This window comes from Nocardia niwae NBRC 108934 = DSM 45340 (genome assembly GCF_001613465.1).
In the GTDB taxonomy this organism is placed as follows: Bacteria; Actinomycetota; Actinomycetes; order Mycobacteriales; family Mycobacteriaceae; genus Nocardia; species Nocardia niwae.
In genome coordinates this window covers 57,672-108,288 of sequence record NZ_BDCK01000022.1, presented here as the reverse complement: position 1 = coordinate 108,288, position 50,617 = coordinate 57,672, and the positions used below count along the sequence as shown (strand labels likewise).

Below are 50,617 nucleotides of genomic sequence, written 5' to 3'. Positions count from 1 at the left end.
TAATCCACAGTCCCCTCGAACCCATCGAAGTGACGGTCGGTGTGCCGCTCACGCAGAAGTTCGGATGTTGTGTCCGCCGGGTCGGTGTCAGTGCGCAGAGCCGGCCATAGCGGCCGGTGTCGCCGCGATGGTCACGGTACGGATACCGGGCACTGTGCGGATCAGGGCGATGGCGATGCGCCGTTCGGATTCGTCGGTGAACCGGCCGGAGATGCTGGCGTCTCCTTCTTCGACGGTGACATGCCAGCGCCGCAGGCCGGTGTATTGATCGACAACATTCTGTGCATCGGCCGCGAGTGCGTCGTCAGGGGTGAGCATGTTCCGTAACGCGTCGCCGCGGCTGAACATCCCGACCACACAACCGTCTGCGTCGACGACCGGCAGGCTGCGCACTCCCCGCGTTACCAGCCACCTCATGACCTCGGCCAGAGCTGCGCTGTCGGAGACCGACACCGCGGGTGCGGTCATCACGGCATCGACGGTGTCATCGAGTTCGCCGGCCCGCAACAGGTCACCGCTCGTGACTACCCCGATGAGGCGGTCATCCTGGGTGAGAACGGGCAACGCCGCATAGCCCAGTTCGGTGAGCCTCAGCGCCGCCTCGCGTACCGAATCAGTATGCCGCACAGCGATGATCGGTCTTCGCATGACCTCGTTTACCCGCATATTCCTCATTCCGTTCAACTCCGCTTCAACCAGGACCGGATCGCTCGAAGGGCGGACCACTTCACCGGGCCGTCCTCGTGTTCTCCGAGTGCTGCCTCTGTCTCGCAGTAGGCTGGTGGGAAAGTCCCGTCAGGGGCGGGCCGAGGCGGCGTTGCCGCCCCTGACGACGCGCACGGCCCTGGTGTCGGGCCGGGTCTCAGTCGCTCGGATTGCGCTGCTCCTACCTGCGACTTCTGCTCAACTCCATGATGGCGTGGAGTCGAGGCGATCGGTTGTGTTGATCCGACAATCAAGGCATCGGGATCTGTGGCGATAGCACAGCGCGGGTGTGTCAGGCGTCCTAGGTGACGGCGAGTTCGATCATCGTGCGAGCCTCTGCCGGTCCAGAATCGTCTCAACCCTGCGGGGTCGAGGTTTCTGCTGTGGCCTGGAGCACGCGAGACAGGCGGTCCTCGATTGTCACCGCGACCTGTTCGGGTGTGCGACGAGATCGGCGAGTACGGCGGCTTCGCTGATGTCGGTGTTCTTGGTGCCGGTCAGCAGCGTGAGCGTGCTACGGTCGGCCAGTTGGCGCAGGTGGGTGAGGGCGGCGGCGCGATCGGGTGCGGTCAGTTCGTCGCGGTAGCGGCGAGCGAATTCATCGAACAGGTTCGGGTCGTGGCCGTACCAGGTGCGCAGTTCGGTGGACGGAGCGACCTGTTTGCACCACTCGTCGAGGCGGGCTCGGGCCTTGCTGACACCGCGGGGCCAGAGCCGGTCCACCAGTACGCGGGTACCGTCCCGCGGGGTGGGGTCGTCATAGATTCTGCGGATCTGCACAATGCGTCGAGTCGTCATCGCCGACTCCCGGTTCTATCGCTGCTCGCCTTGCGGAGTCTCAGCGGGCCGAGCCCCCGGCGGCCGGTCCGGTCCTTGCCACACATCGAACGGTACGCCTACCAGGAGATCCCCGCCGCTGAGATCACGCATTCCACTGCATCACCGGAATCGTTCGCGGTAGCGCGCTTCGGCGGTGGCGGCGGCGGTGCCGCTGATATCCAGGGACTCGTCGCGCAGGTATCCCGTGCCACCGAGGAGGGTGACGAGGCAGCCGGATATCCAGGCCGTCCATGCGGCGCTGCCACCCGTGAAGCCACCGACCCACGGCGCGAGGAACAAGGCAAACCCTACGACGGCCAAGGCCAGGTAATCGCGCGTCGGATCGCCCGCGAGCAGCGACCACAGCGCGGTCACTGCGGTGAGGCCACCCAGCCCGATCATGACGGCAGTCGCCACGGCAGATGAGTGCACCACCGCCCCGGCCAGCACCACTGTCACGACTCCGACGACGAGTGCTGCCCGGCTTATCCAATAACTGAGGGCGCTGCGCTCGGCCGCGCCGGTGCTGTAATCGCGGATGCCGGACGCTGTGGGTGGATTACCCAGGGTCCATGCCGCGGCCCCGAGGGCCATGGCGAGAAACCCCGCCACCCACGCTGTCCACGCGGCGCCGCGATCAGGGACGAAACCGGCACCCAGCCAGGGCAGCAGGAACATCGCCAAGCCCACCACAAACAAGCCCCAATGATCGGGGGTTCGATTCCGCACCGGCAACGACAACACCCCGAAGAACGCGATGAACGCACCGAAGCCGAATGTCAGACCCTCCCCGACCCGAGTGGAACTCACTGTGATCGACGCCGCCACCGCGCCGATCCCCACCACCAGTGCTGCCCACCCCACCCACGTAGACCTTGCCATCAACTTCACCTCACTCCCAGCCTGTGGCTTCCCCCTGATCATCGGCTTTCGACCCTTGCTTCGACTTCACAGCACCAGACAGCTCACCGATGCCCTGCAGGCGTCGACTGCCGATACCGAACGCGCCTTCGTCCGCGAACGCACCGCCGACGCGCGAGCAGTCGTACTCGTCCGCGACGAAATTCCCTGGTCTGGCCCACGCAAACTCGACGACAAGAATCGTCCAGACCCCCCGCGCCTGGCCTGCTCTGCTCGATGTCCACCACGATGCGCAACTGCCACAGACCGGGATCGCAGCACGCATCACGCAGCACAACAACCGGTAGCGTTGAGTGATAGGGCGACGCTTCGAAAGGAAGCAAATGGGTATCGTGCAGGCCGCGTCGTGTTTTATGGAAGTGTCGGATTTGGATCGTTCGATACGCTTCTACTGCGACGTATTGGAATGCCGCGTCGCGATTCACGAGCCGGACGTCGCGCTGCTCTTGACACCCGATGGCTTCCAGCTCTACCTGCGAGTCAGCGGCACGTTTCACAGGCGCCACATCGGTGACCTGGGCGTCGTGTACCTCATCTGGTCCACCGACAGCAAGACAGAGCTGGACGGCATCGAACACCGACTGCGCGCTCATTACCCCAGTACCCACACCGCCCAAGCGAACGGGATCAGTTTCGTCGACGGTATCGACCCGGACGGTTGCCGCGTGCTGATCACCTACCCGAGCCCCGCAAAGCTTCCACGCGAAGTCATCGATCGTCGCTTCCGGTGACCGCCGGGAAAGGTCACAAGGAAGCGTTGCCTCCGTCTCGCCCCGGATTCCATTGCCATGGGTAAACCTTTCTGAAAGCGACCACGCTGCGCATGCGCCGCATCCGTGGGCGGATCGCGCTCCTCTCACTAGGAAATCGATCTGGCGATCAAAGCGCAATACAGTGTTGCATCGGATCCTATTTCGGCACTTTGGCCTCGTGTGGCGTCTTGTCCGGACGTAAGCCGCGCCAGCTGGGGTGGCGCAGCCCCTCCGACGTCGCCTCGCGATATTCGATGTCGGCGACGAGGACGGGCTCCACCCAGTGCGCGGCGGCGGCGACCGCGCGCGGCGGAGGAACATCGAAGGGCGTGTCCGGCCGGGACAACTCGTTCAGGCGCGCTTGCAAAGAGCGCCGATCGTGCATGGTCCATCCGGTGCCGACATTGCCGATGTGCGCGAGCTGGTCGTGGTCGTTGTAAGCGCCGAGCGCGAGCGAACCGAACGTCGCGGAGAACCGCCCCGTGCCGGGTAGCCAGCCCGCGACAACGACCTCCGTCGTCTTACGTAGCGGCGTCTTGATCCACAACGGCGAGCGGCGGCCCGGGTAGTACGCGGAATCGAGACGCTTGGCGACGATCCCTTCCAGACCGTGCTCGCGGGCGACGTCCATCAAAACCATGGGGTCGACATCGGCGTAGTACGGCGGGGTGCGGGCGAGTGGCCGGTCGAGTGCCAGTTCCGCCAAGCGCTCCCGGCGCGCGGTGTAGGGCAGAGACATGAGGGAAGCGTCGTCGACGCTCAGCAAATCGAAGGCCAGGTATTGCGCCGGGAAGGCGCGCAGCAAATCCGCACTCGGTGCGACCACATGCATCCTCCGCTGCAGGCGAGCGAACGACGGCGCCCCCGTCTTCGGATCGGGTGCGATTATCTCTCCGTCGATGATCAGCTCACCACGCTCACCCAGATCCGCCAGCACCGCGGTGAGCTCGGGAAACGAGCCGCTGAGATCCCGACTGTTGCGACTGTAGAACCGGCATTCCCCGTCCCGGCACCGCGCGATGGCGCGGATGCCGTCCCATTTCATCTCGAATGCCCACCGGCCGCCGTCTCGCGGCGGCTGTCCGGAGACGGCCAGCATCGGCGCAGGCGCTGACAGCACACCATCAGCATATATTCAGCAAACAGCCTGGCCGGGCGTGCCCGACGCCGGGACCGGTGACGGAGCGGTATCGGAATCGTGCGGTATTCGGTCCTGGCTGGGTACACGAGGGCTCGGCCGGTGTCCTCCCCGAAGGGTCGTGTGCGGGCGGGGCGGCGGCTGGGGCGCCGCCGCCGACGCACTGGTCCGATCCGGTGCACGCTAAGGTGCCTGGAAGCCGCCGATCTTCTGCTCGAGCAGTTCGGCCAGCCGCAGTGGGGTGCGGTCCTCGAACATCGGACCGATGAGCTGGACTCCCACCGGCAGACCCTCGGGCGATCGACCCGCCGGGATGGCGGTGGCGGGCAGGCCGGGCATCGTCGCCACACCGGCCCAGACGAGCTGGTCGAAGTACGGGTACTCGACACCGTCGATGTCGATTCGGCGTCCCAGCAGATCAGGGTTGTGGTTGTGCGGGAACGCGGGAGTCGGCGTGATCGGGCACACCACGGCGTCGAACTCGGCGAACAGCTGCCGCCAGCCGTGGCGGTGCAGCTCGCGACGGTGGTTCGCGGCCAGCCAGTCGCGGTGACCGAACACCATCGCGCGCAACCGGGCCGCGTCCAAACTCTGGTCGTCCGCGCTCAGTTCGGCTGCGCGGCTTCGCAACTGCTCGTACTCGTCGACGGGGAAGTATGCGACGGAGCCCGAGAACAGCAACTGCATGTAGAGTGTCGCGGCTTCGGTCACATCGGGCAGCAGCGGGCTGTGCCGTTCGACGCGGGCGCCGCCGTCGGCAAGCGCGTCGGCCACCCGGTTCACCCCTGCCCGCACAGCGGACCCGGTCGGAATGAGCGGATGCTCGTCGAGGACCAGGACTCGGAAATCGCGGAGCTGTTCGTGGCGCGCGGGCGGCAGAGCCAGATCGAACGCGACGCCGCGTGTCAGGGGGTCCGGGCCGGCCATCACGTCGAGCAGCAGCGTGAGGTCGCGGGCAGTGCGCGCCATCGGACCGACGACGGCGAGGTCGAGATCGACCGGCAATGCCGGCGCGGACGGCGGAACCATCCCGCGGGGCGCCGCCAGCCCGACTGTCGGCTTGTGCGCGTAGACACCGCAGAAATGCGCGGGGGTGCGCAGCGAACCGGCCAGGTCGGAGCCGAGAGACAGCGCACCGAATCCGGATGCCAGGGCCGCCGCCGATCCGCCGGAGGAACCACCCGACGTGCGACCGTGATCCCACGGGTTGTTGGTGGTGCCGTAGATCTCGTTGAAGCTCTGTATATCTTGCAGCCCCAACGGCACATTGGTCTTACCGAGCACCACCGCGCCGGCGGCCTTCAGCCGCGCCACCGCTACCGCGTCCTCGGCGGGCACATAATTCGCGTATTGCGGCATGCCCCAGGTCGTGGGCAGCCCAGCCATGTTGTAGCACTCTTTGACCGTCACCGGTATGCCGAGCAGCGGCCGGTCCTCGCCGCGGGCGCGCGCCTGATCGGCCCGACGTGCGGCGGCCCGCGCACGGTCGAAGGTTCGCACACAGATCGCGTTGATCGCCTTGTCGTCGCGCTCGATACGAGCGATCGCTTCGTCCGTCAGTTCCACCGAGGTCACGTCGCCGGCACGCAATGCGGCCGCGAGCTCTTCGGCCGACCGATAATTCCATTCCATGAATTCGACGGTATCGGTCTGCCGCGGCGGACATAAAATACCGATTCGCGCAAACAGGAAAGTCGAATGGGTGATCTTCAGTGCGAATCAACGCACTCGTTCTGTCATATCCCCCCAGGTCACGGTGTTGGCGGAGCCCACTCGATCGGCGCAGGCCATGGAATGCCGTTTCACGCAACGGGATAGATGTCACAATAGCTACCGCATTTCCCTCGGGCCGCAGAATGTTCGACCGGCCGCCGGTCTGGAGAAGTACGGCGAGATCGGTTCCGGACCGGAGATTCCGGAGACGTGCCCACGAGGCAGGTGGACCCCGTGTACCGCCGGAAATTCATTCAATTCCGAAACGGATTTCACAATCCGAGCTTGGTGACCGCGTTGTCTTCCAGCGGATTGGCGGTGCGAATGTAGCCGTGCACGGTGCGCGGGTTGGACCAGCGACCTTGGCGCATGATCTCGCGGTCGCTGGCGCCGCCGAGCGCGGCCTGGGTGGCGAAACCGGCGCGCAACGAATGACCGGAGAACAAGGCGGGGTCGAGCCCGGCCCGTGCGGCGTAGCGCTTGACCAGTTCGGCGACCGCACGACCGGACATGGCGTGGTCGCCGATCGCGCCGTGCCGGTTGATGGTGGGGAACAAGGGCAGCTCCGCGTCGGCGAGGGTGGTGCCGGTGAAGCCATGGCATCGGTGGATGTCGCCCGATCTCGCCGGATGGTCGGCGAGCCAGGCGCGGACGCCGCCACTCCCGGCGGTGGCGTGTTTTTCGCGTAGCCGCAGCCAATCGGCGAAGGCGCAGACCGGGCAGGTCGCGGGGCGGCGGCCGCGGGGGAGGGCCACGCGGTGTTCGGCCGCGCCGGTGGGGTCGGTCTTCGTCGCGGGCAGCCGGATCAGCAGAATCGGTTCGCCGGTGCTGTGGTCGGTGCCCATCTCGACGTCACCGATACGCAGACCGGCCAATTCGCTGCGGCGCAACGCCCCGGCGAACCCCATGAGCAGGGCCAGCGCATCCCGACGGCGAGCGGGTTCGCTGGGCCAGCCCGGTTCGGGCAGCCCGTCCAGCAGTTGATCCAGGGTGTGCAGCAGAACCGGGCGTTTGCGTTTGGGTCGGGTGCGACGGGTCCGGCGAATACCGCGCAACGTCAGCCGCACCACATCCGACCGTGTCGGCGACGGGAGGCCGTTGGCCGCGTGCACCGCGGCGATGGCGGCCGACTTGCGTTCCAGTGTCGCCGGGCTGAACGCCCATTCGCCGGTGTCGCGGCGCGCGTCGGCGGCCGCGGCCAGATAGACGGCCACGTCCAGTGCATCGGCGGGCAAGGCCTGCCTGCCCTCGGTGCTGCACCACGCCGACCACGCCACCCAATCGGACCGGTAGGCGCGCAGCGTGTTCGCCGATTGCGACGCTTCGAGATAGCGACGCAGCGAACCGGCTTGCGCGTCGTCGAAGCGATCGCGCACCAGCCGCAGCGCCGCCGCATCGACCAGGACGCTGTGCACACCACGGCGCAATTCCGTGCGCACCGACTCCGGGACCGCGACCACGCCGGATCGATCGTCCATGGTTCGACTCCCGCGTTCTCGGCTGTCGCACCGCATCATCCGGCGCGATATGCCAGCCTACGGCACCACGGCAAAGCGTCGGCCGTCCACGCGTATGCCGGTACCCGGTGAAGCCGTTGGTTCCTTTCGCTCCATGCCGCCGACAAGCAGCGGGAACTGCAATCAGCAAGCGTCACAGTGACATTACCGAAGGCGGCCCCGAAACTTTCTTGTAGCGACGTATAGTTCGCGTTGCTGCGACTACCTCAGGGAAGCGGTCTGGCCTCGCTTTCTTCGTCGTCATGACGTTGTGTGGAGTCCCGGGCCGGTCGCGGCGTGGGCTCGGCATAGCAGACGGACTTACGCGGCCAACCGTTGCCGTAGCGACGGCGTGTTCGCGTGCTTGCTCAGTGCGAGGGCGGGGGATTGTCTCGGGCCTGGATCTCGTAGCGGGCGCGGTCTTCCCGCTCGAGCTGGTCGAGTGGAAGCTCGGCGCGGCGCTGCTGTTCGTCGATGGGGGCTTGAACCCAGGCGCGTCGCTGGGCGCGGCGGGCGTCGTCACGGGCGCGGTCTTGTCGGCCGGCGGCGAATTCGCGGGCCGCGGTGAGGGCGTTGTCGCGCGCGGCGGTGTCGGCGGCTTCGGTGAGCAGGCGAGGCCAGGGGATTCGTGCGCACCGATGCGGGCACGCAGTTCGCTGAGTTGGGCGCGGGTGGCGTCGTGGCGTGCGGCGGCCTGGCTGAGCGCTTCTTCGGCGGCGGCGGCCTGCTCGCGCTCGAGGCGCGTTTGACGGCTGTTGTGGCGCATTCAGGTCGTCGCGCGAGCTGAAGGTTCGCGAGTGCGAGGCGGGCGAGCGTTCGTGGGACAGAAACGAACGTTTTCGCCCCAACCCACTGTGCGATCAGCGGCATTGTTCTGCGGGTCGGCGACATGCCGAAAAAGCCTGCGGCATCAGGCCGACACCTCGGCTTTCACTACATGGAGCCGTCGCGTGGAGATAGTGACGTAGAGTGCGATTCCGGGGGTAACCCGGGACGGTCGTGGGGGCCCGGACCGACCTCCTGACCGCTCCGGAGGCCGCCCGGCACGACCGTGTGGCCATGGCTGAATCGAGGTCGGCGTCCGCATGAAGGCCGCGGCGAATTCCTCTGACGCAGTGATGTCCTCGTCATCTGACATGGTGACGACCCGTGATATGTCGCGCCCAGCGCGTCTGCGCGCTCACAGCGCCGTCTCCACAGCCCTGGCGCTGCGCAGCGATCACGCGTTGCGCGAGCTTGTGGACGGGGCCACGCCGATCGGCGCCGGTATCGGCGGAAAGTCGGCGCTGCTGGAGATCGCGGGTACCCCGGTCTTCGTGAAGCGGGTCCCCCTCACCGACCTGGAACGACAGCCCGAGCACGTCCGGTCCACGGCAAATATATTCGACCTGCCGCAGTTTCACCACTACGGCGTCGGTCTCATCGGCGGGTCAGGCTTCGGGGCTTGGCGCGAGCTCGCCGTGCACATCATGACGACGAACTGGGTGCTCGCCGCCGAATGCGAGGGCTTCCCGCTGATGTACCACTGGCGAGTGCTGCCTGACGCGGGGCCGCTGCCGACCGAACTCGCCGACATCGATCTCGCCGTCGCCTACTGGGACGACCGACCGCAGGTACGCCACCGGATCGAGGCCCTGCGGGACTCGTCGGCGAGCATCGCGCTGTTCCTGGAGTACATCCCGCAGACCCTGCACCAGTGGCTGAACGTCCAGGTCGAGGCGGGTGCCGAGGCCATCGACCGGGCCTGCGCCATGGTGGAGCGAGAACTGGCCGCCGGGACAGCGTTCATGAACAGTCGTGGGCTGCTGCACCTCGACGCGCACTTCGAGAACATCCTGACCGACGGTCAACGCCTCTACTTCGGTGACTACGGCCTCGCGCTCTCCTCTGGGTTCGACCTCTCGCCGGAGGAGGTCGCGTTCTTCCACCAGAACCAGAGCTACGACCGCGGCTTCACCGCCACCTACCTGGTGAACTGGTTGCTCACCGCCTTCTACGGGTTCCGGTGGGAGGACCGGGAGATACGGGCGGCGATGGCATGCGCGATTGCTGAGGGCAAGCTGCCGGAGGGCATCCCGGAGGAGGTCGCCGCGGTCCTGACCCGGCACGCGCCGTTGGCCGCGCCGATGTCCGCGTTCATGCGCGCGTTCCAGCAGGAGAGCCGGAGCACCCCGTATCCGGACCAGGAGATCCGCCGCCTGCTCGACGGCCGGGCCGCGCGGAGCCCCGACGCCCGGTGACCGGCCGGTACGGTTTCATCTTGTTGATCCGCTGGATCCGCGGCAGCAGATCGAACCCCGGTAATTCGGTGCCGCCGAACCCGATTTCGGACCGACCATGGGTATCGACACTGCTGGATTCCACGGCCATCGCGGTGCCACCTTGATCGCACCCTTGTTCCGTTCGGTGATCTCGAGCCAGCTGCACTTGGGCAGAGCCGCCTGCAACGCCGCCAGCTCGGTGCGCATCTCCTCGCGTCGATGAACTCGGCCGGATCCAGCGGTTTGCGCAGCTTGCCGTAGCGCTCGACCCCGGCGTTGGTCGAAATCGGCCCAGAACTCCTGAAGCTGTCACAAACCGCAAAGTAGACGCGCGGGTAACTGCTGATTCGTCTTTACGGTTTCGCTTCGTGCGTCAGGAGTGGTCACCCGAGGATCTGATCGGGTCGTGGACGCTGGTCGGCAACGATTGGCGGATTGTGGGCAATTAGTCGGGATCTACCAGGCTTGGGTTCGGCTTGTTGCTGAAGTTCTTCGAGATCGAGGCCAGGTTCCCTGGTGCGGCAGAGGAGGTGCCGCCTTCGGCGGTGAGCTATGTTGCCGAGCAGGTGAAAGTCGATCCTGCGCAGTTCGCGTCGTATCGGTGGTCGGGTCGGACGATCGAGTATCACCGCGCTCAGGTTCGTGATGCTTTCGGGTTCCGGGAGTTCGCCGTCAGCGACGAGGATCAGTCATCGGTTGGTTGGCCGAGAAGATGTGCCTGGTCGAGTTACGGGATGACCGGTTGCGGGAGGCTTTGTCGGTGCGGTGCCGGCGGTCGGTGTGCTCGTCGATCGTTTTGGTCAACTCGTAGCCGACGCCGCCGAGTCGGACCGGAGGCTGGGCGCGCCTGGTTCGCCGGCGATCGGCGGCACCTGCGGGCTGTTGCCGGTCGCGGTCGGACGGCGAAACCGCTCGCAGTGCCCGTGGTGCCCGTGACGACGCGGGCATCTGATGGGCGCTGGATCATCGGGCTCGGCTGCTGTGCGGTCAGCGGGATTCCACGGCCTGCTTGCGTGACAGGGTGATTCGGCGGCGTTTCAGGTCGACGTCGATGACCTTCACGTGGAGATCGTCGCCGACTTGGACGATGTCTTCGGGTTTGTCCACGTGTCCTGCGGCCAGTTCGGTGTTGGGTACCAGTCCTTCGAAGCCGTCTCGGCGGTCCTCGATACGGACGAACGCGCCGAACGACACAAGTTTGGTGACGCGGCCGCGGACGATCTGGCCGACCTGCTGCACGATCTGCGGCATCGGATCCTCTTGCAGTGCCCTGAGCGACAGAGCCACACGTTCGCGCACCATGTCGACGTCGAGGATCTGTGCGGTGATCTCCTGGCCGACGGTGAGGATCGCGGAGGGGTGGTCGACGGGTCGCCAGGACAATTCCGGAATGTTGATCATCGCGGTGAAGCCGCCGATGTCGACGAACGTCACCCCGAAGCTGGCGATCTCACTGACGGTGCCTTTGATGAGCTGGCCTCGGTGCAGGGTCTTCAACAACGCCCAGTTGTGGTCGCTCGGGGTCGGTTCGGTCCTCCACCGGGCTCGCAGGACGCCGTCGCTGTCGGGCAGGACGGCGGTGAACAGGGGGTGGCGTTCGTCGACGTACAGGGAGAGCACGGTTGCGGCACGTGCGCCGGTAACCTGCGCTGCCAGTTCGCTGAACTGGGTCTCGTCGGCAATGATGCTGGTGATCTGTCCGTGTTCGTCCTCCCAGACGAGTTCGATCGAGCCTTCGGCGGGGAGAGCCGCAAGGACCTCGTCGACGTCGGTGGACAAGTCCGGCCAGACGGTGAGTCGAGCACGAGGGGTGAGTCCGGCGCGCACGGCGTCCACAGTGTCGCTGGTGAGGCGGTGCCAGCGCGACGCATTGAGGATGTATCCCTCTTCCAAGATGACAGCTTGGTGTGTGGCGATGCACCACCGCAGCCGGGCCCAGAAGATGTCGTCGGCGGGTCGCTGTTCGCCGGGCTCGGTGTCGAAAGCCGCATCGTAGGGGGATGCCTCGAGCCGTTCGGGAAACAGTCCCAGTGCGCGGGTGCGGGACAGCGCCCTTTCGCAGGGCTGGTTGGTGCCGACGTAGAGGTACTGGTCCCACCCGACATGCACGGCGAACACGTCCTCTACCTCCAGGCGGCACCAGACGCCGTTGTCGCGAAGCATCGCTCGGACCAGCTCCGATCCGACGGCCACCGGTACCTGCGCCCCGTCGTGGAAACCGGTGAGGTCGGGCGGGAAGAGCCCGGCCAGACCTTTGCCTTCGATAGGCGGCTCCAGGCCGAAGTGGATGAAGCTGGTGATCTGCGGTTCTCGTATGGTCAGCTGGTCGACGCTGGTGTCTTCGGCGAAGGCGGCCACCGCCTGCAGGTAAGCGGCTTCGACCGGCCCGTGGTCACTGAGTTCGTCCTCGGTGCCGGTATAGCTCCCGTGCTCGTCGCGGTCGGCGGGGTCGTACTTGGTGACCCGGTAGGTGTAGGGCAGCACGTCACTGCCCTGCCCGGGTAGATGAGGACACCGTGGGCTTCTGTCGTTCCAGGACCCGGTAGACCGTCGCCCGGCTGACGGAGAACAGTTCGCCGCGATCGGCGATGGTGTGCTCGCCGGACTGGTGCCGTGGGATCAGGTGGGAATGCTGGCGGACGGACAGCTTGGGCCGCTTGCCTTTCAGCTCGCCCTTGGCCTTCGCGACGGCCATCCCCTCGCGTGTTCTCATCCGCAGCAGGTCGACCTCGAATTCAGCGAAGGTGGCCAGGATGTTGAAGAACATCTCGCCCATCGGGTCGGCCGGATCGTAGATAGCGCTGCCCAACGACAGCTTCACACCGCGTGCGACCAGGGAGTCACCGATCTCGCGGGCGTCGGGCACCGAACGGGCGAGCCGGTCGAGTTTGGGGACGACCAGGGTATCGCCCGCGCAGACGGCCGCGAGAGCTTGGTCGAGACCTGGCCGGACGCGGCGAGTGCCGGTCAGGCCGTGGTCGAGGTAGATCCGGTCTTCGGCGACTCCGAGACCACACGGGATATGTCGCTGGGCAGTGAGGTCCTGCTCGTCGGTGGAGCAGCGAGCGTAGCCGATGAGGGTTGCGGTCACACGGGAAGCGTACGTAGACCTCCCCTCATCGGACAGATCGGCGGACACCTGAACGAGACGGCATCTCGCCTGGTCGGCAAATCCAGACGGAAGGCCCTCCCGCGCGTCTGTTGAAGGTTCCCCTACAAGAGTTTTGGACCAAATCGGTCGGCAGGTCCTGGGCCCGGTTGCGCCACTTGTCCGCGCCGATGACCAGATCTCCCTGCACCGCAACTGATCCCGCACCGCTGCGCTCGGCCCGGGTCACCTCATCGACAAACCACCACGCCAACGCGTGGGCGTCGGCCACGCTGCACTCGTGGAACCCGAGCGCCTGACGGATCTGAGCGCGGTGATACTCGATCGTGCGACCGGACCAGTCAGGGAACGCGATATCCGTACGCTCCACACCGACCTGACGGGCCGCGTATTCGATCGCCCCATCCGGGATCTCGGCGCGCCCACGCGGCAACAGCCCTCGCTCGCTGTAGAAGCGGAGCGGGATCGCGAACCCTCGCCGAGTAGGAACCCGCTCGGCACGGATCAGCCTCGTCTCCCACGATCGTCCACGCATCGATCAGCTCGTCCTGATCCACACGATCCTTCCCGCACGCCGACCGGGCTGTCAACGATCAGCACCCCACACGCCAAACGATCTCGCCGTTGAGCCGGATGAGAACCGACAGCTGCTCCTCGGCCCAGGGCACCCAGTTTCCGGCATTTCGTTTGAGTTTCGTTTCGTTGGAACAAACGATACGAAATGAATCCAATGAACGAGATTCGCAGAGCGCCGACGATCTGACCGCCGATAAGGTTCACTTATCGGTGGTCAAGAGCTCTGCGCCAGCCGTGCCTGAGTTCGGCGTTGTCCTGTCTCCATGAATGTGGCCGACGTGGCATCGTCACCGGCGACCTGGCGTTGGAGAACGACATGGCGGAGTGGTGGATGGGGCCTGTGAGGGGTCTGGTCTGCGCGCAGAAGACCGGGCCACGGAGCACTCGTGTCGCGCCGAAGATCCGGGCTGGCCAAGCTCTTGAAACCCGAGGGGAGTCACGTAGTCGTCCGGAGTCTCAGTGAACTGGCCAAGTGCAAGGTAGCTGACTCCGTGGCCGAGTTTCATTGAGACAGGACAGTGTTGTCTGTCCGGTCCTGGCCCAGCGGCCGCGGCCGTTGGGTCGCGTCTGTCGATTTTTCGAGCCCTTCGACGACGCGGGCCAAGACGACTCCGGCTCGGTGGGTGGGGGCGAGTTCGTGGTAATGAAACGTATGCGCTTCACCACCCCGACCGTCATATTGATGATGGCGGCAGTCCTGCTGACAGGATGTTCTATTCCGACACAAGGACCCGACCAGGCCGAGCGTGACAGCTGGTCACGCGTGATCGAAACTGCCATCAAGGCCCTTCCCGGAGTGGTCGATGCGTCACATTGGTTCGCTTACGAGGGCAAGTCCCGCACGTACCATTCCCGGCTCGATGTGCAGCTCGAGGATGGCGCCACCCCGGACGAGGCCGCGTCCGTGGTGCGTGCCATGGGCACCCAGCAGCTTCCGCCGCGCTACCAAGGCGACCAGACCGAGGTCGATCTCGACCGGATGACGGACTCTTATTCCGCGTATTGGCGGTTCGGTCGGGACGTGAGCAGGGAAGCGAACTCGGCATACACCTGGGTGAGAGTCTCGGCCCCCGGCACACAGGTGCATTGGTCCTCACGCGGCATCGACGTAGATCAGATGAGCAACCTCATCAGCGTCTCGGCGGGCTCCGAGGCCGAACCCCACCGTGCCACCGCGGCGATGCGCCGAATCATCCAGGACTTTCCCGAACTGGCGCCCAACGATTGGACGGTGGCCACCATCGCTGTGGGTAGCGGGTCCAGGAATCACTCGAGACTGGAACCCGGGTGGCTCAACTCGGGCCGCCAACCCCTCTTCCCGCCCAACCGATTCCGCTTCCCGTCCGATAGCGAACTCGAGATGTGGGAGTGGTTCCTGACCGATCAACCCACCCCATTCTTCGTCGAGATATCCGCGTACGACCCGCCCGGCAAAGCAGGCCGCACCCTGGACATCGCGATATATCCTCCTGTCGGACAGCAACTCACCGCTGCGCAGGCAACACAACTCGCCGAACGGCATCTTCCCTACTTGGCCCAGCCGGGTGCCGTAATCGACTACACGATCGAAACACGCAACGGCCCCGGCTTCGCGGTCTTCATCGGTGGTTGCCAGCCATCCTGGCGCGATGTTTCACCGGAATCGCAGCCCTACGCGCGTCAGTATGAACGCTGCTAGGCCGTGTCTCAGTGGTGGTTTGTGTTGAGATGCTCCGTAATGGGCTCGACCTCCGTTCCGTTGCGCACGAGAGCTGTTCGGACCAACGTGGATCAGTGCAGTCAACCGGCGAATCCGCCATGATCACCTCATGAGCCAACTGTCCACGCTCTCCATCCCTGAGATCGCTTCGGATCGCCTCCGGTTGCGCAAGGCCCGCGACGGCGACCGCGAGGGGCTCATCGAGTTGCAGACCGACCCTCAGGTGCGGGCATATCTGGGCGGGCCACGTCCGCGCGCAGCTGTCGAGCAGTACCTCGACACGGTCGGCATCACCACTGTCACAGCCGGCCCGGGCGTCTACATCATCGCGGACAAGGAGACGAACCTGCTCATCGGAACCTTGATGCTCAACCGGCGCTCCGCCGCCCAACCCGGGCACCTCACCGAAGGCGGGGAAGAACTGGAGTTGACCTACCTGCTGCGACGCAACGCCTGGGGCGCGGGCCTGGCATTCGAAGCGGCCACCGCCGCGCTGCGCACCGCCGCCGACGAACTCCCCGACCAACCGGTTCTGGTCATCACCCAGACAGCCAATCAGCGTTCACTGAAACTGTCTGCCCGCCTCGGATTCCAGCCCGTGCGCACCTTCGAAGCCCACGGCGCGCAGCAGACCCTTGCCGCCGCGCGCCTGCACACATTCAGGGCCTGACAATCCACCGCACGAACTCCGGACTCGGCCGTAGCTGCTTCGGCGACGACCGCGTTCTCGTCTCGGGCAGCATGCTTCACCCCAGGCGGAACGGGTCGCTTCTGCGGCCGATCAAGTTCTACGTGAGACGACCACGGTGTATTCACACGGAGCGTTCGATCCACTTCCGCTGCGGCTCGGGCGCCGGGACAAACGCTACGATCTGGCCGTGTCGAAGGTGTGCAACTATCCGGGCTGCTCCCGTCCGATCACGAGTGCAGCGGGGCCGGGCCGTCCCTCCGAGTACTGTGACCGAGCAGATCACACGCGGTGGCGTGCGTGGCGGGAACGGCAACGGCAGCAACAGGAGTCCGCGGCCGCAGCCGCTCCTGTCACCGTGACGCCACCGGGACCGGTGACTGTCGCGCGGTTGCGCGCCGATGAACTGCTCACCCAGTTCCGGGGGCTTGCCGAACAGCTGAACACCACGTTGAGCGCCGCCGTCGCGGAGTTGTCCACGCTGGCCGACCCTGCGATCGCCGAAGCCCAGGTGCAAGCCGCGCAGGTCGATGCCGCGCGGCGGATCGCCGAAGCTGAGGGCGCGGCCGTGGCGGCCGAGCAAGCCCGCCGGGAGGCGCAGGAGGCCAGGGAACTCGCCGAGTCCGCCGCCGACGACGCGGCCAGCGCCGCCGAGCAGGCCGAAGCACTGATCGCCGAAGCCGATTCGGCACGCGACGACGCGCTGCGCGAGGTCGAACGCGTCAGCAAGCAGGCCGCGGACGAGGTGTTCGCCGCCCGCAGCGCCGCGGAGGCCGAGATCCGTACTGTGCGCCGCGAGGCCGCCGAGCAGGCCGAACGCCTCGAACAGCAAGCCGCCGAACAGGTTCAGCGAGCCGAAAGCCGCGCCGAGACCGACATCGCGCAGGCCCGGCGGGAAGCGGCCGCCCAGGTCGCGGCAGCTCACTCCGAACGCGATCTGGCCGCCCAGCGCGCGGCCGACGCCGAACGAGCCGCCGAACGAGCCGAACGAACCGCCGCCGAACGAGCCGAAGCCGCCGACGAGGCGCGCGCCGAATGGCGTCGAGTTCGCGCCGACCTCGACGCCACGCGCGCCGAGCTCGCCGACACCCGGCGCGCTGCGGTGACTGAACTCGCCTCTGTCCGAGCCGAGGCCGCAGCCGCCGTCGAGAAGGCACGTGCGGAAGCCGCGCAACGTCTCGAAGCGCTGGACGAAGCCCGCGCGCAGACTCTCGCTCGTGCTGAACGCGCCGAAGCGCAACTGGACCAACTCCTCGCCGAAACCCGCCGCAAGTCACCCGCCGCCGAGCCCGCTCGGGATGGCGACGCCTGATCGGCGAATGTTATGGCGGACTGTAGTTCCGATACCGCAGTGTGTGACCGAGCGGGCTGACCAACCGGGGCTCGCCGCTTCCGCAAGCCGCCGCCGCGCTCGTGGGCACGTCCGAACACGGTGTCCTCGGGTGCGTATACGACGCCGCCTGTGACCCGGTGGCGGTGGCTCAGGTCGTCGCCTTGCGTACCGGGAAGGACCGGCCGTAGGCGCAGGGCGAAAGTGACACGCGGGACCTTCGGTCACCGTACGCGGTGCGGACAGGCTCTCGCTCGCACAAGGATTCGGTATCGCCCGAGACGAATCATCGTGCACCGAGATTCCGGTGGGCGACCGGGATAGTGCGAATCCATCGCCACCTGCGGGATTCGGGCTCGGCTATGAAGCCGACCGCCGCCGGTCAGGTCGGCGCTCCCGGGAAGCTCGACGACGGCGCCACTGTCACCGGCGTATTCATCGAAACGGCCGGGTGCTTGCGTACGCCTGCCTTTTCCGTCGGGTACTCGCGCTTGGATGACGGTGCCGTGGAAAGGCAAACGAGCCGCTAACGGGAACTCCGGTCATATCATGTAGCTATGCCCGAAACCGAAGTCGAAGGGCGTACGGAACCACTGGCCGGCGCAGCCCGGCAGACGGTACTGGTGGCCGGTGCCTGCTCGATGATCATGGGTGTGGCCCTAGCGGTGTGGCCGCACAAGTCGCTGCCGACAGCCGAACTGCTGTCCGGCGGTTATCTGCTGCTCAACAGCGTCCTCCAATCGGCCGTGGCGGTCGGTGCCCGCTTCGGCACATCGCTACGAGTGCTGGTGCTGGTCAGCGGCATAGTGTCGTCACTTCTGGCGGCGCTTTGCTTCGCGGGCGGCAATTCCACTCCGCTGCTGTCGTTCTGGATCGGATTGGCATGGGCGATCCGCGGCATCTGTCACGCCACCGTCGCCGTCTGGGTCGACGACCTGCCCCGGCGCGGGTGGCACGAGCTGTTCGGACTGGTCACGCTGGCATTCGGCGTGCTGGTGAGCGCGGTGCTGTTCGAGTCACCGGACGCACTCGGCTGGGTGGCCGGGCCGTGCCTGATCGCGATCGGGACCATGGAAGCGTTGTTCGCCACGGGCCCTCGGCGCGACGTGGTCGCGATACCGGGCATGGTGGCAAGCCTGCGCGTAGATGGCTGACCACGGGAACACATCCGGTGGCGAGCCGTGTGCTGTCGCGGTTGACTGGGCAGCATGGCATCCCAGCACTCCCCGCTCCGGTCGCCCGCGGAGCTGATCGTGATCGCCCATGGCGCCGGCACCGCGATCACGCCGATCGCTCTGAACGACAGTCGCAGCACGCAATCACGCCTGGAGGAACTGCTCCCGCCCGGCGGCGAACTCGTGCGCATCTTCGGACCGGCCAACCGCTTGGAGCGCAGGCTCACCGGCACCCCGCAGCTGGAGACCGGCGCGGAGTACCTCAACTACTTCTCCGTGCGCGGTGTCACCGGCGGACTCGACGAGCTGGCCGCGCGGCTGCGGAGCGCCGAGGACGTGGCGGCGGCCTATGTGAAGCCGCCCGCCGAACCGCCTCTCGCGCCGGAAGGCGAGCGAACGATCACCCGTCGCGCCGCTGCCGAGGCGCCCCCGGTGACGCCGGATTTCGCTGTGCGCCAGGGTTATCTGGACGCCGCCCCGCAGGGGATCGACGCCCGGTGGGCCTGGACCGTACCGGGGGGCCGCGGGACCGGCGTGCGAGTGGTGGATATCGAGGGCGCGTGGCGGTTCACCCACGAAGATTTGCAGGTCAATCAGGGTGGGGTGATCGGTGGCAGCCCCTCACCGCAGCAGGGCTGGCGCGACCACGGCACGGCCGTCGCCGGAGTGATCAGCGGCGACGTGAATGCCTACGGGATCACCGGGATCGTCCCCGAGGCCCACATCCGCGCGGTGTCGATCTTCGGATCCGGTTCGGCCGCCGCGATCCGCTCCGCCGCGGACGCACTGAACACCGGCGATGTGATGCTGCTCGAACTACACCGCCCCGGACCCCGATTCGCCTACGCCGGCCGGCCCGATCAGCGCGGTTACATCGCGGTCGAATGGTGGCCCGACGACGCCGCGGCGATCCGCTACGCGGTCGGCAAGGGCCTCATCGTGGTGGAGGCGGGCGGGAACGGCGGCGAGGATCTCGATGACACGCTCTACGACACCCGGCCGACGGAGTTCCCGGACACCTGGCGTAATCCGTTCCGCGGTGGCGAAGCCGATTCCGGCGCGATCATCGTCGGCGCCGGTGCACCCCCACCCGGCTTCCACGGCCGCGACCACGGCCCCGCCCGATCCCGCCTGTCGTTCTCCAATTACGGCGAGCGGGTCGATGTGCAGGGTTGGGGGCTGGAAGTCACCACCACCGGGTACGGCGACCTGCAAGGCGGTCCCGACGAGGACCTCTGGTACACCGACGTATTCAGCGGCACGTCGAGCGCGTCCCCGATCGTGGCCGGCGCGGTCACGAGCTTCCAGGGAATGAGCGCGGCCGCGGCCGGACGCAAGACACCCGCCGAGGTGCGTGCGCGGCTGCGGGGCACCGGCTCGCCGCAGACCGATGCGCCGGAACGTCCCGCGAGCCAGCGCATCGGCAATCTGCCGGATTTGAAGTCGATGATCCTGCCTCGGTAGGCCGCCGAAGCAAGGATCTCACCGGGATGGCGTACTCGAACGACCGCAACCGCGCGGCAGACGAACTCAGCGGCTCGCGCGCAGTATGCGGATAGCGCGCAGTGCGTGGGGCGGTTCACCCTCGAAACTTGCGGATCCGTCGAGGTAGCCGGCGATGAGGTCGGGGGCGGAGTGGTCTTCGAGGTCGGTGAAGCCGAGGGCGCGCAGCTGTGCGGCGATGTCGTCGGGCGTGAAGTAGCTGAGCACGGGTTCACCCACGTCGGCCAGCCGATCGGCACGTGCCCGCTGGTGCGCACGATCCTCGTCGGTGGCCGCGGGCTGCAGGTAGTCGAAGACCACCTCGACGGGATGGGCCTGACCAGCGATGTATTCGAGAGTGGCATGGGCGGCGTTCGAAGTCAGATAGAAGACGACGCCGAGCCAGACGAAGACGGCCGGGTCCGTCCGTTTGAATCCGGTGGATTCCAACCCCGCTGCCAGCGTCTGGGTTTCGAAATCGACCGGCACGAAGGTCAACGTCTCAGGGCGGTCGATTCCGGCGGCAGTAAGGCGTTCGCGTTTCCACGCTTGAGTGGCGGGGTGATCGACCTCGAAGACACGCAAGTCCGGGCGCGGGTTGCGGTAGGCGAAGGTGTCCAGACCGGCGCCGAGGATCACGACCTGCCGCACACCAGCGGTGATGGCCGCGGCCACTGCGTCCTCGGCGAAGCGCGCGCGGGCGGCGAAGAACAGTCGGCGGGGCCGATCGCTGACCTTGTCTCCGAGGTGATTGGTTGTGGGCGTGCCCTTTTCGGCCAGTTCCTCTGCGGTGACGCCGAGCAGACGTGCCGCCAGCGGGTCGGTGAAGATCTGTGGTCGGTCAGCGATCTGATGGTAGGCGCGGGCGTAGGCGGTGATGAGCGCTGTACGGCTGGGTCCGTCGTTATCCATATTCGAGAACCTACTCACGAGTGTGGCGCGTGCTCTATGAACTCACTCACGCGCACTCCGCGAAGGAGCGCGCGAGCACGTCCGTTCTTCAGCGATCCGGCCGGCCGCAGCGCGTGGTAAGGCAGGGCGATCAGCTCCAGATTCACCTCGAGGATCAGCAGCGGTCCAGCGTGTGGGAAGCCCGCCCGCAGCAACGCCCATCATCGCTGCTGGTCAAGCCATTGTCGTGTTTCCGGGCGAGTGCTATCGGGACACCGATTGCGCTAGATGGAATCCGCTCAATGATTAGTTGAGCGAGATGGAATTCACGACTACCGCAGAGTTCCGGGTTCACCCGTCGTGAAGGGGGCGGAGCCTGACTTGGATATCCGTGCGTTTGTACAGCGAGTACAGGCTGACGCGGATGGTCGCTACTTTCCAGCGGAGAACGGTTCCGGCCTGCGGCCACTCGTCGGCGTTGCGGGGTAGGTGGAGTAGGGCCGCCCGGGGGCGATGCGTTCGGCAGCACCGACCCGCGCCACGAGAACACATCCTCGACGATGTGCGCATCCCCCGGTGCCTGTGCTGTGCCCGAGGTCCGGCAAGACGCTCGGCCAGCTCTTGCCACAACCTGCAAACCCGCGAGACCTCTCAGCCAGCGGACGCCTGCTCACTCACCGTCGCGGGCCTCGGGATCGCGCGGTGGCCGGTGGGGGCGCGGTCGGGCAAGAGCAATTCGAGCAGCGCCTGCGCGAATTCTGCGGGTGCATCGGTGAATCCGCTGTGCCCACCCGGGAACTCGGTCAGCGGAATGTTCAGCTGCGCGGCGATAGTCTGCGCGGGACGATAGGGGAGTTTGCCTCTGCTTTCCCGGCCAGCGCCCAGCACGAGGCGATCGGTGACCGGCGCCAGGGCCGCCACATCGGGCAGATGCGAGGTGATCGTGCGCAATTCGTGTCGCATATTGCGTGGTGCGTTGGCGTGCAGACGTTCGATCATCGCCGCGGCGCGCGGCGCGAGCTGGGCGGGATCGGGCATGTGGACGCCTCCGCCGATGCCCTCGAGAAAGCGGGCGCCCGCGGCAGCGAGACCGTCGGTGACGAACAGTTCGTACACCTCGTCCACGAAGGCCTTGTGCTCGGCGGCATCGGGCAGCACACCGAAAGACGGTGGTTCGTGCGCGATCACCAGCCGCAACCGCTGGGGATGGCGGGCGAGCAGATCCAGGGCGACCACCGCGCCGCCGCTGCCGCCGAACACGTAGGCGTCCTCGCCCGGAGGCGTGAGGTGTTGCAGCAGCAGGTGGGCGTCCTCGCTCTGCACCTCGACCTCGATGTCGGCCGCTGGGCCGGGGTCGAGCACACTGCGGGAGTAGCCGCGCGGGTCGATGGTGACCACGGTGAAGTGTCGCGCGAGCGGCTCGAGGACAGGGTCGAAGACTGCGGCGTCGCCTCCGCTGCCGGGTAACAACAACAGCACCGGCCCCGTACCGCTCACTTCGTAGTACAGCGTGGCCCCCGGGACACGCAGAGTGCCGGATCTCATTGTCTCTCCTTGTTGCCGGTCGGCCACTGCTCGAGAGTGACGTGCAGGGCCTCGATGATGCGTTCCCACGAGTCGGCCGTGGAGCGCGTGTGCCCGAAACCGCCGGTCGTCTCGAGAACGCTGTAGCCGTGGAAGGTGCTGCGCAGCAATCGCACCGCGTCCGTCTGGTCGGGTTCGGCCAGGCCGTAGGCGCGCAGCATGCTGTAGGTCAGTTCGACGGCGCGCAGCGCGCCGGGCGCGGTGTGCGCGATTTCCGGGTCGAACGGAAGCTGCGTCGCGGCGTACCGGCCGGGGTAGCGCAGGGCGTAGTCCCTCCAGGCATGGGCGTAGGCGGCGAGTGCGTCGCGTCCGGCGCGACCGGCCACTGCGGCCGCGATCAGCTCGGTCTTCTCCGCGGCCGCCAGCACGGCGACGCGCGCACGGAGCTCGCGGAGATTCTTGACGTGGGAATACAGGCTCGCGTCCTGAACGCCGAACCTCTTGGCCACCGCCGACATGGTGACGTTGTCCAGTCCGATGTCGTCGGCGAGATCAGCCGCGGCGCGCGTGATTCGCTCCGCGGTCAGCCCTGCTCGAGCCATCATGCGTACACCCCATTCCTAATCTAACTACTTTATATCCTAGGTATCCTAGGTTTGCAAGGTGGCCGGATTTCGGGGGTGGGACTGTGGATTTGGAACCGCGAGTGCTGTTCGCCCCGCGCACATGACCGGCTGAGTCCCGCCCGGCAGTGCTCAGGGGCCGAGGCGGCATGGGCGGTGATGTCGACCCCCATTCGGTGAGGGCGTGGGCTGCGGGGCTTGGACCAAGCACATAGAACTTTTGCTCCGCAACCGTTATGTCGGAGGATTCAGGCTGGTCAACGGTTCTCCACTGCCTCTTGGCGTGTGCACGGACCCCTGCAGTGTCGGCTCAGGAGTCGGGCAGGAAGAAGGGGTCCAGCGTCTGAAGGTCGTCGGGGAACATGAGGACGTTGGTGGTCTTGGTCAGCAGGGCGATGAGGAGCTGAGTGAGGGTTCCGTGGTAGGTGAACCAGCGGGGGCCGCGAGCTTCGTTGATGGCGATGGTCCACTGGTCGGGCCTGTCTTCGGGGTCGGTGACCCAGAAGAGGTATTCGCCGTTGTCGGTGACGCCCATGGCAAACAGGTCCTGGGGGTCGTAAGGGACGGGGTTCTTCTGTTGTGCGCGGTCCTCCTCCAGTCGGCCGCGGATCACGGTGGGCATGGGGCCGGTGATGTCGACCCATTCGGTGGGGGCGTGGGGCTGGTAGAGGCGCAGGAAGTCCCAGAAGCTGCCGGATCCGTAGGTGTCGATGAGGCACTTGTAGTCGGCTGGGAGTGCCCGCGCCAGAGCTTCCTCGACGCTCGGCCAGTCGGTCGGGGGCGGCGGAGAGGCGGGGGGTGGGCACAACCGGGTGAGGGCGGACAGGTCGGTCACCGGGGCGTCACTCCTGCTCGTGGGGGATCTCATGCCGAGACTCTGGGAGCTCGGTCGAGGACTCGATAGAGGGGGACCAAAGATGTTGAAGCACATCTTGCCCATGGGGTCGGTGGGGTCGGAGAGCTGCCCGCCCAACGACAGCCTGACGCCGCGGGCGACCGGGCGAGGCGGTCGAGTTCGGGCAGGACCAGAGTGTCCCCAGCGCGCACCGCGGCGAGGGCTTGGGCCAGGCCGGGGTGTTCCCGGTTGGTGCCGGTGAGTCCATGGTCGAGGTAGATCCGGTCCTCGGGCACGCCGAGACCGAGCAGGGTCACGCGTTGGGCGGTGAGGTCTTGTTCGTCGGTGGAGCACCGCGCATAGCCGATGAGTACGCCCATCTCAATATCTCTGTCGCGGTCAGCGCCCCTGTGCGTTACATCATCACCGTACGCCTCAAATGAGACGCCTCAGCGGCTGGTCGGGGCCTCCGCTACGGACGTCCTCTGCCCGCTCTCGCTGCCGGGGACGCTATCACCCGCATCCGAGCATTGATCCAGGCCAACAACACCCGTTTGCGGGCCGACTGATGCCTGCTACCGGTGCCACCGGCAGCAGCAGGTGCGGCAGTGACCTTGTCCGGGACGAACCCCGTTACGTACCGACTATTCGTCCACCGGGCATCCGAGTCCTCCGGCGTCGAGGCGTGGCAACCGATGAGGTGGCGCGGCGAACGTCGCAAACTGTTCTCGGAGGCGAGAATTCGGCCGGATATCCGCGCGCGCATCGCCGCTACGATCGGACGATCGGGAACCCCAGTGGCCGGATATCCGCCGAAGAGGTTACGGGATGATGGCGCTGTCGCGATGTGGCCGCGACAAGATCGGGAGCGGCGTTCGTTGTTGATCCGATCCGATGTGATCTCGCGGGAGCTGGTGCAGTTCACCCGCTTCTTGGATGTCGAAATCGCCAGATTGGCGCGAGGTTCGGCGGACGGCGTCGAGTCGATCGGCCGGGAGGTCGCGGCTGCGGCCAGAGTACTCGACAACGCCGACATCCGGTTCGCTCGCGATCTCGACTCCGGCAACCCGCCCTCCGCGCCACCGCTGCCGGGTTCCGGTTCCGAGCCGTTGGACAGGTTCTACAACGGAGCGCGCTTGTGGCAGTGTGAGCAGGTCTTTCCGAGAGCCTTCCGTGGTCCGGAGCCGGTGGACGGAGAAGGCTTCATCCGTACTGCTTCGCACAGCACTGCCGGTGACGTCGTATATCTGACGGACGGCAACGACATCGCGGGTGTCTACGGGACGATCACGAGCTGGACGGATGTCCGTGACGGCACGATGCGGTTTCATCCGGCGGGCATGGTCCTCGGCATCGACGCCGATCGGATTCACGTGCATCCGATGGCCGCCGAGGGGCACTCGGCGAAGAACTACGTGGAGGGAGTGAGCGACCGGGTGTTCACCACGCCGGGCCGCGTGGACACATCCAAGATCGTCAGTGTGGAGTTCCAGACCTACGAGGACATCATCAGCCACCCCGACGTGACGTTGGTGGCGGACGGGTTTCCGGGGTTCGAGGGCCTGGGGCAACATTCCCTGCGTGATCCGGCGGTGGTCACCGAGCGGCTCACGAACATCGCTGCCGCGGTGCGAGACCGCTATCCGACCATCGATGTCACCGTCGGCGTCAATCGACTGTCCGCCGACGAGGCGATCCGGACATTCTTGGCGACCTGACCGAAGCCGCACGCTTCGGCTCACAAGGTGAATCGCCGTCCCTTCGCGGCCCATTCACCCCGGCCTCGCGGTGTGATGGCCCAGCGGCCGCGGTGCCGGCAATCCATGATCAGACCGCGCGACTGCAAGCGCAGCAATGCGCTGCGCACCGACCATGCGGTCAGTCGCGCCTGCTGAGCCAGTTGCTCTACGGTGAGCAACCCTCCTGGCGCAAGCACACCCAGTACCGCGAAATCGGCGGCAGTCCTGGGTCGTCTCATCATGTCGCAGCCCTTTCCCTCACGGAGAAGGCAACCCAGGGATCGACACGGGCTCGACGGCCGGAGTTGCCGAATCGACGGTAGAAGCCACACCGATACCCCCGCCATGACTTTGCGCGACTTTGCGAACCACGTTGACCGGCACAGCCTCCGGTGGGGACGATTGCACGGCATCGTCCGCCAGCTCTCGCAAAGGATCAGCTATGAACCTGCGACTTCTCGGATCCGGATCCGATCATGGAGCTTGTCCCGCCGTGTACGCCACCGACACCGGCGTACTCGTGGTGCAGGGTGATGCCACCGACCGCACCGGGACGGTCCTCGTGCCACACGAATTGCTGGACTGGCTGGAGCCGGGCATGTGGCTACGGGTGGAGGCGAGCGGAACCCTCGGCTCGGTGCTGGTGGCCGGTGAACCGGTCACCGATCCCGAACTACTGGCCCAGCTGACCCTCGACTGTCACGAAACCGCCGTGGTGGTGCGCTGATGTTGCACGTCGTCGGCGAGCGCTGTTTCGAGCCGCTCTTCCGGGCGGCTCGATTCCGCGCCTTCCATCTCGAGGTGCGCGACCACTATGTGATGGAGGACGAGCAGGAAGCGTTGCGCCGTTTCGATGCCGGAGTAGCGTACGAGCGAGAGGAACAGCCCGAGTCGTGGAAAGCCTGGGATGCTCTGATGGTCGAGTCAGCCGCTCGCGGAGTCACCCTCGAGCGACTGCGCGTCGTATCCGTCCCGCACACCGACTACACACGATGGCTGCTGTCGGCGACCGACGACAACATCGCCACCGGCGAGACCGTGCGCTGGCTGCCGCGGCATCTGATCGATCCCGTCGATCTGCCCTCCGACGATTACTGGCTGTTCGACACGACCACCCTCGCCTTCAACACCTTCACGGAGAACGGGGAGTTCACGGGGCTGTCGATCACCACCGACCCGGCGCTCATCGCCCGCTACCTACAGGTGCGGGAGCGACTGTGGCCTAAAGGCATCGATCATCAACGATATTCCGAGAGTGAGCACGTACCCGAGTGAACGGTGTGTCGGACGCACGTGAGGTGCTGGGCGCGCGCCTGCGTGAACTACGTCGTGCCGCCCACCTGACCGGACTGGAACTGGCCGCGCGATGCGGCTGGCATTCCAGCAAGGTATCGCGAATCGAGGGCGGCAAGCAGACGCCTTCGGAGGCGGATCTCGCCGCGTGGTGCGAGGCGTGCGGCAACACCGCCGTGCTGGACGATCTGGTGGCCAATGCGCGCAATCTGCAGTCGATGTACCTGGAATGGCAGCGCACCGTCGCCTCCGGACATGCGCGCAGGCAACGGCAGTCGATCGATCTGGAGGCGCAGACCACGCAGATCCGCTGGTATGCGCCGGACACCTTGCCGGGGCTGCTGCAAACCGAGAGCTACGCCCGCGCGATCCTGACCGCCTGCATCGCCGTCACCGGTGGACGCGACGATCTGGAGGACGCGGTGGCCGCGCGCATGGCCCGCAAGCAAGTGCTCTTCCGGGCGAAGCACCGGTTCCACTTCGTGGTCAACCAGGCCGCGCTGTGGCGCACGGTCGGCGACGCCGCCACCATGGCCGAACAACTCGCCCACCTGCTGGCGGTGATGGCCAACCCCAGGGTGCGGCTGGGCATCATCCCGATCTGCGCCGACTACCGCGCTCCCGCGACGAACTTCGTCATCTACGACCGCGCGCAGGTGCTCACCGAGACGGTCTCGGCCGAACTCACCATCACCCGTCCGTCGGAGATCGCCTTACACGAGCGAACATTCGCGATCCTCGCCGACCAAGCCGAGTACGGCGATCGCGCCCGCGCGCTGATCGCGAATGCGCTGGAACGCCGGCGCGGCAGTTGAGTGCACGCAGCAGTGGGACGGCGTTGCCGCCGTTGTCCGCCAGTGGTGGCAACGCCGCGCCGGGTCAGCGCACGAAGCTCGCCGCCTGGCCCGCGAGGTCGAGCAGCGGCTGCGGGAAGACGCCGAGCGCGAAGGTGACTGCCGCTGTGACCGCCACGATCGTCGTCGTCAGCGGTGGAGACACCAGCACCGGAGCGTCGGCGGGCGGGTCGGTGAAGAACATCAGGACGATAACCCGCAGATAGAAGAAGGCCGCGATGGCGCTGCAGATCACGCCGATGACGACCAGCGGTGTAGCACCGCCCGAGGCGGCGGCCTCGAAGACGGCGAACTTGCTGACGAAGCCGCTGGTGAGCGGCAGCCCGGCGAAGGAAAGCAGGAACAGCGCGAAGATCGTGGCCAGCCAGGGGGAGCGGCGTCCGAGCCCGGCCCATCGCGGCAGACCGGTCGCCTCGTCGCCGTCCGGTTCCCGGACCAGGCTGACCACGGCGAACGCCCCGAGCGTGCCGATGCCGTAGGCGGCCAGGTAGAACAGCACCGCCGCGACACCGCGGTCGTTGGCCGCCACCGGGCCGGTGAGCAGGAAACCGGCATGCGCCACCGAGGAATACGCGAGCATTCGTTTGACGTCGGTCTGCGTGATCGCCATGACCGCGCCGACGGCCATGGTGGCGATCGCCACGGCCGCGAGGATGGGCCGCCAGTCGTCGCGCAGGCCGGGCACCGCGACCTGCAGCACGCGCACCAGCGCGCCGACCGCCGCGATCTTGGTGGCCGCCGCCATGAAAGCGGTGATCGCGGTGGGAGCGCCCTGGTAGACGTCGGGCACCCAGGATTGGAACGGTACCGCGCCGATCTTGAACAGCAGGCCGACCGCGAGCATCGCGATCCCGAGCACAGCCAGCGTCGCGTTGTCCGGATGCTGCGCGATCGCGTCGGCGATACCGCCGAGCCGCACCGTGCCCGCCTGGCCGTACAGCAGCGCGACGCCGTAGAGGAAGAACGCCGAGGAGAACGCGCCGAGCAGGAAGTACTTCAGCCCCGCCTCCTGGGAGAGCAACCGCTTGCGCCGGGCCAGCCCGCACAGCAGGTACAGCGGAAGCGACAGCACTTCGAGGGCGACGAACATGGTCAGCAGGTCGTTGGACGCCGGGAACAGCAGCAGGCCGCCGACAGCGAGCAGCGTCAGCGGGAACACTTCGGTGGTGGCCACGCCCGCGCGCAGCGCCGCCGCTTCGGCCGCGCTGCCGGGAACCGCCGACGCCTGTGGCGTGAAGGCGTCCACACCCCGCGCCCGCGTAGCGGCGGCTCGGCTCCACGTTCCCGGGCCGGACCGTGCCTGGGCGCGGGGCTCGGCTCCACGCTCGGCGATGAACAGCACCCCGAGGATCGAGACGACCAGGATGGCGCCCTGCAGGAACAGCGTCACGCCGTCGATCGCGACCGCACCGGCGACCGCGGTGGTCTCGGTGCCCGCCAGCGCGACCACGGCGGCCAGCGCCGCCGCCAGGCCGGCCACGCTCAGCACCAGATGCGTGGCATAGCGGCGGTGCCGGGCGACGAACGCTTCGGCGAGGACGCCGAGTACGGCGGCGCCGAACACGATGAGCATCGGGGACAGCGCGCCGTATTCGATGCTCGGTGCGGGGACGCTCGCGGCGAGCGTCGTAGCGGAGGCCGGGACGTTCACTTGTGGGCACCTCCGGAATGGTGGGCCGATTCCGCTTCCGTCGGTGTCGACGGTGCGGGATCGTTGCGGCCGATGGTGGTGAGCGTCTGGCTCACCGCGGGATTGATGAAGTCGGTCAGGACTTTCGGATAGATGCCCAGAAACAGCAGCGCGACGATCAGCGGGACAACCACGACGACTTCGCGCGGCGCGAGATCATGGATTCGCTCGTTGCCCTTCTGCACCGGCCCCGTCATCATCCGCTGGTAGAGCCACAGGATGTAGAGGGCCGCGAGCACCAGCGCGCTGGCGGCGACCACGGCGGCGAACTGGTAGCGGGTGAACGTCCCGATCAGAACGAGGAATTCGCTCACGAAGGGAGCGAGCCCAGGCAGCGACAGCGTCGCCAGGCCGGCGATGAAGAAGGTGCCTGCGAGCACGGGAGCCACCTTCTGCACGCCGCCGTACTCGGCGATGAGCCGGGTACCTCGCCGCGAGACCAGGAATCCGGCCACCAGGAACAGCGCGGCGGTCGAGATGCCGTGGTTGACCATGTAGAGCGTCGCGCCGGTTTGACCCTGGCTGGTCATCGCGAAGACGCCGAGGATGATGAAGCCGAAGTGGGAGATCGAGGTGTAGGCGATCAGGCGCATCACGTCGGTCTGCCCGATGGCCAGCAGAGCGCCGTACACGATGCCGATCACCGCGAGCGTGATCACCAGCGGCGCATAGGTGTCCGACGCGCCGGGGAACAGGAGCAGGCAGTAGCGCAGCATGCCGAAGGTGCCCACCTTGTCGACCACCGCCATCATCAGCACCGCGCTGGACGGCGTGGCCGCGACGGCGGCGTCGGGCAGCCAGGTGTGCAGCGGCCACAGCGGAGCTTTGACCGCGAAAGCGAACATGAAGCCGAGGAACAGGGCATTGAGCACCGCCGGGGCGGCGCCGAGCTGTCCGGCGTTGGCGGCGGCGACCACTGTGCGGAAATCGAATGTGCCCGCTGAACCCTCGCCCAGCCCTTCGCGGGCGGTGACGACGTACAACCCGATCACCGCGGCCAGCATGATCAGCCCGCCGAACAGGTTGTACAGCAGGAATTTCACCGCCGCGCGGGAGCGTTGCCTGCGCAGCAGGGCATCTCCGGTGCGCGGCCCGAACCCGCCGATGAGGAAGTACATCGGGATGAGCATCGCCTCGAAGAACACGTAGAACAGCAGGATGTCCAGGGCGACGAAGGAGATCAGCACCATCGCCTCGACGAGCAGGATGAGCGCGACGTAGGTGTGCGCCACCCGTGTGCCGCTGCCGACTTCGCGTTCGTCGTGCCAGCCCGCCAGGATCAGTATGGGGACCAGCGCCGCGGTCAGCAGCACCAGCACCAGTGCGATGCCGTCGAGGCCGAGGGTGTAGCCGGCGCCGAACGCCGGAATCCATTGATGGGATTCGACGAACTGGTACTGGACGCCTGCGGTATCGAACCGCACGGCCAGCCCGACACCGATACCCAGCACCAGCACCGAGAAACCCAGTGCCATGGCACGAGCGAGGGTGCGCTGCGCGGCAGGCAGTGCCAGCACGATCGCCGCACCGACGACCGGAACCAGCCACAGCGTCGTCAACCAGGGGAACTCGTTCACCACAACCTCACCGCCAGCAGGGCGGCGGCCACCAGGGCCGCGCCGGTGAACATGGACAGGGCATAGGAGCGCACGAATCCGGACTGCACTCGCCGGGCCCGCGCGGACAACCCGCCGATCAGTGCCGCGGTGCCGTTGACGACGCCGTCGATACCGCGGTTGTCGAGGAAGACCAGCGCCCGGGTCAGATGCTGTCCGGGTCGCATGAACGCGGCTTCGTTGACCGCGTCGCCGTAGAGGTCGCGCCGCGCCGCGACGGTCACCGCGGACACGGTTTCGGGCGCGGTCTCGGGGATGTCGCGTTGTGCGTACTGCGAGTAGGCGACCGCGACGCCGACGGCGACCACGCCGAGCGCGAGAATCGTGACCAGCGCCGCGGGCACGGTTTCGGCGCCGTGGTGGGTGCCGACGACCGGCTCGAGCCAGTTCTGCAGCGAGGAGCCGAAGACGAACACCGCTCCCGCGCCCACCGAACCGAGAGCGAGCAGGATCATCGGGCCCGTCATCACCGCGGGCGACTCGTGCGGGTGGGTGTCGGGCTTCCACCGGCGCTCGCCGAAGAACGTCATCAACATCACCCGCGTCATGTAGAACGCGGTCAGGCCCGCACCGAGCAACGCCGCCAGGCCCAGCGCGATCCCGCCCACACCGCCTTGGTTGAACGCCGCCTCGATGATCCGGTCCTTGGAGAAGAATCCGGCGAACGGCGGCACCCCGATGATCGCCAGATAGCCGAGGCCGAAGGTGACGTAGGTGATCGGCAGCAGCGTGCGCAGTCCCCCGTAGCGGCGCATGTCGGTTTCGTCGTCCATCGCGTGCATGACCGAACCGGCCCCGAGGAACAGCCCGGCCTTGAAGAACCCGTGGGTGAGCAGGTGCATGATGGCGAAGGCGTAGCCGGCGGGTCCGAGTCCGGCGGCCAGCACCATGTAGCCGATCTGGCTCATCGTCGAGGCGGCCAGCGCCTTCTTGATGTCGTCTTTCGCGCAGCCGATGATCGCGCCGAACAGCAGGGTGACCGCACCCACCAGCACCACGCCGAGACGGGCGCCGGGCGCGAGATCGAAGATCGCGTGGGAACGCGCGATCAGGTACACGCCCGCGGTGACCATGGTGGCGGCGTGGATGAGCGCCGACACGGGCGTGGGGCCCTCCATCGCGTCACCGAGCCAGGACTGCAGCGGCACCTGGGCGGACTTGCCGCATGCGGCCAGCAGCAGCAACAGGCCGATCGCGGTGAGCGTGCCCTCGCTCGCGGCGGGCGCGGCGCCGAACACGACGCCGAAGTCGATCGAACCGAACGTCGCGAACATCACCATCATCGCGATGGCCAAGCCCATGTCACCGACCCGGTTGACGACGAAGGCCTTCTTGGCCGCCGTTGCCGCCGAGGGCTTTTCGTGCCAGAACCCGATGAGCAGGTAGGAGGCCAGTCCGACGCCCTCCCAGCCGAGGTAGAGCACGAGGTAGTTGTTCGCCAGAACCAGCAGCAGCATGGCCGCGAGGAAGAGGTTCAGATAGGCGAAGAACCGTCGTCGCGCCGGATCGTGGCTCATGTAGCCGATCGAGTAGACGTGGATGAGCGAGCCCACGCCGGTGATCAGCAGGGCGAAGCACATCGACAGCTGGTCGACCTGCAGGGAGAAGTCGACCTGGAGGCCGGCCACCGGGACCCAGCTGAACAGGTCCTGGTGCATCGCGCGGTCGGCGGTGTCGCGGCCGAGCATGTCGGCGAATCCGAGCACGGCGACCACGAACGATGCCAGCGCTATCGCGGTGCCGAACAGATGACCCCACTTGTCGGCGTAGCGTCCGGTCAGGAGCAGGACGATCGCGCCCGCCAGGGGGAGGGCGGGCAGCAGCCACAGCGTTGCGGTGTCCACGTCAGAACTTCAGCAGGTTGGCGTCGTCGACCGAGGTCGAGCGGCGGGTGCGGAAGATGGTCATGATGATTGCCAGGCCGACGACCACCTCGGCGGCGGCGACCACCATCGTGAAGAACGCGAACACCTGCCCGTCGAGGTCGGCGTGCATTCGGGCGAAGGTGACGAACGCGAGGTTCACCGCGTTGAGCATCAACTCGATGCACATGAACACCACGATGGCGTTGCGCCGCAGCAGCACTCCGGCCGCGCCGATGGTGAACAGCAGGGCGGACAGGAACAGGTAGTTCTCGGGGTTCACCGGTTGCCTTCCTCGTCGCTGGGGTTGTCGGTCCCGTCCGATGCGGGCGTGGTGCCGACCGAGATGACGGCCGCTTCGGTGAGCGCCCTGGTGCGGCGGTGGCGCAGGATGGTGCTGACCGACAGTTCCTCGAACGACCCGTCGGGCAGCCGCGCCGGGATGTCCACCGCGTTGTGCCTGGCGTAGACGCCGGGGGTGGGCAGCGGAGTCGCGCGATGCCCCTTCTCACGGAACCGGCGGCGCGACAGTTCGCGCTGATCGGCGCGGGGTCCGAAGTGCTCACGGTGGGCCAGGACCATCGCGCCGATGGTGGCGGTGATCAGCAGCGCTCCGGTGAGTTCGAAGGCCCACACGTAGCGCAGGAAGATCAGCTCGGCCAGTTCGGCGATGACGTCGCGACCGGGGAAACCGATGGCGGGAAAAGTGACTCCGGACTCCCGCACGCCGTGGGCGATGCCGCCGCTGAGCAGCAGCCCGAAGCCGATGCCCACCGCGGCCGCGGCGAGCCGCTGGCCGCGGATGGTCTCCTTCAGCGATTCCGCGGAGTCGACGCCGACGAGCATCAGCACGAACAGGAACAGCATCATCACCGCGCCGGTATAGACCACGATCTGCACCACGCCGAGGAACAGCGCGTCCTGGGCGATGTAGAACGAAGCCAGCGCGATCATCGTGGCGGCCAGGCACAGTGCGGAGTGCACCGCTTTGGGTGCGAACACCATGCCGAGCGCGCCGAGCACGGCCAGCGGGGCGAGGATCCAGAACTGGACGGTTTCGCCGGTGGACGCGCGAGTCAACGGCTCCGCGGCCAGGATCAGTTCGGTCATCGCTTCGCTCCTTCCACGCCCGCGGTGGCGGTGGCGGGCTGCCGGGGCGCGTCGGTCGCCGTGGCTCCGTTGGCGGCAGGCGCGGCGCCGGGCACCCGGCCGAGGTAGTAGTCCGCCTCGTCGGAGCCGGGGTGCATGGCGTGCGGCGGGGCGGTCATCCCGGGCTGCAGCGGGGCGAGCAACCGATCCTTCTCATAGATCAGATCGGCCCGGTTGTCGTCGGTCATCTCGTAGTCGTTGGTCATCGTCAGCGCCCGGGTGGGGCAGGCCTCGATGCACAATCCGCAGCCGATGCAGCGCAGGTAGTTGATCTGGTAGACCCGCCCGTACCGTTCACCGGGTGAGAACCGTTCGGCGTCGGTGTTGTCGGCGCCTTCGACGTAGATCGCGTCGGCGGGGCAGGCCCATGCGCACAGTTCGCAGCCGATGCACTTCTCCAAGCCGTCGGGATGGCGGTTGAGTTGATGCCTGCCGTGGTAGCGCGGCGCGGTCGGCGTCTTCTGCTCGGGATAGAACTCGGTGTTCGGCTTCTTGAACATGGTGGTGGCGGTGACCGCGAACCCGGAAAGTGGCTCGAACAGGCCCGCTTTGGTGCGGGTGGCGTCGCGCGCGTGCGCGTCGGCGGGCAGCGGCGGCACCGGGAAGCCGAGGAAGACCGTCGAGTCGCCGGAGTCCGCGGCGACGGGCTCCTCGACCACCGGAAGCGTCGCCCCGGCCCGTCCCGCCCGCAGGAACTGCAGCACCAGCAGGCCGGTGACGACCAAGCCGCCGATCACCAGGATCGGAGTCTGCACCGGATAGCCCTCGGCTTGCAGCACCCGCGCGGTGGCCACCACCATGACCCACGCCAGCGAAGTCGGGATCAGCAGTTTCCAGCCCAGGTTCATGAATTGGTCGTAGCGCAGCCGGGGCAGTGTGCCGCGCAGCCAGATGAACACGAACAGGAACGTCCAGACCTTGGCGGTGAACCACAGCACCGGCCACCACCCGGAGTTCGCGCCGTCCCACATGTTCAGCGGCCACGGCGCCCGCCAGCCGCCGAGGAACAAGGTGGTGGCCAGCGCGGACACCGTGCCCATGTTGACGTACTCGGCCAGCATGAACATGGCGAACTTGAGCGAGGAGTACTCGGTGTGGAAGCCGCCGACCAGCTCGCCCTCGGCCTCGGGCAGGTCGAACGGCGCCCGGTTGGTCTCGCCGACCATCGAGACGCAGTAGATCAGGAACGACGGCAGCAGCAGGAACACATACCAGGTGCCTTCCTGGGCGGACACGATGCCGGAGGTGGCCATGGTGCCACCGAGCAGGAACACCGTCGCGAAGCACAGCGCCATCGCGATCTCGTAGGAGATGACCTGCGCGGTCGAGCGCAACCCGCCCAGCAGCGGATAGGTGGAGCCCGACGACCAGCCGGCGAGCACGATGCCGTAGACGCCGATGGACGTGATCGCGAGGATGTACAGCACCGCCACCGGCAGATCGGTGAGCTGCAGCGGGGTGGTGACTCCGAAGACCGACACCTCGGGTCCGAGCGGGATCACCGCGAACGCCATGAACGCGGGCACCACCGAGACGACCGGCGCGAGGATGTAGATGGGCTTGTCCACGATCGCCGGGACGATGTCCTCTTTGAGAGCCATCTTCACGCCGTCGGCGATGCTCTGCAACGACCCGAACGGCCCGGTCCGGTTCGGGCCGATCCGCATCTGCATGCGTGCCACGATCTTTCGTTCCGCGAGCACGGCGATCAGCGGGATCAGCATCAGGTAGACGAAGACGGCCACGGCTTTGGCGATCACGAGCCACAGCGGGTCGTGCCCGAATCCCGCGGGAGTGTAGGGATCGGAGTCCGCGGCGTACGTCACCGCGGACGCCGTGACGAGTGTGGCGAGATCACTCATGACGGTGCTCCTTCATCCTCTCGTCGGCGTGCCGCAGATGCACGATCGCGCCGGGCTGGACGGCGAGCTGCTCGGCGATGGAGCAGCCGGGCGAGTGCTGCGGCAGCCACACCACCCGCTCGGGCAGGTCGCTGATCATCAGGGGCAGCGTGACGGCGCCACGGCTGGTGGCGACGGTGACCGGATCGTCGGGCTGCACGCCGAGTTCGGCGGCGGTGGCGGCCGACAGGCGCACCACCGGAGGCCGGGCGATGCCCGCGAGATTCGGTTCGCCGTCCTGCATGCGCCCCTCGTCCAGCAGCATCCGCCAACTGGCGAGCACCGCGGTGCCGGGTTCGGGCCGCGGCAGCGGATGCGGCTGGTGGGTGGGTGCGGTGACGGGCGCGCCGTCCCACGCGCCGAGTTCGGCGAGTTCGGCGCGGGCGGACTCGACGTCGGGCAGGCCCAAGCGCACCGACATCTCCTCGGCGACGGCGTGCAGCACCCGCTGATCCGACAGCGGCGCGGTCCGTCGGCGCACCATGTCGTCGCCGAGCGCGGCGGCGAACGGGCGTGGCCTGCCCTCCCAGGTGCGGAAGGTGCCTGCCTTCTCCATGGCCGCGGCCACCGGGAACACCACGTCGGCGCGTTCGGTGACCGGGCTGCGGCGCAGTTCCAGGCTCACCACGAACCTGGCCGCGTCGATGGCGGCCAGCGCGGCGGCCGGGTCGGGCAGATCGGCGACGTCGACACCGCCGATGACCAGGGCGCCGAGCCCGGACGCGGCCTCCAGGATGGCCGTCGTATCCCGGCCCGCGCCGACGGGCAGCTCGGGCACGTTCCAGACCGCCCGAACCTGTTGGCGGGCACGGGGATCGGCGACGGGCCGGCCGCCGGGCAGCAGGCCGGGCAGCGCGCCCGCTTCGACCGCGCCGCGTTCGCCGGCCCGGCGCGGCACCCAGGCCAGGGCCGCTCCGGTCGCCTCGGCGAGGCGCACGGCGGCCGACAGCGCGCCCGCGACACCTGCCATCCGCTCGCCGACCATGATCACGGCGCCGGGTTCGCGCAGCAGCCGGGCCAGATCGGCCAGCTGGGCGGGATCCGCGCCGGGCGTGGTGATCTCGCCGGTGCGGATGGCGTCGAGCAGATGCGGCTCGGCCCCCGGCACGGCGCGCATCAGTCGGCCGGACATGCGGTCGAGCCCGCGTGAGGAGTACGGCGCGAGCGAGTAGATCGGCAGGCGGTTCTTGCGGGCGGCCTTGCGCAACCGCAGGTAGACGATCGGCGATTCTTCTTCGGGTTCGAATCCGACGAGCAGGACGACCGGCGCGGCCTCCATGCTGTCGTAGGTCACCGTGCCGTCCTGGCCCGCGACGCGGGCGGCGAGGAAGTCGGCCTCCTCCGCCGAATGCGCGCGGGAGCGGAAGTCGATGTCGTTGGTGCCGAGGGCGACCCGTGCGAACTTCGCGTAGGCGTAGGCGTCCTCTTCGGTGACCCGGCCGCCGACGAGCACGCCCGCGTTGCCGAACGACGCGGCCAATCCCTCCGCGGCGGCGGCCAGCGCCTGCGACCAGGAGGCGGGGGCGAGTTCGCCGTCCCAGCCACGCACCAGAGGGGTGGTGAGCCGGTCGGGCTCGGTGGCGTAGGCGAACGCCCACCGGCCCTTGTCGCAGTTCCACTCCTCGTTGACCTGCGGGTCGTCCCCGGCCAGCCGGCGCAGGACCTTGCCGCGCCGGTGGTCGGTGCGCTGGGCGCAGCCGGAGGCGCAGTGCTCGCAGACGTTCGGGCTGGACACCAGATCGAACGGCCGCGCGCGGAATCGGTAGGCGGTGCCGGTGAGCGCGCCGACCGGGCAGATCTGCACGGTGTTGCCGGAGAAGTAGGAGTCCAGCGGTTCGGCCTGTGCGGTGCCGACCTGTTGCAGAGCGCCGCGGTCCATCAATTCGATGAACGGATCGCCCGCGATCTGCTGGGAGAACCGGGTGCAGCGGGCGCAGAGCACGCAGCGTTCCCGGTCCAGCAGCACGGCCGTGGACAGCGGAATCGGTTTGGGATATGTACGTTTGCGGCCGTCGAACCGGGATTCGGCGCGGCCGGTGGACATCGCCTGGTTCTGCAGCGGGCATTCGCCGCCCTTGTCGCACACCGGGCAATCGAGCGGATGGTTGATCAGCAGCAGTTCCATCACGCCCTCCTGCGCCTTGTCGGCGGCGGGCGAGGTGAGCTGGGTGCGGACCACCATGCCGTCGGTGACGGCCATGGTGCAGGAGGCGACCGGCTTGCGCTGTCCCTCGACCTCGACCAGGCATTGGCGGCAGGCGCCGACCGGGTCCAGCAGCGGATGGTCACAGAAGCGGGGGATCTGGATGCCGATGAGTTCGGCGGCACGGATCAGCAGCGTGCCCGGCGGGACGCTGACCTCCGTGTCGTCGATGGTCACGGTCACCAGGTCGGCGGGAGCGGGCCCGCCGGTGTGGTCTCGCACGATGGCGGGCCCACCCGTCGCCCGGCCGCCACCGTTGATCGAATCGCTGCGCGATACCGGTTTCATCGGACCTCTTCTCCTGACTCGGCCCATGCGGTGGAGCGCGCCGGGTCGAATGGGCATGCGCCGAGCCGCAGGTGCTCGGCGTATTCGTCGCGGAAGTACTTCAGCGAGGAGATGATCGGACTGGCCGCGCCGTCGCCGAGGGCGCAGAACGACTTGCCGTTGATGGTGTCGCTGATGTCGAGGAGCTTGTCCAGGTCGGACGTGACGCCGGTGCCCGCTTCGATCCGTTCCAGCAATTGCACCAGCCAGTAGGTGCCCTCCCGGCAGGGCGTGCACTTGCCGCAGGACTCGTGGGCGTAGAACTGGGTCCAGCGCAGCACGGCCCGCACCACGCAGGTGGTGTCGTCGAAGATCTGCAGTGCCTTGGTGCCGAGCATGGATCCCGCGCTCGCGACGCCTTCGTAGTCGAGCGGCACGTCGAGGTGCTCCTCGGTGAACAGCGGCGTGGACGACCCGCCGGGTGTCCAGAACTTCACCCGGTGCCCGGCGCGCACGCCGCCCGCGTAGCCGAGCAGTTCACGCAGTGTGACGCCGAGCGGCGCCTCGTACTGCCCCGGCCGGGCGACGTGACCCGACAGCGAGTAAAGGGTGAATCCGGGTGACCTCTCGCTGCCCATGGAGCGGAACCAGGCGATGCCGTTGCGGATGATCGGCGGCACGCTGGCGATGGATTCCACGTTGTTCACCACGGTCGGGCAGGCATACAGCCCGGCGACGGCGGGGAACGGCGGACGCAGGCGAGGCTGGCCGCGGCGGCCTTCCAGCGAGTCCAGCAGTGCCGTTTCCTCACCGCAGATGTAGGCGCCCGCGCCCGCGTGCACGATCAGCTCGAGGTCGTAGCCGGAACCGAGGATGTCGTGCCCCAGGAAACCCGCCGCATAGGCCTGGGCCACCGCGGCCTGCAGGCGCCGCAGCACCGGAACGACCTCGCCGCGCACGTAGATGAACGCGTGCGCCGCGCGAATGGCGTAGGCCGCGATGACGACGCCTTCGATCAACGCGTGCGGCGAGGCGAGCATCAGCGGAATGTCTTTGCAGGTGCCTGGTTCCGACTCGTCGGCGTTCACCACCAGGTAGTGCGGTTTGGTGACGCCGTCTGGTCCGGGGCCCTGCGGGATGAAACTCCATTTCATGCCGGTGGGGAAGCCTGCGCCGCCGCGGCCGCGCAGGCCCGCGTCTTTGACGGCCTGGATGATCTGGTCCGGTTCCATCCGCAGGGCGGTGCGCAGCGCCTGGTAGCCGTCGTGGCGCAGATAGGTGTCCATCGTCCAGGACTGCGGATCGTCCCAGTAGGTGCTCAGCACCGGAGTGAGCGTCATCGCGCAACCTCCGGATCTTCTTGTGGAGCAGGGGCTTGCATACCCTGTTCGCGGGCGACCCGCAGACCGGCGAGCGTCGCGTCACCGGCGGCGCCGTCGAGCACGCCGGGGCGCTCGTCGGGGAACCCGGCGAGGATGCGGGCGGTCTGCTTGAACGTGCACAGCGGCGCGCCCCGGCTCGGGGTGACCTGCTGCCCGGCTCGCAGCGCGTCGACCAGGGCCCGCGCGGATTCGGGGGTCTGGTTGTCGAAGAATTCCCAGTTGACCATGACCACCGGCGCGAAGTCGCAGGCCGCGTTGCACTCGACGTGCTCGAGGGTGATCGATCCGTCCGCCGTGGTCTCGCCGTGCCCGACGCCGAGGTGGCGCTCGAGCGCGGCGAGGATGGCGTCGCCGCCCATGACCGCGCACAGCGTGTTGGTGCATACCCCGACGTGGTAGTCGCCGGTGGGTGTGCGCCGGAACATCGAGTAGAAGGTGGCCACCGCGGTGACTTCGGCGCCCGTCAAACCCAATTGCTCCGCGCAGAACTCGATGCCGGTGCCGGTGACGTAGCCTTCCTCGGACTGCACCAGGTGCAGCAGCGGCAGCAGCGCCGAGCGCGGATGCGGATAGCGCGCGATGATCTCCTTGGCGTCGGTTTCGAGCCGTTCGCGCACGAAAGGCTGATAGGGCTCGGGCCGGGTGCTGAGCTTGAGCAGGACTTGCGTCCCACTGGTTCCGTAGCCGCCGTTCGGGATATCCCCGTGTGTTGCCGAATTCATCGGTCCACTCCGCCCATGACCGGGTCGATGCTGGCGACCGAGGCGATGACGTCGGCGACCATGCCGCCTTCGCACATCGCCGCGACCGCTTGCAGATTGGTGAACGAGGGGTCGCGATAGTGCACCCGGTAGGGCCGGGTGCCGCCGTCGCTGACCATGTGCACGCCCAGTTCGCCGCGCGGTGACTCCACCGCCGTGTACACCTGGCCCGCGGGGACGCGGATGCCTTCGGTGACCAGCTTGAAGTGGTGGATCAGCCCCTCCATGGACGTGCCCATGATCTTGCCGATGTGCTTGGGGGAGTTGCCGAGTCCGTCCGCGCCGACCTGGAGGTCGGCCGGCCAGGCGATCTTCTTGTCGTCGATCATGACCGGGCCGGGACGCAGCCGGTCCAGGCACTGCTCGACGATTTTCAGCGACTCCTTCATCTCCTCCACCCGGATGACGTAACGGCCGTAGCAGTCACATCCGGTGGTGGTGGGGATGTCGAACTCGTAGTTCTCGTAGCCGCAGTAGGGCTGGGCTTTGCGCAGATCGTGCGGCAGGCCGGTGGCGCGCAGCACGGGACCGGTGATGCCGAGGGCCATGCACCCCTGCAGGTCGAGGTAGCCGATGTTCTGGGTGCGCGCCTTCCAGATCGGGTTGGCGGTGAGCAGGTGTTCCATGTCGCGCAGCCGTTTGGGCAGCAGCGCGAGCAGTTCGCGCACCTTGGTGACCCCGTTGTCGGGCAGGTCCTGAGCCAGGCCGCCGGGGCGGATGTAGGCGTGGTTCATGCGCAGGCCGGTGATCGTCTCGAACACGTCGAGGATGAGCTCGCGTTCGCGGAAGCCGAACAGCATCGGCGTCAGCGCGCCCAGTTCCATGCCGCCGGTGGCGAGGGCGACCAGGTGCGAGGAGATGCGGTTGAGCTCCATCAGCAGCACGCGCACGACCGTGGCGCGCTCGGGGATCTGTTCGGTGATGTCGAGCAGCTTCTCCACGCCCAGGCAGTACGCCGTCTCGTTGAAGAACGGCGACAGGTAGTCCATGCGGGTGACGAAGGTGACGCCCTGGGTCCAGTTGCGGAATTCGAGGTTCTTCTCGATTCCGGTGTGCAGGTAGCCGATGCCACAGCGGGCCTCGGTGACCGTTTCGCCTTCGATCTCCAGGATCAGGCGCAGCACGCCGTGGGTGGACGGGTGCTGCGGACCCATGTTGACGACGATGCGTTCCTCGCCCGCGCCGGACAGCGTCTCGGCCACCTGGTCCCAGTCCTGTCCCGCGACGGTGATCGTGGTGGGCTCGGGGTCGGTGACATCGGGCTCGGTGTCGGTGTCGTTCATCAGCTGTATGCCCTCCGCTCGTCGGGCGGCGGGATGCGCGCGCCCTTGTATTCGACCGGGATCCCGCCGAGCGGGTAGTCCTTGCGCTGGGGGTGGCCGCGCCAGTCGTCCGGCATGGTGATCCGGGTGAGCGAGGGGTGCCCGTCGAACCGGATGCCGAAGAAGTCGTAGGTCTCGCGTTCGTGCCAATCGGTGGTCGGATACACCTCGTAGAGCGACGGAATGTGCGGGTCCGCGTCCGGCGCGGCGGCCTCTACCCGCAGGCGGCGGTTGTGCGTGATCGACATGAGGTGATAGACGGCATGCAGTTCACGTCCGGAATCCTCCGGATAGTGCACGCCGTCGACGCCGAGGCAGAGCTCGAATCGCAGTGCGGGGTCGTCGCGCAAGGCGCGAGCCACGGTCAGCAGCTGCTCACGGTGCGCGTGCAGGGTGAGTTCGCCGCGGAAGACGATCACTTTCTCCAGCGCCGCTTCCAGGCGGACGCCGGTGGCGATGAGCGCCGCACGCAGCGCGTCGACCACCTGGTCGAAGTACCCGCCGTACGGGGCGGGCGTGCTGCCGGGCAGGGTGACCGGGCGCACCAGCCGGCCGTAACCGGAGGTGTCGCCGGTGCCGGTGACACCGAACATGCCACGGCGCACGCCGATCACGTCGCCGCCGGTCTGTGCGGAGTCCTCCTCGGGCAGGGTGCCTTCGGGGCCCGCGGTGGCCGCGGCGTCGATCGCGTCGTGCGCGGGCGGGGCGTCGGTGTCGTCGGGGGTGTCGAAGGTCATCGCAGCAGACCCTCCATCCGGATGGTCGGCGTCGAGGCGAGCGCCGCCTGTTCGGCGGCGCGGATGGCCTCCTCGCGATTGACGCCGAGCGGCATCTGTTGAATTTTGGCGTGCAGTGCCAGGATCGCGTTGAGCAGCATCTCCGGCCGGGGCGGGCAGCCGGGCAGGTAGATGTCGACCGGCACCACATGATCGACGCCCTGCACGATGGCGTAGTTGTTGAACATCCCGCCCGACGAGGCACAGACGCCCATCGCCAGTACCCATTTCGGTTCGGTCATCTGGTCATAGACCTGGCGCAGGACCGGGGCCATCTTCTGGCTCACCCGGCCTGCGACGATCATCAGATCGGCCTGCCGCGGCGATGCACGGAAGGCTTCCATGCCGAAACGGGCGATATCGAAACGGCCTCCGCCGGTGGCCATCATCTCGATGGCGCAGCACGCCAGCCCGAAGGTGGCAGGCCACAGGGAGCCCTTGCGCAGGAATCCGGCGAAATCCTCGACCGTGCTCAGCAGGAAGCCGCTGGGCAGTTTTTCCTCGAGACCCATGTTCTACTGACTCGCTTCCACTCGTCGGCTACGAATTCGGCTGCGCGGCATTCAGTCCCAGCTGAGCCCGCCGCGCTTCCACTCGTAGGCGTAGGCCACCGAGACGTTGACGATGAACAACGCCATCGCGGCCAGACCGAAGAGACCGAGCGCATCGAAGTGGACTGCCCACGGGTAGAGGAACACGATCTCGATGTCGAAGATGATGAACAACATCGCGGTGAGGTAGTACTTCACCGGAAAGCGTTGCCCGGTCACGTTTCCCGGTCCGCCGGCCACGGCATGCGGAGTGGGTTCGATACCGCATTCGTAGGGTTCCAGCTTCGCCCGGTTGCGTCGTTTCGGGCCGACCAGGGCGGATAGGACAATGGAGAACAGCGCGAACGCCGCCGCGATCGCGCCGAGTACGAGCGTCGGCACCTCGATATTCACGACTGCACTTCCCCTCCTTGCGAGCTGCAGCTGACAACAGCGTCCGAGGCGGGCTGACGTCGTTGTCCGCCTCGGCCAGACTCGCCCTCGGCTCTACCTGGAACCGGTCATTCCCTGATCCGCTTCCATGTGAGGTACGGCACAGCCTACAACCGATAGGGAACTCCGCAGCGGGTTTGGCGACGCTGTTTGATCGAATTCAGTACAAGCATTTATGACCGAAACGGTGGTAATCCGGGAAGGCGCGCGCGACGTTGGGTGAACGGTCAGTTGGCAATGCCGGGCTGTCGCGTACTGCGACGTCAAATGTGGTCCCGAGCGGGTTCGGAGTCGGGGAGGGCGACAGCGGCACAGCGACCGGGGGAGTGGAAGGGGGAGAGTTCGGAGGGCGTTTTCCCGGCCTCGGACCGCGACCGCCCCGACGGCTGGACTAATTCATGATCGCTATGAATGCCCGGAGTGTGGCCGCGGGTGAGCGCGTCTCTCGGTCAGGCCGCGGAACGGCTGCGCAGCAGCGCGACGACGGCCTCGGTGAGCCGGAGCGGATCGATCGGATGCGCCACCGCGGCCTCGGCGCGCGACCAGCTGGCAAGCCAGGCGTCGTCGGGCCGGCCGGTGAGCACCAGTAACGGCGGGCACGGATCGACCTCGTCCTTCAATTGCTTGGCGATGCCGAGTCCGCCGGCCGGACTGGCCTCGCCGTCGAGCACCGCCAGGTCTATGCCTCCGGCATCCATCTGTGCGATCACCACGGGGGCGGTGGCGACCTCGAGGTACTCGAACTCCGGCAACTCCTGGCTCGGACGCTTGCCCAAGGCCTGGATCACCTGACGCCTGGTGTCGGCGTCGTTGCTGTACACGAGAACCCGCAGCGGGGTGGAACGAGGGGAATCGGCCACGCACGGCATGGTACGTCCGCGAGGGTGGACCGCGTGGCAGGTTTGCCGCAGATCGTTCGCGCGCGTCGCGCACCGCGCGTCACCGGCGGGGTCGTCCGGCTGAAGCCGATGGCAAGCAGTCGATAAGAATCTGCCGGTAAAGTCCGCCCAATGCGGGGAGATATCACGCAGGCCCTCGTCGGCACCGACGTGTGGACCGATGAAATGCTGGGCAGCGCGGGGATTCCGGTGATCGACGTACCGTTCGTGACCATCGGCAGCGGAATCGGGTCGTTCGTCACCTACGACACCCTCCGGATCTTCGGCGTGCCCGCCGAGGCGATGGCGGTGCTCGGTCCGCAGGAGCACCCCTGGGCGTCCTACGAGTACCTCACCAGGGTGTCGCAGATCCCCCGCCGCGAGCGCCTGCGCAGCGACTCGGCCTCGACTCCCGACAACATCTGGGGTTTCCCGTCCTACGCGGTGCGAGAGGCCATCGCGGACCGATCGATCAAGCCGCTGTGGAACGTCTTCACCGAGCCGATCTTCGCCAACTACTACACCCCGCGCGCGGGCCAGGCCTTCGCCGCCATGGAACGGGAATTCCACCGCATCGGCTACACCCGCTCGCTGCACCGCGGCCACGTGCGGATGGTCCGCAAGCGCCACGGTGGCGGATACTTCACCATCCTCACCCCGCCCGCGGGCTCGACGCCGACCAAGCGGGTGGCATTCCGCAGCACGTATGTGCATGTCGCGGTGGGCTATCCGGGTCTGAAGCTACTGCCGGACCTGCAGGAGTACCGCGAGACCCACCGTGATCCGACACGCGTGGTCAACGCCTACGAACCGCACGAGCACGTCTACCAGGCGCTGCAGCGCCGTCCGGGCACCGTGCTCATCCGCGGCAGCGGGATCGTGGCCAGCCGCGTCTTACAGCGGCTCATCGACGACCGGGACTCCTACCGGCTCGACACCCGCATCCTGCACCTGTTCCGCACGTATATCGCCGGTCCGCACGGCAAGAACATCTTCAGCAGGCGCAAGGGCGGCGACGGGTGGGCCTACCAGGGTTTCAACTATCCGAAGTCGGTGTGGGGCGGTCAGCTCAAGCAGAAGGTGCGGCGGCTGCAAGGCGAGGAACGGGCGCGGGCGTACAAGGAGATCTCGGGCACCAACACCCCGATCCGGGACAACTGGCAGGAACAGTTGCGCCGCGGACGCCGGGAGGGCTGGTACCAGGTGATGGCAGGCACGATGCGGGCTCCGCGTCCCGCCGGGAGCCGCCAAGGCGTGGTCGCGACGATTCTGCCGGACACCAGCGCGCCGCTGCCGTTTCCACCGCCGACGCAACCGTTCGACACCACCGTCGACTACATCATCGACTGCACGGGGTTGGAAGCCGATATCCGCGAGCACCGGCTGCTGGCCGACCTGCTGGACCACGCCGGCGCGGGGCGCAATCCACTCGGCAGGCTGGACGTGGAGACGACCTTCGAGCTGATCGGCACCCGCAGCGGCGCGGGCCGGATATACGCCTCCGGCAGCGCGGCGCTCGGCGGGCCGTTCGTCGGTGTGGACACCTTCCTCGGCCTGCAGATCGCCGCGCAGGAGATCGCCGACGATCTGGCCGCGGTCGGGTTCTGCCGCAGGATGGGTCCACTGCGCTCCACGCGGCAATGGTGGCTGTGGGTTACGAACGCGAAGATCTGAGCGATGCTTCCTACCTTGAACGGGCGAATCCAGACCCGCATTCTCGCGCTGAGCGTGCTCGGCTTCGTCGTCGCGCTGGTCATCACGCCGTTTCTGCCGACCGGTTCGCTGAGCACCGGCCAGGCGTACCGGGTGACATTGTCGGTTCTGCTGGGCACCATTCTGGTCGGTGTGCTGTGGGAACTGCTCTACCATTTCCTGCAGCAGTTCCGCTGGGAAAAGGATTGGCCGACCCTGTTCGGTTTCATCACCATCGTCAACGAGGGGGCGCTGATGTGGGTCCTCGTGCGTTACACCACGGTGGTGCTGCCCGCGCATCTGCGTCCGGCGCTCGCGGCGTTCCTGATCCAGTTCGTCATCACCTGGATCGTGTTCTGGCTCATCGTGAACGGTCCGATGCGGGTGGTGTTCCACCGGTGGCGCTTCCGAGGCGGACGGTTCCTGTGAGCGCGCAGATCGAGGTTTTGCCCGGCGCCCACCTGGTGGCGAGCGCGAGCGGCGCCGTCGTAGTCGTCGCGCATCGGGGCGACGGCGTGGTCACGGCGGACACGGTGGCGGCCCGGACGATGACGGCGCTGCTGGACATCGTGCGCGGGGCCGTGGCGCGGGACCGCATCCGCAGCGGGCGCGCGGTGGCGCGGCTGGCCACGACCTGGCTCATGGGGCTGGCCAACGGCGAGGAGGACGAGGTCGAATTCGGCGTGATCACGCCGGTGGACAACGGTCTCGCGGTTTTCCTGCACGGTGGAGTCACCGCTGTCCTCTCCGGTGCGGGCCACACGGAAATCCTTCGCGGCCGCGACGCCGGATTCACCGTCGACCGTGTGATCACGCCCGCACCCGGCGCCGGCGCGGGGCTGTTCGTGGACGAGGCGGAATGGACGGCGGAGTCGCTGCCCGGGCGCGGCATCTTCGCGCTCGGCGAGGGGCTCGCACCGGGGTCGGGCGTGGTGTGGTGGACCGGGGCGCTGGACGGCGCGAACGACGGTGAACCGGCGCCCCGCGGCGTCGGCGCCTCCACGCGGCAATCTCAGACGGACTCCGCGCGGCAAGCGCCGGCCGAGTCGCGTCCGGTATCCGCACCCGAACCGCAGCGAAGCCCGGAGCCACAGCACACCGGACGAGCGGCGTCCGTGCCGCACTCCGTTTCGGCCTCGGCGATGCCGGACCCGGCGGCGGTCGCGGGAGGCAGGGCCGCCGGACCGCAAGCACCGCCCGCACGGCGTCCTGGAGCGGAGCAGGCGGCGGGAGCGCAGCGGCCGCAGGCGCCGAGCCTGCGCAAGGGCGGGGAGTCCGGCGACGCCGCAACGGAAGTCGACCTTCAGGCAGCGGCGCGCCGGGCCACGCCGGGCGCGGGCGTGACACCCCCGGTGGCGCAGCCGATACCACCGCGACCCGACCGGGCGCCGGCGCGGCCCGCGTACCGCACCGACCGGGAGCACGCCATCGCCAACGACGCGAACCTCGCCGAGACGGTGGTGCCGTCGGCCGAGGTCGTCGCGGCCGCGCTCGGGTCGACCGGCTCGAACACAATGGGACATCGGGTGATCGTGCAGGGCTTCCAGTGCGCCCGCCACCACCACAACGATCCGCGAGTGTCGTTCTGCGCGGTATGCGGCATCCGGATGGATCAGCTCACCTGCGTGCTGAGTCAGGGGGTGCGCCCTCCGCTGGGTGTGCTGCTACTGGACGACGGCACGTCGTTCGTACTGGACAGTGACTGCGTGCTCGGTCGTGAGCCGGAGTATTCCGAGGCCGTCGCGCGTGGCGCTCGCGCGTTGCGCCTGGAGGACAACTCGGGCGGAATGTCTCGCGCGCACGCGGAGATCCGCCTCGTCGACTGGGACGTCACGGTCGTGGACGGCGGTTCCACCAACGGCACCCACATCCGTCATCCCGGACGCCAGGACTGGGTGCGTGCGGCCCCCGGCCAGCCGGTCACCCTCGCACCCGGCGCCCAGATCCAACTGGGCGGACGCGTGCTCACCTTCGACTCCCCCCACGGCCAGCTGTAGGCCGGATCGGCAACCTCGAGCGGTCGCGGGACCGTCCGGACAGGATCGGTCGCCGCACCCGCTCACCGTGGCGGTCTTTTCCGCCACACGACAGGGCTCGCGTTTGCTGTCGTTGATTGAGTGGTATCGACAGTCGAACACCGAGGAAGCCCGTGACCGGCGTGAGGCGGAATGGTTGCGCAGGAAAGCGGAATGGGAGCAGCGCGGGCAAGGCGACGGCTGATCCTTGATCGCAACCGTCGATCGCCGAGAGGCCTCGCTGGTGCGGGGCCTCTCGGCTCCTCGGACGGGAGCACAAGGTGGGGAAGCGATTACCGCCGACCCGATCGTCCCGCTCAGACGTGCCGGAAGCGGATGATGCCCGACCACGGGTTGCGCATGGGTTTGCGTGGGTCGGGCTGGGGCAGATAGGTGAATGGGCGCAGGTACCACGGTGCGCGGCGGAATTTGCGGGCGTGCAGCAGCAGGCTTTCCAGTTCGATCGGCTGCCAGCCGAGGTTTTCGAAGAAGCGGACGCCGTTGGGGGGCTCGAATTTCATCGGTGCGTTGGCGAAGGTGTCGCCGGAACGCATCTTCTTCATGCCCAGGCTCAGGTCGAGCAGCCACCAGGCGATCTCCGGTCGGGCCAGGGCGTTCGCCAGATCGGTGACCGTCGGCGGGTCGAGGTACATCAGTAGGCCCTCGGTGAGCACGAGGGCTTTCGATGCGGGGGCGTCGACCGGGCCGATCGTGCCGAGCGCCTCGTCGAGGAATTTCGCGCGGGCGTTGGGGTCGGCGAGATCGACCGCTCGGCGGATGAGCACGCAGTGCGGCGTCTGATCGGCGAGCGCGTCGTCCTTCTCGGCGACGATTCCGGGCAGATCCGCCTCGATCCAGAGCAGTTCGGCCGGGAGATCCAGCCGGTAGGGGCGGGTGTCCAGGCCGGCCGCGAGGTTGAGGACGCGGTCGCAGCCCTCGGCAATCGCTTTCGTGATGAGGTCGTCGATCAGCTTGGTCCGGGTGACGATCGGCCACCCGCCCCGCATCATCCGAGGTGCGCTGTCGGCGATGGCGTGGCCGCGTTCTCCGGCCAGCCGGTCGGCCAGCGGATCGTGGAAGAGTGCGTCCGGGCGCGTCGTCTCGCGCGCCCGATAGGCCGCGACCCAGCGCGCGGTGTCCGACACGTTGGACGGTATGTCCCCTCGAGTCATGCGGGCCAGTCTGTCATATCGGTCCGGCGGCTGCCCCGCACCGGCGCTCCGGTACGAGACGAGGATCAGTGGGGGTGAAAGACGTCGGAGCCGACCTCGGCGGGGTCGAGCAGATGGGTGAGGAACAGGCGGGTGGTGGGCGTCGGAGTGCGGGTGGTGATGGCATGCCATGGACGGTCCAGGGGGGTGCCCTCGACCGGGAGGACGCGCAGCACGCCGTTCTCCAGGTCTTGGGAGATGGCGTCGCTGTGAATCAGCGTGACGCCCAATCCTTCCCGCGCTGCGGCCAGGACGGCGCCGTGAGAACCGAGGGTGAGGGTGGCCGGTTCGATCCGGAGTTGTTCCAGTAGGCCGAGGGTGGCCTCCCGGGTGCCCGAGCCGCGCCCGCGCAGCAGCCATGTGGTGTGCAGCGGGTCGAGCTCGGGCAGTCCGACCACGACCAGGCGGCTCGGCCGCCGAGCGCGCACCACTAACCCGGTGTCGCGCGGCGGGCGGCCCGCGATGACGAGATCCGTTTCGTGGTGCTGCAATTCGAGGAACAGCGCGTCGCGCGGATGCACCGACAGGCTCAGCTCGATGTCGGGGAACCGGCGGCGGAACGACGCGAGCGGCCGCAGCAGGACGTATTCGCCCGCGGTGGCGACCACGCCGATCCGCAGGCGCCCGGTCTCGGCGCGGCGTACGGCGGCTTGCGCCTCTTTCATCAGGCCGAGGATGCCGCGGCAGTACTCGGCGTAGACGCGTCCGGACTCGGTGAGCGTGATGCCGCGCCCGGCCTTGGCGAGGAGTTCGGCGCCGAGCTGTTTCTCGATGTGTGCGACGGCCGCGGAAACGGCGGCCTCGGTGATGTGCAGTTGCGCCGCGGCGCGGCGAATGCTGCCGTGGCGGGCGACGGCCAGGAAGGTTTCCATCCGAGCCGCGCTCACCATACCCACCGAACGACGGTAACAAACTCAACGAAAACGTTGGGTATCGCGAGGAACAATCAAATTGTTTGTCGGTATCCGGCCCGTCATCCTGGAAATCCCAAGGCACGCCCGTTCACCCGGGTGCGGGTGTCCCGCAGCGGCACAGCAGGAGGAACGATGGCCGAAGAAATCGAACGCGACCGCTGGGATCCGGGTGTCCAATCCTATGCGTCGATGGGGTATTACGCGCCGGACTATCAGCCGTCGGAGACCGACGTGCTCGCCGTGTTCCGGGTGACCCCGCAGCGCGGCGTCGACCCGATCGAGGCGGCGGCCGCGGTGGCGGGCGAGTCCTCCACGGCGACGTGGACGGTGGTGTGGACCGACCGGCTCACCGCGCACTCGCGGTATCAGGCG

Annotated in this window: 50 protein-coding genes and 2 pseudogenes (1 of these 52 running past the window's edge); 19 read left to right on the top strand and 33 right to left on the bottom strand. The window is 67.6% G+C overall.

Going from position 1 to position 50,617, the window contains the following annotated elements; genetic code table 11:
* Positions 1–87: 87 nt before the first annotated feature.
* The 4 genes from NNI01S_RS14935 to NNI01S_RS34510 all read right to left on the bottom strand — a co-directional run bounded on the left by NNI01S_RS14935 (position 88) and on the right by NNI01S_RS34510 (position 2,710).
* Positions 88–675: a CBS domain-containing protein gene (locus NNI01S_RS14935; RefSeq protein WP_063020699.1), complete on the bottom strand. Its 588-nt coding sequence runs from the start codon at positions 673–675 to the stop codon at positions 88–90.
* 450 nt (positions 676–1,125) lie between these two features.
* On the bottom strand, positions 1,126–1,503 hold the full coding sequence (locus NNI01S_RS14930; RefSeq protein WP_063020698.1) for a DUF488 domain-containing protein: 378 nt from the start codon (positions 1,501–1,503) through the stop codon (positions 1,126–1,128).
* 141 nt (positions 1,504–1,644) lie between these two features.
* The gene (locus tag NNI01S_RS33580) at positions 1,645–2,406 is read right to left on the bottom strand and encodes an SPW repeat domain-containing protein (protein WP_157114799.1); all 762 of its coding nucleotides are present in this window, start codon (positions 2,404–2,406) and stop codon (positions 1,645–1,647) included.
* A 10-nt stretch (positions 2,407–2,416) separates the two neighbouring features.
* A complete protein-coding gene (locus NNI01S_RS34510; protein ID WP_157114798.1) occupies positions 2,417–2,710 on the bottom strand; it encodes a hypothetical protein in 294 nt (97 codons plus the stop codon).
* Positions 2,711–2,768: 58 nt separating this feature from the next.
* On the opposite strand from NNI01S_RS34510, the gene NNI01S_RS14920 reads away from it, so the two are divergent.
* Complete coding sequence (locus NNI01S_RS14920; RefSeq protein ID WP_063020697.1) at positions 2,769–3,176, top strand: VOC family protein; 408 nt, start codon at positions 2,769–2,771, stop codon at positions 3,174–3,176.
* A 178-nt stretch (positions 3,177–3,354) separates the two neighbouring features.
* Here the strand turns inward: NNI01S_RS14920 and ligD are convergent, their stop codons facing one another.
* The 3 genes from ligD to NNI01S_RS14905 all read right to left on the bottom strand — a co-directional run bounded on the left by ligD (position 3,355) and on the right by NNI01S_RS14905 (position 7,526).
* Positions 3,355–4,296 (bottom strand): non-homologous end-joining DNA ligase, encoded by a 942-nt coding sequence (gene ligD, locus NNI01S_RS14915; RefSeq protein ID WP_063020696.1) that lies wholly within the window; start codon positions 4,294–4,296, stop codon positions 3,355–3,357.
* 222 nt (positions 4,297–4,518) lie between these two features.
* Entirely contained in the window at positions 4,519–5,967 is a 1,449-nt protein-coding gene (locus tag NNI01S_RS14910; RefSeq protein WP_063020695.1) for an amidase, read from the bottom strand.
* A 353-nt stretch (positions 5,968–6,320) separates the two neighbouring features.
* Positions 6,321–7,526, bottom strand: a complete 1,206-nt coding sequence (locus NNI01S_RS14905; RefSeq protein ID WP_063020694.1) for a site-specific integrase — start codon at positions 7,524–7,526, stop codon at positions 6,321–6,323.
* A gap of 389 nt (positions 7,527–7,915) precedes the next feature.
* Between NNI01S_RS14905 and NNI01S_RS14900 the strand changes: the two genes are divergently transcribed.
* Both NNI01S_RS14900 and NNI01S_RS14895 read left to right on the top strand, forming a co-directional pair.
* The gene (locus tag NNI01S_RS14900; protein WP_063020693.1) at positions 7,916–8,293 is read left to right on the top strand and encodes a hypothetical protein; all 378 of its coding nucleotides are present in this window, start codon (positions 7,916–7,918) and stop codon (positions 8,291–8,293) included.
* A gap of 405 nt (positions 8,294–8,698) precedes the next feature.
* A complete protein-coding gene (locus tag NNI01S_RS14895) occupies positions 8,699–9,784 on the top strand; it encodes a protein kinase family protein (protein WP_063020706.1) in 1,086 nt (361 codons plus the stop codon).
* On the opposite strand, the gene NNI01S_RS36535 is transcribed toward NNI01S_RS14895, so the two are convergent.
* Positions 9,681–9,914: a Tn3 family transposase gene (locus NNI01S_RS36535; RefSeq protein ID WP_157114797.1), complete on the bottom strand. Its 234-nt coding sequence runs from the start codon at positions 9,912–9,914 to the stop codon at positions 9,681–9,683. The two genes, NNI01S_RS14895 and NNI01S_RS36535, sit on opposite strands and share 104 nt — an antisense overlap.
* 358 nt (positions 9,915–10,272) lie before the next feature.
* Between NNI01S_RS36535 and NNI01S_RS36530 the strand changes: the two are divergent.
* Positions 10,273–10,830: pseudogene (locus NNI01S_RS36530) on the top strand (DUF4158 domain-containing protein); the annotation flags it as partial.
* Here the strand turns inward: NNI01S_RS36530 and NNI01S_RS14885 are convergent.
* The 3 genes from NNI01S_RS14885 to NNI01S_RS36525 are packed head-to-tail and all read right to left on the bottom strand — an operon-like array spanning position 10,793 to position 13,449.
* Positions 10,793–12,289 (bottom strand): S1 RNA-binding domain-containing protein, encoded by a 1,497-nt coding sequence (locus tag NNI01S_RS14885; protein WP_063020691.1) that lies wholly within the window; start codon positions 12,287–12,289, stop codon positions 10,793–10,795. The pseudogene NNI01S_RS36530 and the gene NNI01S_RS14885 sit on opposite strands and share 38 nt — an antisense overlap.
* A gap of 1 nt (position 12,290) precedes the next feature.
* The gene (locus NNI01S_RS14880; protein WP_063020690.1) at positions 12,291–12,896 is read right to left on the bottom strand and encodes a recombinase family protein; all 606 of its coding nucleotides are present in this window, start codon (positions 12,894–12,896) and stop codon (positions 12,291–12,293) included.
* 25 nt (positions 12,897–12,921) lie between these two features.
* A complete protein-coding gene (locus NNI01S_RS36525; protein WP_084488804.1) occupies positions 12,922–13,449 on the bottom strand; it encodes a DUF4158 domain-containing protein in 528 nt (175 codons plus the stop codon).
* Positions 13,450–14,142: 693 nt separating this feature from the next.
* Here NNI01S_RS36525 and NNI01S_RS14875 point away from each other — a divergent pair.
* The 6 genes from NNI01S_RS14875 to NNI01S_RS14855 all read left to right on the top strand — a co-directional run bounded on the left by NNI01S_RS14875 (position 14,143) and on the right by NNI01S_RS14855 (position 19,846).
* On the top strand, positions 14,143–15,168 hold the full coding sequence (locus NNI01S_RS14875; RefSeq protein ID WP_157114795.1) for a hypothetical protein: 1,026 nt from the start codon (positions 14,143–14,145) through the stop codon (positions 15,166–15,168).
* A 130-nt stretch (positions 15,169–15,298) separates the two neighbouring features.
* Positions 15,299–15,859, top strand: a complete 561-nt coding sequence (locus NNI01S_RS14870; RefSeq protein WP_063020688.1) for a GNAT family N-acetyltransferase — start codon at positions 15,299–15,301, stop codon at positions 15,857–15,859.
* Positions 15,860–16,235: 376 nt separating this feature from the next.
* Positions 16,236–17,189 carry a coiled-coil domain-containing protein gene (locus NNI01S_RS14865; protein WP_063020705.1) on the top strand — a complete coding sequence of 318 codons (954 nt, stop codon included), beginning with the start codon at positions 16,236–16,238 and terminating at the stop codon, positions 17,187–17,189.
* Between the two features lie 56 nt (positions 17,190–17,245).
* Positions 17,246–17,398 (top strand): maltokinase N-terminal cap-like domain-containing protein, encoded by a 153-nt coding sequence (locus tag NNI01S_RS35305; RefSeq protein ID WP_169812974.1) that lies wholly within the window; start codon positions 17,246–17,248, stop codon positions 17,396–17,398.
* 366 nt (positions 17,399–17,764) lie between these two features.
* Positions 17,765–18,361 carry a DUF308 domain-containing protein gene (locus NNI01S_RS14860; protein ID WP_063020687.1) on the top strand — a complete coding sequence of 199 codons (597 nt, stop codon included), beginning with the start codon at positions 17,765–17,767 and terminating at the stop codon, positions 18,359–18,361.
* Between the two features lie 54 nt (positions 18,362–18,415).
* The gene (locus NNI01S_RS14855; RefSeq protein ID WP_063020686.1) at positions 18,416–19,846 is read left to right on the top strand and encodes a S8 family serine peptidase; all 1,431 of its coding nucleotides are present in this window, start codon (positions 18,416–18,418) and stop codon (positions 19,844–19,846) included.
* A 66-nt stretch (positions 19,847–19,912) separates the two neighbouring features.
* Here NNI01S_RS14855 and NNI01S_RS14850 read toward each other — a convergent pair whose 3' ends face one another.
* From NNI01S_RS14850 to NNI01S_RS33565, 5 genes and pseudogenes are all read right to left on the bottom strand, one after another.
* Entirely contained in the window at positions 19,913–20,776 is an 864-nt protein-coding gene (locus tag NNI01S_RS14850; RefSeq protein WP_063020685.1) for a class I SAM-dependent methyltransferase, read from the bottom strand.
* Between the two features lie 630 nt (positions 20,777–21,406).
* Positions 21,407–22,300 (bottom strand): alpha/beta fold hydrolase, encoded by an 894-nt coding sequence (locus tag NNI01S_RS14840; protein WP_063020683.1) that lies wholly within the window; start codon positions 22,298–22,300, stop codon positions 21,407–21,409.
* Positions 22,297–22,884, bottom strand: coding sequence for a TetR/AcrR family transcriptional regulator (locus tag NNI01S_RS14835; protein WP_357990786.1), 588 nt, complete (start codon positions 22,882–22,884; stop codon positions 22,297–22,299). Before NNI01S_RS14835 ends, NNI01S_RS14840 begins: the two co-directional genes overlap by 4 nt.
* 328 nt (positions 22,885–23,212) lie before the next feature.
* On the bottom strand, positions 23,213–23,770 hold the full coding sequence (locus NNI01S_RS35300; protein ID WP_169812970.1) for an SMI1/KNR4 family protein: 558 nt from the start codon (positions 23,768–23,770) through the stop codon (positions 23,213–23,215).
* A gap of 48 nt (positions 23,771–23,818) precedes the next feature.
* Positions 23,819–24,054, bottom strand: a pseudogene (locus tag NNI01S_RS33565) (recombinase family protein); the annotation flags it as partial.
* Here NNI01S_RS33565 and NNI01S_RS36000 point away from each other — a divergent pair.
* Both NNI01S_RS36000 and NNI01S_RS14825 read left to right on the top strand, forming a co-directional pair.
* Complete coding sequence (locus NNI01S_RS36000) at positions 24,004–24,180, top strand: hypothetical protein (protein ID WP_245676145.1); 177 nt, start codon at positions 24,004–24,006, stop codon at positions 24,178–24,180. The pseudogene NNI01S_RS33565 and the gene NNI01S_RS36000 sit on opposite strands and share 51 nt — an antisense overlap.
* Before the next feature lie 435 nt (positions 24,181–24,615).
* Positions 24,616–25,455, top strand: a complete 840-nt coding sequence (locus tag NNI01S_RS14825; protein ID WP_157114794.1) for a hypothetical protein — start codon at positions 24,616–24,618, stop codon at positions 25,453–25,455.
* Between the two features lie 20 nt (positions 25,456–25,475).
* Here the strand turns inward: NNI01S_RS14825 and NNI01S_RS35295 are convergent, their stop codons facing one another.
* The gene (locus NNI01S_RS35295; protein ID WP_157230012.1) at positions 25,476–25,718 is read right to left on the bottom strand and encodes a MarR family transcriptional regulator; all 243 of its coding nucleotides are present in this window, start codon (positions 25,716–25,718) and stop codon (positions 25,476–25,478) included.
* Between the two features lie 200 nt (positions 25,719–25,918).
* Between NNI01S_RS35295 and NNI01S_RS14815 the strand changes: the two genes are divergently transcribed.
* From NNI01S_RS14815 to NNI01S_RS14805, 3 genes are read left to right on the top strand one after another with little or no spacing between them, the layout of a single operon-like run.
* Entirely contained in the window at positions 25,919–26,203 is a 285-nt protein-coding gene (locus NNI01S_RS14815; RefSeq protein WP_157114793.1) for a hypothetical protein, read from the top strand.
* A complete protein-coding gene (locus tag NNI01S_RS14810; protein ID WP_063020678.1) occupies positions 26,203–26,751 on the top strand; it encodes a DUF6879 family protein in 549 nt (182 codons plus the stop codon). The genes NNI01S_RS14815 and NNI01S_RS14810 overlap by 1 nt, the downstream gene beginning before the upstream one ends.
* Before the next feature lie 5 nt (positions 26,752–26,756).
* On the top strand, positions 26,757–27,584 hold the full coding sequence (locus NNI01S_RS14805; RefSeq protein ID WP_245676140.1) for a helix-turn-helix domain-containing protein: 828 nt from the start codon (positions 26,757–26,759) through the stop codon (positions 27,582–27,584).
* 64 nt (positions 27,585–27,648) lie between these two features.
* Here NNI01S_RS14805 and nuoN read toward each other — a convergent pair whose 3' ends face one another.
* The 14 genes from nuoN to NNI01S_RS14735 form a co-directional block, all read right to left on the bottom strand.
* Entirely contained in the window at positions 27,649–29,274 is a 1,626-nt protein-coding gene (nuoN, locus tag NNI01S_RS14800) for an NADH-quinone oxidoreductase subunit NuoN (protein WP_063020676.1), read from the bottom strand.
* A complete protein-coding gene (locus tag NNI01S_RS14795; protein WP_169812972.1) occupies positions 29,271–30,890 on the bottom strand; it encodes an NADH-quinone oxidoreductase subunit M in 1,620 nt (539 codons plus the stop codon). Before NNI01S_RS14795 ends, nuoN begins: the two co-directional genes overlap by 4 nt.
* On the bottom strand, positions 30,887–32,773 hold the full coding sequence (nuoL, locus tag NNI01S_RS14790) for an NADH-quinone oxidoreductase subunit L (RefSeq protein ID WP_063020674.1): 1,887 nt from the start codon (positions 32,771–32,773) through the stop codon (positions 30,887–30,889). Before nuoL ends, NNI01S_RS14795 begins: the two co-directional genes overlap by 4 nt.
* Before the next feature lies 1 nt (position 32,774).
* Positions 32,775–33,074, bottom strand: coding sequence for an NADH-quinone oxidoreductase subunit NuoK (gene nuoK, locus NNI01S_RS14785; protein WP_040866745.1), 300 nt, complete (start codon positions 33,072–33,074; stop codon positions 32,775–32,777).
* Positions 33,071–33,901 carry an NADH-quinone oxidoreductase subunit J gene (locus NNI01S_RS14780; RefSeq protein ID WP_063020673.1) on the bottom strand — a complete coding sequence of 277 codons (831 nt, stop codon included), beginning with the start codon at positions 33,899–33,901 and terminating at the stop codon, positions 33,071–33,073. Before NNI01S_RS14780 ends, nuoK begins: the two co-directional genes overlap by 4 nt.
* Entirely contained in the window at positions 33,898–35,802 is a 1,905-nt protein-coding gene (gene nuoH, locus NNI01S_RS14775; RefSeq protein WP_084488802.1) for an NADH-quinone oxidoreductase subunit NuoH, read from the bottom strand. The genes NNI01S_RS14780 and nuoH overlap by 4 nt, the downstream gene beginning before the upstream one ends.
* Complete coding sequence (locus NNI01S_RS14770) at positions 35,795–38,332, bottom strand: NADH-quinone oxidoreductase subunit G (RefSeq protein ID WP_084488801.1); 2,538 nt, start codon at positions 38,330–38,332, stop codon at positions 35,795–35,797. Before NNI01S_RS14770 ends, nuoH begins: the two co-directional genes overlap by 8 nt.
* On the bottom strand, positions 38,329–39,651 hold the full coding sequence (gene nuoF, locus NNI01S_RS14765; RefSeq protein ID WP_063020672.1) for an NADH-quinone oxidoreductase subunit NuoF: 1,323 nt from the start codon (positions 39,649–39,651) through the stop codon (positions 38,329–38,331). The genes NNI01S_RS14770 and nuoF overlap by 4 nt, the downstream gene beginning before the upstream one ends.
* A complete protein-coding gene (nuoE, locus tag NNI01S_RS14760) occupies positions 39,648–40,415 on the bottom strand; it encodes an NADH-quinone oxidoreductase subunit NuoE (protein WP_063020671.1) in 768 nt (255 codons plus the stop codon). Before nuoE ends, nuoF begins: the two co-directional genes overlap by 4 nt.
* Positions 40,412–41,737, bottom strand: a complete 1,326-nt coding sequence (gene nuoD / locus NNI01S_RS14755) for an NADH dehydrogenase (quinone) subunit D (RefSeq protein ID WP_063020670.1) — start codon at positions 41,735–41,737, stop codon at positions 40,412–40,414. Before nuoD ends, nuoE begins: the two co-directional genes overlap by 4 nt.
* Complete coding sequence (locus NNI01S_RS14750) at positions 41,737–42,513, bottom strand: NADH-quinone oxidoreductase subunit C (protein ID WP_174554402.1); 777 nt, start codon at positions 42,511–42,513, stop codon at positions 41,737–41,739. The genes nuoD and NNI01S_RS14750 overlap by 1 nt, the downstream gene beginning before the upstream one ends.
* Entirely contained in the window at positions 42,510–43,064 is a 555-nt protein-coding gene (locus NNI01S_RS14745; RefSeq protein ID WP_043691073.1) for a NuoB/complex I 20 kDa subunit family protein, read from the bottom strand. The genes NNI01S_RS14750 and NNI01S_RS14745 overlap by 4 nt, the downstream gene beginning before the upstream one ends.
* 51 nt (positions 43,065–43,115) lie before the next feature.
* Positions 43,116–43,496, bottom strand: a complete 381-nt coding sequence (locus tag NNI01S_RS14740) for an NADH-quinone oxidoreductase subunit A (protein ID WP_063020669.1) — start codon at positions 43,494–43,496, stop codon at positions 43,116–43,118.
* A gap of 488 nt (positions 43,497–43,984) precedes the next feature.
* Positions 43,985–44,404 carry an Rv3143 family two-component system response regulator gene (locus NNI01S_RS14735; RefSeq protein ID WP_063020668.1) on the bottom strand — a complete coding sequence of 140 codons (420 nt, stop codon included), beginning with the start codon at positions 44,402–44,404 and terminating at the stop codon, positions 43,985–43,987.
* 141 nt (positions 44,405–44,545) lie between these two features.
* On the opposite strand from NNI01S_RS14735, the gene NNI01S_RS14730 reads away from it, so the two are divergent.
* Genes NNI01S_RS14730 through NNI01S_RS14720 form a run of 3 tightly spaced genes read left to right on the top strand, consistent with a single transcriptional unit; the run spans position 44,546 to position 48,102 of the window.
* Positions 44,546–46,087 (top strand): hypothetical protein, encoded by a 1,542-nt coding sequence (locus tag NNI01S_RS14730; protein ID WP_063020667.1) that lies wholly within the window; start codon positions 44,546–44,548, stop codon positions 46,085–46,087.
* Positions 46,088–46,090: 3 nt separating this feature from the next.
* On the top strand, positions 46,091–46,534 hold the full coding sequence (locus NNI01S_RS14725) for a hypothetical protein (protein WP_063020666.1): 444 nt from the start codon (positions 46,091–46,093) through the stop codon (positions 46,532–46,534).
* Complete coding sequence (locus NNI01S_RS14720; protein ID WP_063020665.1) at positions 46,531–48,102, top strand: FHA domain-containing protein; 1,572 nt, start codon at positions 46,531–46,533, stop codon at positions 48,100–48,102. The genes NNI01S_RS14725 and NNI01S_RS14720 overlap by 4 nt, the downstream gene beginning before the upstream one ends.
* 335 nt (positions 48,103–48,437) lie before the next feature.
* On the opposite strand, the gene NNI01S_RS14715 is transcribed toward NNI01S_RS14720, so the two are convergent.
* Positions 48,438–49,292 (bottom strand): class I SAM-dependent methyltransferase, encoded by an 855-nt coding sequence (locus tag NNI01S_RS14715; protein WP_063020664.1) that lies wholly within the window; start codon positions 49,290–49,292, stop codon positions 48,438–48,440.
* Between the two features lie 65 nt (positions 49,293–49,357).
* A complete protein-coding gene (locus NNI01S_RS14710) occupies positions 49,358–50,221 on the bottom strand; it encodes a LysR family transcriptional regulator (protein ID WP_245676142.1) in 864 nt (287 codons plus the stop codon).
* 156 nt (positions 50,222–50,377) lie between these two features.
* Between NNI01S_RS14710 and NNI01S_RS14705 the strand changes: the two genes are divergently transcribed.
* Positions 50,378–50,617: the 5' portion of a form I ribulose bisphosphate carboxylase large subunit gene (locus NNI01S_RS14705; protein WP_063020662.1), read on the top strand. Its footprint extends 1,203 nt past the window's final position; only the first 240 of its 1,443 coding nucleotides appear in the window; the start codon lies at positions 50,378–50,380; the stop codon falls past the right edge of the window.

What these genes read in the sequence shown, in the direction of transcription:
- NNI01S_RS14935 (WP_063020699.1), bottom strand. Translation starts at nt 675, where the DNA reads ATGAGGAATATGCGGGTAAACGAGGTCATGCGAAGACCGATCATCGCT.
- NNI01S_RS14930 (WP_063020698.1), bottom strand. Translation starts at nt 1,503, where the DNA reads ATGACGACTCGACGCATTGTGCAGATCCGCAGAATCTATGACGACCCC.
- NNI01S_RS33580 (WP_157114799.1), bottom strand. Translation starts at nt 2,406, where the DNA reads ATGGCAAGGTCTACGTGGGTGGGGTGGGCAGCACTGGTGGTGGGGATC.
- NNI01S_RS34510 (WP_157114798.1), bottom strand. Translation starts at nt 2,710, where the DNA reads ATGCGTGCTGCGATCCCGGTCTGTGGCAGTTGCGCATCGTGGTGGACA.
- NNI01S_RS14920 (WP_063020697.1), top strand. Translation starts at nt 2,769, where the DNA reads ATGGGTATCGTGCAGGCCGCGTCGTGTTTTATGGAAGTGTCGGATTTG.
- ligD (WP_063020696.1), bottom strand. Translation starts at nt 4,296, where the DNA reads ATGCTGGCCGTCTCCGGACAGCCGCCGCGAGACGGCGGCCGGTGGGCA.
- NNI01S_RS14910 (WP_063020695.1), bottom strand. Translation starts at nt 5,967, where the DNA reads ATGGAATGGAATTATCGGTCGGCCGAAGAGCTCGCGGCCGCATTGCGT.
- NNI01S_RS14905 (WP_063020694.1), bottom strand. Translation starts at nt 7,526, where the DNA reads ATGGACGATCGATCCGGCGTGGTCGCGGTCCCGGAGTCGGTGCGCACG.
- NNI01S_RS14895 (WP_063020706.1), top strand. Translation starts at nt 8,699, where the DNA reads ATGTCGCGCCCAGCGCGTCTGCGCGCTCACAGCGCCGTCTCCACAGCC.
- NNI01S_RS36535 (WP_157114797.1), bottom strand. Translation starts at nt 9,914, where the DNA reads ATGGCCGTGGAATCCAGCAGTGTCGATACCCATGGTCGGTCCGAAATC.
- NNI01S_RS36525 (WP_084488804.1), bottom strand. Translation starts at nt 13,449, where the DNA reads ATGCGTGGACGATCGTGGGAGACGAGGCTGATCCGTGCCGAGCGGGTT.
- NNI01S_RS14875 (WP_157114795.1), top strand. Translation starts at nt 14,143, where the DNA reads ATGCGCTTCACCACCCCGACCGTCATATTGATGATGGCGGCAGTCCTG.
- NNI01S_RS14870 (WP_063020688.1), top strand. Translation starts at nt 15,299, where the DNA reads ATGAGCCAACTGTCCACGCTCTCCATCCCTGAGATCGCTTCGGATCGC.
- NNI01S_RS14860 (WP_063020687.1), top strand. Translation starts at nt 17,765, where the DNA reads ATGCCCGAAACCGAAGTCGAAGGGCGTACGGAACCACTGGCCGGCGCA.
- NNI01S_RS14855 (WP_063020686.1), top strand. Translation starts at nt 18,416, where the DNA reads ATGGCATCCCAGCACTCCCCGCTCCGGTCGCCCGCGGAGCTGATCGTG.
- NNI01S_RS14850 (WP_063020685.1), bottom strand. Translation starts at nt 20,776, where the DNA reads ATGGATAACGACGGACCCAGCCGTACAGCGCTCATCACCGCCTACGCC.
- NNI01S_RS14840 (WP_063020683.1), bottom strand. Translation starts at nt 22,300, where the DNA reads ATGAGATCCGGCACTCTGCGTGTCCCGGGGGCCACGCTGTACTACGAA.
- NNI01S_RS14835 (WP_357990786.1), bottom strand. Translation starts at nt 22,884, where the DNA reads ATGATGGCTCGAGCAGGGCTGACCGCGGAGCGAATCACGCGCGCCGCG.
- NNI01S_RS35300 (WP_169812970.1), bottom strand. Translation starts at nt 23,770, where the DNA reads ATGAGATCCCCCACGAGCAGGAGTGACGCCCCGGTGACCGACCTGTCC.
- NNI01S_RS36000 (WP_245676145.1), top strand. Translation starts at nt 24,004, where the DNA reads ATGGTCGAGGTAGATCCGGTCCTCGGGCACGCCGAGACCGAGCAGGGT.
- NNI01S_RS35295 (WP_157230012.1), bottom strand. Translation starts at nt 25,718, where the DNA reads ATGATGAGACGACCCAGGACTGCCGCCGATTTCGCGGTACTGGGTGTG.
- NNI01S_RS14815 (WP_157114793.1), top strand. Translation starts at nt 25,919, where the DNA reads ATGAACCTGCGACTTCTCGGATCCGGATCCGATCATGGAGCTTGTCCC.
- NNI01S_RS14810 (WP_063020678.1), top strand. Translation starts at nt 26,203, where the DNA reads ATGTTGCACGTCGTCGGCGAGCGCTGTTTCGAGCCGCTCTTCCGGGCG.
- NNI01S_RS14780 (WP_063020673.1), bottom strand. Translation starts at nt 33,901, where the DNA reads ATGACCGAACTGATCCTGGCCGCGGAGCCGTTGACTCGCGCGTCCACC.
- nuoH (WP_084488802.1), bottom strand. Translation starts at nt 35,802, where the DNA reads ATGAGTGATCTCGCCACACTCGTCACGGCGTCCGCGGTGACGTACGCC.
- NNI01S_RS14770 (WP_084488801.1), bottom strand. Translation starts at nt 38,332, where the DNA reads ATGAAACCGGTATCGCGCAGCGATTCGATCAACGGTGGCGGCCGGGCG.
- nuoF (WP_063020672.1), bottom strand. Translation starts at nt 39,651, where the DNA reads ATGACGCTCACTCCGGTGCTGAGCACCTACTGGGACGATCCGCAGTCC.
- nuoE (WP_063020671.1), bottom strand. Translation starts at nt 40,415, where the DNA reads ATGAATTCGGCAACACACGGGGATATCCCGAACGGCGGCTACGGAACC.
- nuoD (WP_063020670.1), bottom strand. Translation starts at nt 41,737, where the DNA reads ATGAACGACACCGACACCGAGCCCGATGTCACCGACCCCGAGCCCACC.
- NNI01S_RS14750 (WP_174554402.1), bottom strand. Translation starts at nt 42,513, where the DNA reads ATGACCTTCGACACCCCCGACGACACCGACGCCCCGCCCGCGCACGAC.
- NNI01S_RS14745 (WP_043691073.1), bottom strand. Translation starts at nt 43,064, where the DNA reads ATGGGTCTCGAGGAAAAACTGCCCAGCGGCTTCCTGCTGAGCACGGTC.
- NNI01S_RS14735 (WP_063020668.1), bottom strand. Translation starts at nt 44,404, where the DNA reads ATGCCGTGCGTGGCCGATTCCCCTCGTTCCACCCCGCTGCGGGTTCTC.
- NNI01S_RS14730 (WP_063020667.1), top strand. Translation starts at nt 44,546, where the DNA reads ATGCGGGGAGATATCACGCAGGCCCTCGTCGGCACCGACGTGTGGACC.
- NNI01S_RS14725 (WP_063020666.1), top strand. Translation starts at nt 46,091, where the DNA reads ATGCTTCCTACCTTGAACGGGCGAATCCAGACCCGCATTCTCGCGCTG.
- NNI01S_RS14715 (WP_063020664.1), bottom strand. Translation starts at nt 49,292, where the DNA reads ATGACTCGAGGGGACATACCGTCCAACGTGTCGGACACCGCGCGCTGG.
- NNI01S_RS14710 (WP_245676142.1), bottom strand. Translation starts at nt 50,221, where the DNA reads ATGGTGAGCGCGGCTCGGATGGAAACCTTCCTGGCCGTCGCCCGCCAC.